The organism is Novosphingobium sp. AAP1 (assembly GCF_001295765.1).
Classification (GTDB): Bacteria; Pseudomonadota; Alphaproteobacteria; order Sphingomonadales; family Sphingomonadaceae; genus Novosphingobium; species Novosphingobium capsulatum.
In genome coordinates, this window is record NZ_LJHO01000003.1 from 1 (window position 1) to 57,671 (window position 57,671).

A 57,671-nucleotide genomic window follows, 5' to 3' on the forward strand; every position below is an offset into this window, starting at 1 on the left:
AAGGGCATTTCCATCGCGCCATGGCTAACCTTAGGCGAGTCTCAGCACTACGCTAACGGCAAAAAACCTGTCCGGAGACGAACGATTTTTGGCCGCCGAAGTTAGGCTTGAGCACTCTCGCGCCATCGCGCAAGCGGCCCAACTCGTCCGACCAGAACTGCATCAACGCCACCCGCTCATTCCAGTATTCTCCCCGCGTATGGGCGCGGCGGACCCCGTTGTTTTCCATATGCGCCAATTGCCGCTCGATCGCATCCGGATTGAAACGTCCGGTCTCGTTGAGAAGGGTGGCCGCCATTGCCCGAAAGCCATGCGCGGTCATTTCCTCTTGTCCAAAGCCAAGGGCCCTTAAAGCGGCATTGACCGTGTTTCCCGACATGAGCCGGATGTTCCACACGCTGCGATCGAAATCGAACTCTGCCCATTCGGCTTGGCGAAGTTCACCGGGGCGCACAAAGAGATGTGCTGACAGCTTCAAAGCGAACAGCGTGATGGCATGGCCGGTGTACCGCTCGATTGCCCTCATCAGTTCCCCAGCGCGGTGTGGAGTGGTGATGGCGGCGAGATGCTTGGATTTGGGGGCGGTCAGAGCGCCACGGAGGTCGCTGGTTGGATCGCATTCGGCTCGTGCTGTGGCGACTGCGTAGCGAAAAACGCGCCCCAGAACGCTTCGCATGCGGCGCGCGCTTTCGTAGCGGCCCGTCGCCTCAACCGCGCGTAAGACGACGAGAACTTCGTGCGCGGTTATCTGGGCGATCGGTCGCGTACCAATCTTGGGATAAGCCTTGTCTAGGAGCCAGCGAACTTTGCTGAGTGTAACCTCAGCCAACTGCTCACGCTCCTGCTTGGCAATCCACTCAAGCGCGACAGTCTTGAAGGTGCTGTTTTCCTCGATCCTGGCTTTGGCGGCGTCAATCTTTTGCTGGTGGGCGGGATCGATCCCGGTGGCGAGTAGGCGCCTGGCTTCTTCGCGTTTGGCGCTCCCGTCGGCAAGGCTAAGATCGGGCGATTGGCCCAGCGACAGGGTTTTCTGCTTGCTGAGCCAACTGTAGGTCAGGCGCTACAGCTTTGAGCCATTTGACTTGACGAAAAGATGCAGCCCGCCGCCATCGAACATCTTGTATGGCCGGTCTTTGGGTTTAGCGTTCGCAATCGTGGTCGCAAAGAGCGTGCTCGTCTGGGTATCGCCTCGCCGAAGGGCGGAGAACGATACCCATCAGGATACCCATTTTGTTCCTGATTGGTGTCGCATTCGCCCGGATGTTGTCGGACGACTATGCCACAAAATTTGTCTGATTTCAGCCACTTCACGGACGTCTACGGACGTCCGTGGAATGAGAGATGGTGCCCAGGGTGGGCAACGAATGGGTCGGGCGGCTGTTCCGCCAGCTTTTCCCGACGCAGGAATAACATGAAAGCACAGGCAATTGCCTATACGAGATAGCGTGCGAGCGAGGGGAGGGCATAGCATGGGGCCAAGAATGCAGGGCAGCGCGCCAGGAGGATCATGACACAGGAAACCGAGAAGACCGGTACAGTCGGCGCCGGTGCGCGCCGGGCAAGGCGCCTGATGCGTGCCAGCGCGCTGCTGGGCCTTGCCATGCTGACTGCCGCCGCTGCGCCGCCTGCCAGCAATGCGCCGGGCAAGCCGGCCATCGGCCTGGATCAGCCAGAGCCCGGCCTGCCCGAACTGGCTGCGCCTGGCCCCTATGTACCGGGCACCATGACGCGCACGATCGTGGCCTCGGGGCAACTGGATGCGACGGCGTCGGTCGCTGCGGGGCAAGTCGTGCGCGGCACGCGCACCCTGCCGTTGCGCATCTGGTATCCCGCGCGCGGCGCAGCCGGCGCGAGCACCGTGACCTATTCTGCCAGCCTGACGGCAGAGCCGCCGCAGCCGCCGGTGCACTTCACCATAGCCGGGCGCGCGGTGGCCGATGCGCCGGCGGCGGGCCAGGGCTTTCCCCTGGTGCTGCTCTCGCATGGGTTTGACAACGATCCGGTGATGCTGCGCTGGCTGGGCGAAAACCTGGCGAGCAAGGGCTATGTCGTGGTGGCCATCGCCCATCATGATGGGCCGATCACCGATCCGCGCGGCGCCGTGCCGATGATGCTGCGCCGCCCGCTCGATATCGTGTTGACGTTGCAACGCCTGCGCGCCGGGTTGCTGGGGCCGCTGGCCGATCCGGCGCAGGTGGCGCTGATTGGCTATTCGTTTGGTGGCTATGGCGTGTTGACCGCAGCGGGTGCCCGGCTCGATCCCACAGCTGCGTGGCTGGCGCGCATGCCGGCCGCCCTGCGCGCGGCCTATGCCGGCAATGGCCCGGCCGCGGCCGATCTGCGCGCCGATGGCATTGCTGCTGTCGTGGCGATTTCGCCTGCTGGCGGCGGGCCATCGCCGGTGTGGGGCAGCGGCGTGGCGCAAATCCATGCGCCGCTCATGGTGGTGACCGGAACGGCCGATCGCACGGTCGGCTTTGATCCCGGCCCGGCCACGATCTTTGCCGGCGCCACGGGCAGCGATCGCACCATGCTGGCGTTCGAGGGGGCCGGCCATTCCATCGGCACCGATCCCGCGCCGCCGCAGATGCGCCAGGCGTTGTGGGACATGGACTGGTTCGAAGATCCGGTGTGGCGCAAGGCGCGGCTCAACGGCATCAGCCTGCATTTCATCACCGCTTTTCTGGCCGTGCATCTCAAGCACCAGGCGGCGATGCAGGCCTATCTCACCGTGCCGGCGGAACGCTCTGACAAGGCGGGGTGGACTGGCCCTGCCACGCCCTATGCAGCGGTGAGCCAGGGGGGCGACAACCCCACCTGGAAAGGCTTTGTGCACAACCATCAGGACGGCCTGATCCTGCGCCACCTGCCCCCCACGCCATGAGCCTGGCGCGCGCCAAGGCGCTGCTGTCCAGCGATCCTGCCCAGGCGCGCGATCTGGCCCTGGCGGCAGGGCAGGGGCTCGAGGCGCGCTTTGTGGCGGCGGCTGCCATGCGCCGCTGCGGCGATGCCACTGGGGCGCTGCGTCTGCTGGCGCCGCTGGCGCAAAGCACGGCCTGGGGCGTGCACTATGAACGCGGCGCGGCCCACGCCATGGCGGGAGAGGATGCCGCCGCGCTGGATGCTTTTAGTCTGGCCCATCGCTTCAACCCGCACTCGGCGATCGCGGCCCATGCCCTGGCCGGCCAGCACGCCGTGCTGGGCCAGGCGCTGCCCCCGGCGCTGGCGCAAGTACAGCAACCGATCGTGGCGCAGGGCCATGCGCTCGCGGGGATAGACCGCGTCGATCCATGCTGGCTGCGTCTGCTGGCGGCGGCAAGCCTGGCCCAGGGTGGGCAGGATGCCGCCGAAGAATTGCTGCTTGCCGCCTTGGCCCGCGCGCCCACCTTTTCTGCCGCTGCGCTCGATCTCGCGCTGCTCTACGAACGGCAGCAGCGCGGGCCAGAGGCGCTGGCCCGGGTGGCGCCGCTCGCCGCGCGTCATCCCGGCAATCCCGCGCTGCACGGCCTGGTGGCGGCCGCGCATCTGCATGGCGGCGATGTCGATGCCGCGCTCGCCGCGCTCGATGTCGCCCTGGCGCTGGCGCCCGATGACGCTGGTTTTTGGCACGTGCGCGGCCATGCTTTGGCGGCGGCTGGCGATGTTGCCGGTGCAGTGGCGGCGTATCGCCGCGCGCTGGCGCTGCGGCCCGACCAGGCAGAGCCGTGGTGGAGCCTGGCCAATCTCAAGACCTTCCGCTTTGTGCCTGAGGATCTGGCCGCGATGACAGCGGCGCTCGCCACGCCGGGCCTGGCGCCGGCCCAGGCCGCGCATCTCCATTTCGCGCTGGGCCGCGCGCTGCTCGATGCGCAGGAGCCGGCCGGGGCGATGGACCATCTGCACCGCGCCAATGCCCTGCGCCGCGCGCAAGTGCCGTTCGATATCGCCGCGCACGAGCGCTTTGTTGCCGATACGATCGCGGCCAGCCCGGCGCCTTTTTTCGCCGCGCGCAGCGCCTGGGGCGACCCGCGCCCCGGCCCGGTGTTCATCGTCGGCCTGCCGCGCAGCGGCTCAACTCTGGTCGAGCAAATCCTGGCCAGCCACCCGGCGGCCGAAGGTCTGTCCGAGCTGGCCGATTTCACGCTGCTGGCGCGGCAATGGACCACGCGGCTGATCCGCGAAGGGCGCGCCCACGATCGCGCGTCGGCACTGGCGGCAATGACCGCACCCGAAGCGCGCGCGCTGGGCGAAGCCTATCTGGAGCGGGTGGCGCGCGTGCGGCAGACCGATCGGCCGCTGTTCGTCGACAAGGCGCCGGGCAACCTGTTCAACCTGCCGCTGATCCGTGTGGCGCTGCCCCAGGCGCGCATCATCCACGTTTCGCGCGATCCCATGGCCTGCGGTTTTTCGCTTTATGCCCAGGATTTCGCGGGCGGGCAGGGCTATAGCTATGATCTTGTCACGCTGGGCCGCTATTGTTGCGCCGCTGCCGCATTGGCCGCGCATATGCACAAGGGTTTGGGCCAGGCGATGATGGCAGTTGCCTATGAAGAGCTTGTCGAGGACGCGGAAGGCACGGTGCGCCGCCTGCTGGACCATTGCGGGCTGCCCTTTGCGCCCGAAACCCTGCGCTTTTTCGACAATCCGCGCGCCGTGCGCACGATCAGCGCGCAGCAGGTGCGCCAGCCGCTGCACCGCCAGGGCCTGTCGCGCTGGCAGGCCTGTGCGCCCTGGCTTGGCCCGCTGGCTCAGGCGCTTGGCCTTGCGGATAACAAAATCCGATAAGCGCATGCGATTAACACAGTTGTTGCACGCCAGCTTGGTGCGAAGCTGGCACGGCTCAAGACGAGTACCGGCCCAGACGCGGTCGAGCGGGTGGCGAGCGCCCGCACGGGGAGTCAAATCAGAAAGTGCGAGGGGTATAATGAACAATAGCGACCTCCTGTCCGCCATGCACCGTGCGCGCCTGTCCGCGCGGCTCCTGGCATCCACGGCCGTGGTCTCGGCCGCGATGCTGGCGACGGCGCCCGCCTGGGCCGATGAACAGGCCAGCCAGCCCAGCGGCAAGATCGAAGACATCGTCGTCACCGCCAGCCGTTCGGGCGCGGAATCGGTGCAGAAGGTGCCGATCGCCATTTCGGTGGTGAACGTCGACACGATCACTAAGTCTGGCCAGGGCAACCTGTCGGATCTGCAGCGCTTCGTCCCCTCGCTCTCGATCACCGAAAGCGCGCCGGGCTTTAACAAGTTCAACATGCGCGGCCTGTCGACCGGCGGCTATCGCACGTCCGACACCTCGGACCGTTCGCTCGTGGCGGTCTATCTCGATGATACGCCGATCTCGGTGCAGGGGCAGACGCCCGATCTCAAGGTCTATGACCTCGAACGCGTGGAAGTGCTGCGCGGCCCGCAGGGCACGCTCTATGGCGCCGGCTCGATGGCCGGCACGGTGCGCTTTGTCACCGCCAAGCCGCGTGCCGATGAAGTGTCGGGCTCGATCGAAGGCACGGCGGCTTCTACCGAACATGGCGCGGCCAGCGGCAGCGTGCGGGGCATGATCAACCTGCCGCTGGTGAAAGACCAACTGGCCGTGCGCGCCAATGTCTATGTCGGCCGCGATGGCGGTTTCATCGACAATGTCGGCGCCTATGCCGGGCAGAACCGCAACAGCAACACCACCGAACAGGCACGCGTGGCCCTGCGCTGGACGCCCAGCACCGCCTTCACCTTCGACGCCGCGTTCACTTATGAACACAGCAAGGCCAATGGCCTCAACACCGGCATGAGCGGGTTGGCGGACTACACCACCTTCACCAACGGGCCGGAAGGCACCAGCGACAAGTTCCGCCTCTACCAGGCCTCGGGCGATTATGACCTGGGCGGCGTGCACCTGATCATCAGCGGCGCGCATACCGATCGCGATGTGGGCTACCTGGCCAGCACCGAGCCGACGATCGGCTATTTCTTCCAGGATTACAGCGGCGGTACGCTGCCGGTCAGCAGCACGACCTATCCGCTCTACAAGGCGCCGACCAGCTTTGATCCGGCGGTGAGCAAGCTGATCCCCTATGAACAGTATTCGATCAACCAGAAGATCAAGGATACCATGCTGGAAGCGCGCCTGGCTTCCGACAATACCGGTCCGGTGAAGTGGACCGCCGGCGTGTTCTATGAAAAGCAGATCCGCCACCTGGTCCAGGACATTCCCGTCGCCGGGTTCGATACGCTGTCGTACATGAACTATTTCTATGGCCCGTTCCCGCAGACGGCCAATGGCCTCTATGATTCCAAGGCCGTGGACAAAGCGTTCAATTCCAATGACATCTTCTCGGGTCTTCAGGATACGGACGAACATCAGTTCGCCGCCTATGCCGATGCCACCTGGCACATCACCGACAAGCTCGATCTGTCGGGCGGCCTGCGCTACTTCAACTTCAAGGAAAAGTATTACCTGTTTGAAAGCGGCGTCTATGGCGTGATCAACCACGTGCCCCTGGAACAGAACGCCACGCTCAAGTCCAACGGCGTGAACCCGCGTGCCAATGTGTCGTACAAGGCCAGCCAGGACTTCATGGTCTATGCCGAAGTCGCCAAGGGCTTCCGCTATGGCGGGGCCAACCAGCCCGTGCCAATCGGCGACACCGGCATCTCGCAGACCTGCAAGAACAACTTGGCGTCCTATGGCTATTCCTCGGCACCGAGCACGTTCGGCCCGGACAAGCTGTGGAACTATACCATTGGTGAAAAGGCGCGCCTGGCCGATGGCAAGGTGACGTTCAACGCCAGCGCGTTCTGGATCGACTGGAGCGACGTGCAAACCCGCCTGTTGCTCGATTGCTCGTACTTCTTCACCGACAACAAGGGCAAGATCCGCTCCAAGGGCCTGGAGCTGGAAACCACGGTCAAGCTCAGCCCGGAAATCACCTTCTCGGGCTTTGCTTCCTACACGGACTCGCGCGCCAACGGGAATATCCCCACGGTCGGCGCATTTGACGGCAACCGCACGCCCTATTTCCCGCAATGGACCGCGTCGGCCTCGCTGTTCTACGATGCCAATGTCGGCACCGATCAGTCGATCCACCTGCGCGCCAGCTACCAATACCAGGGCGACCAGTTCACCACGTTCAACCCCTACAAGACCACGATCACCAATGGTCAGCTGGTGACCGATGGCCCCAGCGCCACTTATGCGCGCATCCCCGCGCAGAACAATGTCAGCGCCTCGATCAGCTATGACATCGGCCGCCTGGAAATCGGCCTGTTCGGCAACAACCTGATCAACGGCGTGAAGTATGTCGATGTGGCACGGGCAACCTATTACAAGGTCTATCAGCCCGGCGACCGCATCTCGTGGGCACGTCCCCGCACGATCGGCGTGCGCGCGCGCTACGCGTTCTGATGATGTGATCGGGGGAAGCGGCTTGTGCCTGCTTCCCCCTGACATTGCCGCCGGCCGGGCCTTGGCATAGGGTCAGGCCATGCCGGCGCCCGATCCTTTGCTGCCCAATCCCTTGTTTGCCGCCCAGGTCGATTGGAACCTGCTGCGCCTGTTTGCCGATATCGTGAAGGCAGGCGGCATCGGCGCGGCGGCGCGCCGGCTCAACAAGCAGCAACCCACGATCAGCGCCGCGCTCAAGCGGCTGGAAGAGCACGCCGGCGCGCGCCTGCTGCATCGCAGTGCCAGCGGCGTGGAACTGACCGCAGCCGGCCGCGCGCTTTATCTGCTGTGTGAAGACATGGCCCAGGCCGCGCGCGCCGCACCCCATCGTATTGCCCAGGCGCTGCAGCAGGTCGAAGGGCTGGCGCGCATCCAGGTGGTGTCCTCGATCGTATCGCCTGCGTTCGATGCTGCGATTGCCAGCCTGCATGCCCGCCACCCCGCGATCCGCATCGAAATCCGCGTCTCGCCCTGGCGCAGCGTGCTCGATGTGTTGGAACGCGGCGAGGCGGAACTTGGCGTGGGCACCGACAGCGGCGTGCGCGCCGGGCTGACCTACGAGCCGCTGTTCACCGAAACCCAGCAACTCTATTGCGCGCGCAGCAGCCCGCTTTACGGAACGCGCGTGGCCACCATGGCCAGCCTGCGCGAACAAGGTTTCGTGCTGACCGGGCAGGACGAGGTGGACACGATCACCCACCTGCGCCAGCGCTATCGCCTCGGCACGGTGGTGACGGGCCTGGCCGAAGACATCCACGAGGCACTGCGCCTGATCCGGCTGGGCACCGGCATCGGCTTCCTCCCCACGCTCGCCGCCGCGCCGGCCGTGGCGAGCGGGGACTTGTGGCCGCTGCTACCCGACGACCTGGCGCCATCCTATCCGATGTACCTGCTCACCCGCCAGGCGCCCGAGCGCGGCACGCCGGCGCAGCTGTTCCTCGACGAGATCACCGGCCACCTACGCGCGCGGGAGGTCTAGGTAGCAAGGCAGTGGGACCCCGGATCAAGTCCGGGGTGACGAAAAAAACAATATATTACATGCGCCTATCTCACCCCGGACTTGATCCGGAGTCCCGCTTTCTCAACGCAAAACCCGCGCATTGCGCTCCAGATGCTCGCGTTCAGCCTCCAGCCAGGCTTGCCCCCCGGACGTGGTGGGCGTCTGCGTGACAAAGGCAAACACCGCTCGTGCACATCGAGGCTGTAAACCAGCGTGCAGGCCATGCTGTCGATCGTGCAGTGCTGGTGCACCTGGCCATCGGCCTCAATGGCGAAGTCACCCTGGAGCAGCCGTTTCCCGTGCCGCGCCGGGATGGTGGTGTGGGTGACGTGCGCGCCGTCGAGCGCGACGGAGACTTCGTAGCTGGCGATCTGCGCCGCGCTGATGATGCCCTGGGCCAGGGCGTGGTCCAGGCTGGGCGTGGTGGCCAGCGCGGCGTCGATGGCCGGCAGGCGCGATCGCGCGAGGGCCATGTGCGCGCCGGCCACGATCAGCCCGCCGTCCATGGCATGGTCTGTCCCGGTCGCATGCTCGCGCAGCAGATGCAGCCGCAGCCCAAGCAGCGGGCCAGGCGCGGCGAGTTGCCGCCAATCCTCGACATAGGCGCCCGATGGCGCAAACTCGAGCACGCTGTTGCCGATGAACGCCAGGCGCGCCGGTTCGGGCCATTGGTTGCGCGGTTGATAGCTGCGCGCCACCGACCACGACATTTCGCCGCGCTGCGCATCCCACAGCGTGTCACCCACCCAGCCCTGGCGCGCCGTCAGCGCGGTGTCGTCGCGGCCGGGCAGGCGCAGGTCGAGCGTGAAGCTGCGTGACTGGAACCAGTAGACCGGCGTTACCTCGTCAGTCAGCCCGGTGCAGAATGTGATGCTCTTGCGCCGGAATGCGCCGAGCAGGTGGCGTGGAAACGGCACCGCGCCCAGCGGCCGGGGCGGCAGCGCGGCCAGCAGATCGGCAACTTTCATGCCCCCGCCTCTGGCCGGCCGAACGAGGCCAACGGCACCGGATCGTTGAGCACCAAGTCGCCGCGCGCAATGCGCTGCTTGAGATAGGCGAAGGTCTGCGCCGTCTGGTTGAACAGGTGTTCCCCGCCCTTGATCGGGCGATAGCGCGGGGCTTCGCCGCGCACCACCGGGGCGATCACGTGGTCGTAATCGCACGAGCAGAACAGCGGGAAGGAATAGCGCTCCTGCGCCACGGTCTTCACCCGGTGCTTGGTGGCCAGATAGCGGCCGTTGGACATGATCTCCATCATGTCGCCTACATTCATGATCAGCGCGCCATCGATCAGCGGCACATCGAACCAGGCGCCGTGCCGATCCACCACCTGCAGCCCCGGCGCGGTAACGTGCAGCAAGGTGAAGCATTCGTAATCGGTATGCGCACCGATCCCCGGCCGATCTTGCGCGGCGGGATCGTGGGGATAGTGGATCAGCCGCAACTGGCTGGGCGGATGGCGCAGGTGCGCGTCGAAATGGGTTTCATCCAGACCAAGCGCCAGGGCAAAGGCACGAAACAGCTGGTGGCTGATCCCGGTAAGATGGGCATACCAGGCTTGCACATCGGCGCGAAAGCCGGGCATCGCCGGCCACAGGTTTGGCCCCAGCAGCGGGCGGCGCTCGCTGCCGTGATAGTCTATGTTGATGTCATAGGCTTCCTTGAGGTCGGCCGGGCCGCTGCCAAACTGCTCCTCGCCCACCGGCACATAGCCGCTGTGGTTGTGCGACAGGCCGATATAGCCCTGCATCTTGGTGGCGAGATCCTGCGAAAAATAGTCCTGCGCCCGCGCCACCAGCCGCGCGCGTAGCCCGGCGTCGATCTGCGATCCCGTGACATAGAGAAACCCCGCCTCGACACAGGCGCGGTCCAGTTCCTGCGCCACGGCCAGGCGATCGGCGCGGCTTGGGCTTTGCAGGCGGGAGATATCGACGAGGGGCAGGGCGTGATCGGGCATGGCCGATCTTCTTCCCCTTCTGCCTGCCCCACGCCAGCCGGCAAATGCCGATGCCGGCCATCAATCTGGTCTATGGGCTCAGGCGGCCGCGAAATAGGCGGTGCACATCCGCCCCAGCTCACGCTTGAGCACGTTCCAGTCATAGTTGGTGACCGACTCGCTGCTCGAACCCAGGCTCAACTGGCGGGCAAGGGTGGCAAAGATGATATGGTGCGCGGCCTTGGCGCACATTTCCGGGTCTGGCCCGGCAATTTCATCGCGATAGCGCATGAACGCCGCCAGCGCCTTTGATTCGGCGAGCAGCGCGGCGCGCTTGCCCAGCGCGGAAATGGGCGGGTCGTGCTCGGCCCGCATCATCGTCAACCGCAGCAGCGGCGCGTTGCGGCGCAGCACTTCGGAATAGGCTTCCACATAGTGCGGAACGAATTCCTTGAGCGTGGCGCACGAGGCGGCCAGCGCGGCCTGCATCGTGTCTTCTTCCTGCGCCAGGGTCTGCGTCGCGCGATAGAGCACGGCGCGCACCAGGCTGTCCTTGTTCTCGAACCGCAGGTAGATCGACCCGATCGAGACCTTGCCCCGGCTGCTCACTTCCTGCAGGGTGAAATCCTCGTTGCCGCGCTCCACCATCAGGGTTCGCGCGGTGGCCAGCATACGCTCGAGTGAGGCCTTGCTGCGCCCCTGCAACGGCGCACGGCCCATGGATTCAAGCGACAACTCGACGGCATCCGCCAAGGCGGACATGTCCTGCGGCATCAAGGCAACCCCATGCTGGCACACGCTGAAACGGCGCGCGCATCCCTCTGCGCCTTAAAGGCATTTGTGGCGAACGCCAACCGGCCTGTCATACCGCTGCCACAGGACGCCGCCAGGCTTGGCTCAAGCTCAAGCTCAAGCCCGGCGCGCCGCGTGGCTGCGGCGCTCAAGCGGGCTGCAACGCTGCTGGCCGGCGCAGGCCCAGGACGCCGCCCGCAATGGCGGCGATCAGCGCGACCACGCCGGCGACCAGGAACGCACCCTGCATCGATCCCGCACCCCGCGCCACCAGGCCCACCACGACCGGCGAGACGGCCTGGCCCAGGAAGAAGCAGCTGGTCCACACCCCCATGCCCCGGCCGCGATGGCGGAACGAGAACTTGGTCTGTGCCCAGGCGATCAGCGCCGGCACGGCCATGCCCGCGCCGGTCTGCTGCACCGCCAGCGCCAGCTGCATTTCCAAGATCGAATGCGCCAAGCCCACGCCGCCCAGGCCCAGGGCGAACAGCAGCAGGAACGTGGCGATCTGCACCGCATTGCCAAAGCGCGAGATGATGCGGAACAGCACCGATCCGGCCAGGATAAAGAAGCTGGGCACGAACGTGGCCTTGCTGACCGCCATCGGGTTGGTCACGCCCACTTCCGCCCAGGCGATGCTGCCATTGACGATGAACACGTAATAGAGAACCGAGCAGAACAGCGTGAGCCCGCCGACGAGAAAGGCGGTGCCGAACGGGAACGGCCCATCTGCTGCGGGCACAGCCGGCGTTCCGGCCTGCAGCGGCTTGGCCTGCGGATGTTCGGGCTCGAAAATGCACAGGTACATCGCGACAAAGATCGGCAGGGCGATGAGATAGACCAGGAAGCTGCCGTTCCAGCGCCATGCCGCCACCGCCGCCACCAGCAGGAACAACAGCGACTGGAATGCCGGCCCAACCAGGCCTTGCAGCATCAGCCAGTTGCGGCGCTGGCCGTCTTCCCAATAATCCGCGATCAGGGTGTTGACGATGGTGAGGATGCCGGCCTCGCACACGCCCAGCAGCAGGCGCGTGGCAAAGATCGCGTCAAGGTTTTCCAGGAAGAACGGCAAGGTGCCGACGATACCGTAGAAAAACGTGCAGATCAGCAGCAGCGGCCGGCGGCCAAAGCGGTCGGCGAACAGCCCGGCAAACGGCGCCAGCACGGCAATGGCATAGCCGGGTGCGGTGACCATGGCCGGCACGCGGATCGCGGCATCGGGCACGTTCTTGAAATGGGTGATCATCGCGGCAACCACCGGGAACATCGCGATGATGGCAAAGACCGGCAGGAAGCCCGCCACGATCATCGTGGCGCCCTGGGGCTTGAGCGTGAGCGAGCCGTAAAACTTGCGGGCGAGCTGCATTCGATATTCTCCCGTCGGGGCCGTTCAGCCGCGGCCATTCCTGCTTGACGACGCAGGCCCTATCAAACTAGAATTTGGATTACAAACGAAACTGCGCGGGGAGAGTGACTTGCAGCGTCTGCGAATGGGCATGATCGGGGGTGGGCCAGGCGCCTTCATCGGGCCGGTGCACCGCTATGCGGCGGAAATGGACCGTGAGATCGAGCTGGTTGCCGGGGTTTTCTCCAGCGATGCCGCGCGTGGCAAGGCTGCCGCCGATGTCTATCGCGTCGATCCGGAACGCGCCTATCCCACGCTTGAGGCGATGTTCGCCGCCGAACGCGAGCGGGCCGATGGCATCGATTTCGTGGCGATCGTCTCGCCCAATCACCACCACCTGCCCGCCGCCCGCGCGGCGCTGGCCGCAGGCCTGCCGGTGATGACCGACAAGCCGCTGACCGCCACGCTGGACGAGGCAGACGAACTCGCTGGCCTGGTGCGTGCCGCCGGGCTGCCGTTCGGCGTCACCTATACCTATTCCGGTTATCCCCTGGTGCGCGAGGCGCGGGCGCGGGTGGCGTCTGGCGCGCTTGGCACCGTGCGCAAGATCGTGGTGGAATATCCCCAGGGCTGGCTTGCGACAGAGGCCACCGGCAAGCAGGCCGAATGGCGCGTCGATCCCGCGCGCGCCGGGCTGGGCGGCTGCATCGGCGACATTGGGGTTCACGCGTTTCACCTGGCTGAATTCATCAGCGGGCTGAAAGTCGTCTCGCTACTGGCCGATCTGGGCACTGTGGTGCCGGGCCGCGCGCTGGATGATGACTGTACGGTGCTGCTGCGTTTCGACAATGGCGCGCGCGGCGTGCTGCTGGCCAGCCAGATCGAAGTGGGCGAGCGCAACGGCCTGCGCATCCGGCTCTATGGCGATCGCGGCGGGCTGGCCTGGCGCCAGGAAACGCCCAACATGCTGGAACTGACCAAGCTGGACGGGCGCACCGAGATCGTTCACGCTGGCAGTGGCCAGTTGGGCCCCGATGCCCTGGCCCGCACGCGCACGCCGGCTGGCCATCCCGAAGGCTATCTCGAGGCCTTTGCCAATCTCTATCGCGATTTTGCCGCCCAGCTGCGGGGCGAACCTGCGCCGTTGCTGCCCGGCCTGGACGATGGGCTGCGCGGCATGGCGTTCATCGCCACTGCCGTTTCTGCCAGCCGCGCCGGTGCCGGCTGGGTGCCCCTGACTGTTTGACGGAGCCTGACACCATGAAGACCATCAAGGGGCCGGGCATTTTCCTGGCCCAGTTCGCCGGCGACGCCGCCCCATTCAACAGCCTGGATGCGATCGGCAGCTATATGGCCGGGCTGGGCTACAAAGGCGTGCAGATCCCCAGCTGGGACAAGCGCCTGTTCGATCTCGACCTTGCTGCGGAAAGCCAGACCTATTGCGACGAGGTGAAAGGCATGCTGGCCGACAAGGGCCTGGCGATCACCGAGCTTTCCACCCATTTGCAGGGACAGCTGGTCGCGGTGCATCCCGCGTTTGATGCGCAGTTTGACGCCTTTGCCCCGGCCGCCGTGCATGGCAACCCGGCCGCACGCCAGGCCTGGGCGGTGGACCAGGTGAAGAAGGCGGCGATCGCCAGCCGGCGCCTGGGCCTGTCGGCCCATGCCACTTTCTCCGGGGCACTGGCCTGGCCCTATTTCTACCCATGGCCGGCGCGCCCGGCGGGGCTGGTCGAGGATGCGTTTGACGAACTGGCGCGGCGGTGGAAGCCGATCCTGGATGTGTTCGAGGACAATGGCGTTGATGCCGCCTATGAAATCCATCCCGGTGAAGACCTGCACGATGGCGTGACGTTCGAGATGTTCCTGGAACGCACCGGCAACCATCCGCGCGCCAAGATCCTTTATGATCCCAGCCACTTCGTGCTGCAGTGCCTGGACTACCTGGCCTATATCGACATCTATCACGAACGCATCGCCTGCTTCCACGTCAAGGATGCCGAATTCCGCCCCAGCGGCCGCAGCGGCGTCTATGGCGGCTATCAGGCCTGGGTCGATCGGCCCGGCCGGTTTCGCAGCCTGGGCGATGGGCAGGTCGATTTCCCCGCGATCTTTTCCAAGATGGCGCAATACGATTTCGCCGGCTGGGCCGTGCTCGAATGGGAATGCGCGCTCAAGCATCCCGAACAGGGCGCGGCCGAAGGCGCCCCGTTCATTGCCCGCCACATCATTCGCGTGACCGAGCATGCGTTTGATGACTTTGCCGCGGGTGGGGCCGATCGTGCGCTCAATCGCCAGCTGATGGGCTTTTGAGCGCGCCACGATCAAGTGCCTGTCATGGAAGCGTTTGCCCATTCGCGTAGGCGGGGCAGGCTTGACAGGCACGATGCAGAACAATAATTGAAATTCTAATTAAACGGGCGCGCGTGCCGCGCTGGCGCCCGCTCGATCGCACACCGGGAGGATGCATGACTGTCGCCGCCGATTCTCCACATCCAGCCGATAGGGGATGGCAGCGCCGGGATTTCCTCGCCGGGTTGGCGTTGCTGGGCCTTGCCGTTGGGCCGGCCGCTGCAGCCGTCGCCGCGTCTGCGCCGCAGGACGCGAACATCGTGCGCTACCAGGGCCTGATGCGCGATGTGGCGCAGATCGTCATTCCGCGCACCGACACGGCGGGCGCGGGGGATGTGGGCGCAGGCGCTTTCGTCTTGCTGGGCCTGGCGCACGGGCTGGGCGGCGCGCACCAGCCGGTGACCACATCGGGGCTGGAGGGCTTTTCCAGCGCCGATGGACGCTTTGACCATGCACGCTGGCTGGCTCTCGAACTCGATCGCCGCGCCGGCGGTGATTTTGCCCATGCCGGGTTGCCGGCGCGGCAGGCGGCCGTGGCGGGCCTGGATCGCGATGCCTTTGCCGCCGCGCCGATGGCGCAGCCCTGGCACACCATCAAGAACCTCGTTCTTACAGGCTATTACACCTCGGAAATCGGCGGTTCCAAGGAACTCAACTATGAACTCGTGCCCGGCCGGTGGGACCCCGACGTGCCCGTGACGCCCACCACGCGCGCCTATTCCAGCGACTGGACGGCGATCGACTTCGGCTGATGAGCAGACAGGATTATCCCATGGATTTCGATGCAATTGTGGTGGGCTCGGGGATCAGCGGCGGCTGGGCGGCCAAGGAGCTGACCCAGGCCGGGCTCAAGGTGCTGATGATCGAGCGGGGGCGCGAGATCCGGCACCAGCAGGACTATGACACCGAGATGAAGGCGCCGTGGGAGATGCCGTTCCGCGGGGAGGGCGATACCGCCCTGTACGAGCGCGAATATCCCGTGCAGATGCTCAACCGCCATTTCAACGAATTTACCGAAGGCCACTTCGTCAACGACGCGCAGAACCCCTATCAGACCGGGGACGGCACCGATTTCACCTGGTTCCGCAGCTATCAACTGGGCGGCCGCTCGCTCACCTGGGGGCGGCAGTGCTATCGCTGGTCAGATTATGACTTTGGCGCCAATGCCCGCGACGGGCATGGCACCGATTGGCCGATCCGCTATGCCGATCTGGCGCCGTGGTATGATAAGGTCGAGCGCTTCGTGGGCGTTTCGGGCGCGCACGAAGGCCTCAAGCAGTTGCCCGATGGGCAGTTCCAGCCGCCCATGGCGCTCAACGTGGTGGAACAGCACGCCCGCGCCGAAATCGCCAAGCGCTGGCCCGAACGCTGCCTGACCGTGGGGCGGACCGCCAACCTGACCGAGGCCAAGACCGAGGAAGGGCGCGCGCCGTGCCAGTATCGCTCGATCTGCGCGCGCGGCTGCTCGTATGGCGCCTATTTCTCCACGCAATCGAGCACGTTGCCTGCCGCGATGGCCACCGGCAACCTGACCGTGATCACCGACGCCGTGGTAGAGGCGGTGGATTTCGATCCCGCGACCCAGCGCGCGCGCGGCGTGCGCTATTTCGATACCAAGGCCCGCGTGCACAAGACCGCGAGCGCGCGGCTGGTGTTCCTCAACGCCGGTGCGTTCAATTCGGTGCACGTGCTGCTCAATTCCGCCACCGATGCCATGCCGCAGGGCCTGGCCAATTCCAGCGGTGTGCTGGGCACGCACATCATGGACCACGCCAATACCCTCTCGGCTGCGGCGATCATGCCGGGGTTCGAGGGCCATACTTCGTTCGGCAATCGCCCGACCGGCATCGTCATCCCGCGCTACCGCAACATGGACACGCTGGACGGCATTGGCCACACGCGCGGCTATTCGTTCCAGGGTGGCGCGCTGCAAAGCACGTGGACGCAGGGCAAGCGGCTGGCGGGCACCGGCACCGATTACAAGAACACGCTGCGCAAGCCCGGGCCGTGGCGCATGGTGTTGGTGACCTTTGCCGATTGCGTGCCGCGGCCGACCAACCGCCTCACGCTCGATCGCAGCAAGACCGACGCCAACGGCCTGCCGCAGCTCAAGGTGGACTTTGCCTATGGCAAGGAAGAGCATGCCGCCCTGGCCCAGGCCAAGGCCGATGCAGCCGAAATGCTCACGGCGGCCGGCGGCCATGTTATCATGGGCTTTGACCGGCCGGGCGCAGGCGGCAGTTCCATCCACGAGATGGGCGGCGCGCGCATGGGCCGCGATCCCAAGACCAGCGTGCTCAACCAGTGGAGCCAGGCCCACGACGTGGCCAACCTGTTCGTCACCGATGGCGCGCAGATGAGCTCTTCGGCATCCCAGAACCCGTCGCTCACCTATATGGCCTTGACCGCGCGCGCGGCCGATGCCGCCGTATCGATGTTGCGCGAAGGCAAGATCTGAGCGTGATCGACCCCCATAGCCTGACCCACCGCCAAAAGACCCTTGCGCTTGCCACCCTGATCATTGCCCTGGTGCTCGAGATCGTCGACATGACGATCGTCAACACCGCGTTGCCCGCGATCAAGGCCAGCCTGGGTGCCGATGCCCAGGCATCGCAGTGGATCGTGGCGGGCTATTCGCTGGCCTTTGCCGTGCTGTTGATGGCTGGCGGGCGGCTGGGCGATACCTTTGGCTATCGCCGCATGTTCCTGGTGGGGATCACCGGGTTCACTCTGGCCTCGGCCGCCTGTGGGCTGGCGCATACCGGCACTGCCCTGGTGGCGGCGCGCCTGTTGCAGGGCGCGACCGGGGCGGTGATGGCGCCCCAGGCGATGGCCATGGTGCAGGTGATGTTTTCCCCGCTGGAGCGGGTGTCGCGCATGGCGCTGTTCGGCGTGATCGGCGGGCTTGCCGCCATTGCCGGGCCGGTGCTGGGCGGCCTGCTGATCGAGGCCAACCTGTTCGATCTGGGCTGGCGCGCGGTATTCTTGATTAACCTGCCGGTGGGCGTGGGCGCGGTGATCGCCGGCCTGGTCTTCCTGCCCGAGGCGCGTTCGGGCCGGCCGGCGGGGTATGACCTGGTGGGCATGGCGCTGTTCGGCTTGGCCATGGCGGCGCTGCTTCATCCCCTGATCGGCGCGGCGGAAACCGGGCATGGCGGCGCCATGCTGTGGCCCCTGGTGGCGGTGGTGCCGTTGGGCGTGCTCGCCTGGCGCCACGCCGGCAAGCGTGTGCGCGCCGGGCGGCCGGCGCTGTTCGATCCGGCGCTGTTCACCATTGCCAGCTTTCGCCAGGGGCTGGCGCTGGCCATCGTGTTCGGCGCGGTGGGCGCGGGCTTTCTGCTGGTCTTTGCCTTTGCCATGCAGGCCGAACGCGGCCAGACGCCGCTGTTCACCGGGCTGCTCCACGTGCCTTATGGGCTTGGCGCGATGTTCGGCATCGGGGTGATGAGCCGCAATCTGCTGCCCCGCCTCGGCCGTTGGGTGCTGGTGCTGGGTGCAGGCGTGATGCTGCCGGCAACGGCGCTGGTGCTATGGGGGATTACCATGGCGCACTTGCCCTGGCTTGCCGTGGGGCTGTGCCTGATGCTGGCCGGGGCTGGCATGGGCATGACCTCGGGTTGCGTCGGCCCCGTCGTGGTCTCGCGCGTCGATCGCGATCATGCCGGGGCGGCCAGCGCGCTGTTGAAGACCAGCCAGCAGTTTGGCGCGGCATTGGGCGTGGCCCTGGTCGGCAGCCTTTATTTTGCTGCCGGCGCAAGGGCATTCGCCCCGCCCGCCATGGCCGCCCTGGCCGTGATCGCGGCATTGCAACTGGCGTGCATCGGCCTTGCCTGGCGCCTGCCGCACCGGCTGTTCGACTAGGCCGAAAAACGCCGGGATCGGCCTGCGCCCTGGGGCATTGAAGCGCCCATGGACAAGACAGCGGCAGACCCGTCGATCGAGCAGGAGCGCCTGCGCCACATCATTGGCGGCCTGAGCGAGGGGGTGCTGCTGGTTGACGCGGAGCAGCGCATCGTCTGGGCCAACCCCGCAGCCCTTGTCATGCATGGCGTGGAACGGCTGGCAGACCTGGGCGCGGACGTTGACGATTATCGCCGCCGCTTCCAGCTGCGCTATCGCAACAACCACCGCCTGGAGCGCGGTGACTATCCGCTCGATCGCGTGATCGCCGGCGAGGCGTTCGACGAGGTGGTGGTCGAGGTAATCCCGCAAGGCGAGGACGAGCCGCGCTGGGTTCACCAGATCCGCAGCCTGATCCTGTCGGACGCTGGCGGCACGCCCGATCTGCTGGTGCTGATCATCCAGGACGTATCCTTGCGGTATGAAGCAGAGCTGCGCTTTGAACGGGCATTCAACGTCAACCCCGCGCCGGCGGTGATCATGCGGCTGTCTGACCTGCGCTATGTCAAGGTCAACCAGGGTTTCCTCGATCTGACCGGCTACCAGAAGGACGAAGTGCTGGGCCGCACGCTCTATGAGATCGACGTGCTCAAGGACGCCGCCGATATCGACACGGCCAAGGAACGCATCCGCGAGGCGCGCACCGTCCCGCAGATGCAGGCCGATCTGGAACTGCCCGATGGTGGGCGCAAGCTGGTGATTGTGGCCGGGCAGCCGGTGGACCTGGACGATGAGCCGTGCATGCTGTTCTCGTTTGCCGACCTTGAGCCGCGCCGCCAAGCGGAAAACGAACTGCGCCACAGCGAAGAGCGCTTTGTCACCACGTTCCGCCTCGCGCCGGTGGCCATGGCGATCACCACGCGCGGCGATCACACGCTGTGCGATACCAATGACGCGTTCCACCAGTTGACCGGGTGGTCATCGGACGAGGCGATGGGCAAGACCATGCCCGCGCTCAAGCTGTGGGCCGATGCCACGTTCCTGCCATCCGTTGCCGAGCAGTTGGTGGAACGCAGCGCCTTTCGCGGGCGCGATGCGCAAGTGCGCGGCAAGGATGGCGGGGTAACCGACTGCCTGGTTTCGGCCGCCGCGATTCCCTTGCGGCGCGATACCTGCACACTGTGGGTGATCCAGGATATTCACGAACGCCGCCACAGCGAGCTGGAACTGATCGGCGCGATCGAGGCGGTGATGAAGGACACCAACTGGTTCAGCCGCACCGTGGTGGAAAAGCTCGCCAACCTGCGCGCCCCGCACGGCAGCGAGCGCCCTGCCGAAACCAGCGAATTGACCCGGCGCGAAAAGGAAGTGCTCAGCCTGCTGTGCGAAGGCGGCGACGATGCCACGATCGCCCGCGAAATGGGCGTCTCGCGCAACACGCTGCGCAACCACGTGGCGCGGGTCTATGCCAAGATCGGCGTCAACCGCCGGGCGCAAGCGGTGCTGTGGGCACGCGAGCGCGGCTACCCGCTGCAGCGCCCGATCCGCTGACTCAAAGGATAGCGGGACCCCGGATCAAGTCCGGGGTGACGGCAATCTATAGCTAGATGTTCTTCGTCACCCCGGACTTGATCCGGGGTCCCGCTTGATGTTTCGCAGAACGGCCGCCAGCACCAAACCCGCCCCGCCGATTTGGCCAGTTTGTACCATACGATTTGGTACTTCTGCATCTCTCGCGGGCGATTGGGGCGGCCTATCTCTCCATCATCGGCGCGATGGTCGCGCTACGTGATGGGAGGTTCCCATGAACGAAGACCGCATCGAAGGCGAAGTGCGCCAGGTGAAGGGCTCGATCCTGGAAGCGATCGGCAAGATCACCGGCAATGACCAGACCCGTGCCCAAGGCGCGGCGGAAAAGCTGGCCGGCAAGGTGCAGGCCAAGGCCGTGCGCAAGTCTGCCCGCCCATAACGCGCGCCCCGCGCCTTTCTTACCACCACCACACGAAGATACCTTTCTTCCCGCAGGAGATTTGCATGGCAACGACCATGGTTGACGGTCGCATTGACGACCGTCTGGCCCCGCGCATGAACTGGTCGGCCCTGATGGCCGGCACCGTGATCGCGCTGGCCATTGAAGTGACGCTGGGCCTGCTTGGCGCCGGCATCGGCTTTTCCGCGATCAATCCCGGTTCGGCGAGCGGCGCCAGTGCCGGCGGGCTTGGCCTGGGCGCGCTGGTCTGGTGGACGGTCAGCAGCATTCTGGCGCTGGCCGCCGGTGCCTATGGCGCCACGCTGGTATCGCGCAGCCGCCGCCCGGTCGATGGCGTGATGCATGGCCTGGCAATTTGGGGCCTGACCCTGTTGCTGACCTTCTACCTGCTTTCTTCGGCGGTGGGCGGCATCGTTGGCGGGGCGTTCCGCGCGGTGGGCAGCGTGGCCACGGCAGCGGCCAGTGGTGCCAGCGCGGTCACGCCCACGGTGGCCAAGGCGGCCGGCGTGGACCAGGCCGATGTCGACGCGCAGGTTTCTGCGCTGCTCGATACCACGCCCAACGATCCGGCCGCGATGACGCCGGAACAGGGCCGCAAGGCGATCGTGGCGGAACTGCCGGCCATGGCCAAGGGCGGTGAAGAGGGGCGCGCGGCCGAACAGCGCGTAGCGATGATCGTGGCGGCGCAGAACAAGATCTCGCCCGACGAAGCCATGGCCCGCGTCGAAAAGGCCCGCCAGCAGTTCCTGGCCGCCAAGCAGAGCGCGATCGATACCGCGATCGATGCTGGCAGCAAGGGCGCCGATCTGGCCGCCGGCACTGCCTTTGCCCTGTTCGTGGTGATGATGCTGGGCGCCAGCGCTGCCGCCGCCGGGGGTGTTGCCGCCACCCGCCGCAACCACGCCTGAGCCAAGCCATCACCACTTTGACCAACGTTCCAACGCAAGGAGCATGATCATGAACGAACATCGCATTTCGGGCGCGATCAAGGAAGCGGCCGGCACCATCGAACAGGGCATCGGCACGGTTACCGGCGATGATGCCACCCGCCTGCGCGGCCAGAGCCGCCGCATCGAAGGCCGCGTGGAAGGCCTGGTCGGCAAGACGATCGACCGGGCGATCGACCGGGCAGTGGTTCTGATCGAACGCGGCGAGCAGCTGGTGCGCAACCATCCCCGGGCCAGTGCCATCGTTGCCGGCGTGGTCGCGCTTTCGCTCGGCCGCCGGTTGAGCGCGGCAACGCGGGGCTGATTGACGGAACCAGCGCGGCGGCGCGGAAGGGAGCGATCCTTTCCGCGCCGCTTTGCGCATGGTCACTGCACCGGTTCGAGCGTCGCCAGCGTGACATCGTTGCTGTGCATCGCCACGTCGCGCATCAGTTGGCCATCGGCGCTGACGGTCACCGTCTCGCTCGCTTCGGGCTTGTCCTGGGCCAGTGCGGCCAGGCTGGCAAGCTGGGCCGGGGTCAGCCGCTCGGGCGCGCCCATGTCGATATAGGCGGAATAGGCATCGTTGGCGCGATAGCCGGTGCGATGCAGGGTATAGCGATAGCGACCGGGCGCGAGGTGGCTGAACGCCAGGCGCACCGGCGCCGCCGGATGATTGGGCACCAGCTTGCCAAAGAAACTGCGGTTGCTGGTCGGCTGGGCGGGCTGCTCGAAATCCCACACCACGGCGGCCACCTTGCGTCCGTCGCGCGCGATCCAGCTTTGCGCGTCGTCAGCCGGCACGCGGCGGCCCTGCAGGGCGTGGAGGTATTTGTAGGCAAACCACGCCGGCTTGCGGATGCCATCCTTGGTCATCAGGCCAAAGCCGCCGTGAAATTCGGTGGTTGGCGGGCCCGGCTCCTCGAACAGGTCGGAGTAGACCCAATAGCTCATACCTTGCGCGGCGCCTTCCACGCTTTTGAGCTTGGACAGGATATAGGGCGCGCTGACGTAGGAATCGTGCACCAGGTCACGCGGGGTATAGCTGGTGCTCCATTCGGTGAAATAAAGCGGCAAGCCGGGAAAGGCCGAGGCGTCGATCTGCTGGCGCACACGCCGCACATCGCCGGTGATCGCCTGGGGGCTGGGATCGAGCTTGGTATCGTCCTTGCCCATTTCATCCAGAAACCCGCCATTCACGCCATAAGTGTGGGTGGTGACGAAATCGATCGTGCCGCCCTTGGCTTTCACTGCGGCGAGAAGTTCGGGCACCCAGGCCGCGCCGGCGGTGGACGGGCCACCAACCCTGAGCTGGGGATCGATCGCCTTGATAGTCCTGGCAGTCAGCAGATAGAGATCGAAATAGGCCTGTTGATCGGCGTTTTCCCAGAAGCCGGCCAGGTTTGGCTCGTTCCACACCTCGAAATACCATTGCCGCACGTCGTCCTGGCCATAGCGCGCGATCATGTGCCGCACGAAGGCATCGACCAGATCGCGCCACGGGCCGGGCTGCGGGTGCGAGGTATTGCCTTTCCAGTAGAAGATCGTCTGATCAGAGGTTTTCAGCGCATCGGGGGTAAAGCCAAGTTCCACGAAGGGGCGCAGGTGCCGCGCCTTGAGATCATCGTAGAGCGCGTCGATCGCGGTCCAGTCATAGACGATCTTGCCGTTGACGCGCTTTACCGTGCCCAGCGCATCGTGGAAAATGTCGTGGAAGCGGATGGTGCGAAAGCCCAGTTCTTCGCTCGCGAGCTTGAGCTGCGCCATGTTTTCCGGGCGACGCAGCGTGCCGGGATAGTCTGACCCGATCGAGAGATCGAAGAACCGATCGATCGGCCCACCATCGCGCGCCACGTCAACGGCGATCTGGCGAGTGGCGGTGGCGGCAGGGACGGAGGCAGATGCGGCGGCTGCACCCGGTGCCGCGCCGGCCACGGGCAGCGGCTTGTTGGCCGGCATGCCCACCATGATGCCGCGCCCATGCGGCGCCAGATAGAGCGTGCCGGGATCGAGCATGTCCCCCGCGATCGCGCGCAAGGTGCCGAACTGCTGGTCCGGGCTGTTGATCCGCACCCAGTTGGCGCCGGCATCGTCAGACCGCCACAGCCCTTCCTGGCCCATGACCTTGCCCCACAGGAACACCGCGGGATACGCGTCCTTGACCACCGGCGCGCCAAAGCTGACGAGCCAGGCCTCGGTCACCTTGCGCATTTGGGTAACCTTGGTCTTGCTGTCGGGCGAATGGAACAGCCCCATCGGCAGCGCCAGCCACAGGTCTCTCACCCGGCCGGGCACCACTGCCAGCGTGCCCTTCTGCCAGCTTTCCACCTTGGGCAGGCCTGCGATCAGGGTGGTAAAGCTGCTGCCGCCATCGCCGCTGGCCAGCACCGCCGAACTGGCCTGGTCATAGACATAGAACAGCCCATCGGCGGCCTTGTCGGCCACGGGCAGATAGGACGTATCGGCCCGGGCGGCGATGCCGGTGGAAGGCTGCCAGGTCTTGCCCATGTCTTTCGAGACATAGAGCCCATCCTTCTCCGGCGCCCAGACCAGCGTGGTGCCCTTGGCCGATATCGCTGCCACGCCCGGCCTGCGCCAATCGCCGCCAGGGGCGGGCGGGTGATAGGCGGCGCTGGCAAACGGTGTCCACGTCGCGCCGCCATCGGTGGTGGTATAGCCATAGCTGGGACCATGATCGACCAGGCGCACCATGCTGCCCGGCTTGGCCCCGGCATAGTCGATGCTGAAATTGGTCTCGCTTGCCGGGGTGAACAGGCCCTTGCGCGGCGGGGTGCGCGCCAGGTCTTCCCAGGCGCCGCCACCCACGTCGCCAAAGGCGGCCAGCACGGCCGCGCCGCCGGTTGGAGAGGCCATCTGCAGCGTGGCGGCCTCTTCCAGATTGCCCACGGTAAAATCGAACGTCACCGGCTCGCCCGGCTTGGCCGAAGCAAGGTTGCGGCTGATCCACAGGCCATAGCCGGTGCCATAGATCATCTCGTCGGACTTGAACGGGTTGAATTTCAAATCGGCCAGCCAGTGGCCCATGGTGTCGCGGCCCTTCATGTAATCGACCAGCCAGGGATAGGCACCGGGATCGTGCCGCGCATGGCCCGACAGCGCATCCCAGTGCGCGCCGCCATCGCGCGAAAGATAGATATCATCGCCCGGCGCCCAGCGATCGATGGTCGAGACCGCCAGCGTGCCGTCACTGGCCAGGTCCACGCCGGAAAAGCCGCCAGGCAGGCCGGGCGCGGGCGGGGTGGGGGTGATATCGTGCCAGCGCCCATCGCGGCCATCGCGCTTCCACACCGCGCCGGTCTTGATATTGCTGGGGTTGAGCGTGCTGGCCTGGTCGCCCCCGGCAAAGGTGACATAGAGGCTCCCATCGCGGCCGAACACCAGGTGTTGCGGCACCATCGCGGGCAGGCCCGGCACGGCGGCAAAGCTGGCGCCGCCATCGCGGCTCAGCATCAGCGCGCCCGTGCCATCCGTCGATCCGGCCCAGACCTGGCCGGGCGCCGCGGGATCGACCGCCACCAGGCTAAACCCGCCGACCTTTGCGCCGGTGCGGGCGAAAGTAAGGCCGCGATCGGTGCTCTTCCACAGGCCGTCGCGGTTGGAGCCGAAATAGAGCACGTCGCCCTGCCGAGGATCGACCGCCAGCCGCTCGCCCGTGCCGCGCCCGTCGCTGTTGCCACCTACGCCGATCGGCAGTTCGGTCTTCTGCCAGGTGCGGCCGCGATCGTCAGAGCGCAGGATCGCGCCCTTGCGGCTCCACTGCGACAGGTAAAGCCCGGCAGCGGCATAGACGCGGTCGGGCGCGTTGGGATCAACGGCAAAGCTCAGGATGCCCATCAGATCGCCATCGTCGCGGCCCAGGTGATCGAGCAGGGGAATCCAGCGTTTGTTCTCGAAATCAAAGCGGTACATGCCGCCGATATCGGTGCGGGCATAGAGAATGCCCGGCGTGCGCGGATGATAGAGAAACCCGTCGACAAAACCGCCCGCGCCAAATGGCACTGTCTGCCAGTGATAAGGCCCGCTCGCCAGCGGCGTAGCGGCGGCGTTGGCCGCAGCCGGCGCTTGCGCGTGGAGCGGCGCGGCCACGCCGAGCGCCAGGACGCTGGCCAGGGTAGTGCAGGCCAACCGGCGCGCGCCACGGAACGGGATTCCAGGCATGACATTCTCCTTCCCTGGCGGTGGCTGGGCGAGCGGTGCGCTGCCTGGCCTTTGCCGTTGTGTTTTTGTTTGCGGGGACGAGGCATAATTTGCGCTCGAAATGTCGTCAAGATAGCGCTAACAATCCCGCGACAAACAAACCGCCGCTGGCCACTATGACGATGGTGCTGGGCTGGCCGTAAGAGAGGAGCCCTGTCGGCCATGCGTCCATTTCGCCTTGCTGTGCCCGTTGTTGCCGCCGCCTTTCCGCTGCTGGCCTTGCCCGTGGCGGCGCAGGCCGCGCCCTTTGCCTTGGCGCCGGTCCTGACCGATAACGTGGTGTTGCAGCGGGGCAAGCCGGTGCCCCTGCGCGGCATGGGGGAGCCGGGCAGCGTGGTCCATGCCAGCCTGGACGGGGGCGCGCTGCCCGACGCGACCGTGGCGGCCGATGGAACATGGCAGATTGCCTTGCCTGCGCAGGCTGCGGGCGGCGGCCACCGCCTGCACTTTGCCACGTCGACCGGGCAGCAGACGCAGCTTGCCAATGTGGCATTTGGCGACGTGTTCCTGTGTTCGGGCCAGTCCAACATGGAGTTCACGCTGCGCCACGCCACCAATGCCGATGTGGTGATTGCGGGCAGCGCCAATCCCGATCTGCGCCTGTTCAACGTGCCCAAGCAAAGCAGCCTGACACCGCAGCCGCAATTCGGTGCGGGTGTAGCCTGGGCGCCGGCTGGCCCGGCAAGCACGCCTGATTTTTCTGCCGTCTGCTATTTCATGGGCGCCAGCCTTCAGGCGACGCGCAAGGTGCCCGTGGGCCTGATCGCGGCATCGTGGGGCGGTTCGGTCATCGAGGATTGGATGTCACCGGCGGCCGTGCGCCAAGCCGGTGGGCACGACGATGATTTGGAGCTGCTCGCCCTGCGCCGGCGCGATCCTGCTGCGGCCGAGCAGGCCTGGGGCAAGCAGTTGCATACCTTTTTCGCGCGCACGGCGGGGAAGGGGGCGGCCCGCAGCGCCGACGTGGGCAAGCTGTGGGAAGACTGGGGCGATCCAGCCTATGCCCGGTTTGACGGCACCGCCACCTATACCGCCACGGTCAGGCTCAGCGCGCAACAGGCCCGGGCGGCCCGCGCGCTGCGTCTGGGCGTGGTCGACGATATCGACCAGACGCTGGTCAACGGCGTGGCGGTGGGCGCGGGCGTGGGCTGGAACACGCAGCGCCACTATGCGCTGCCGGCCGGCAGCCTGCACGCCGGCACCAATACGATCACCGTCAACGTGCTCGATACCGGCAGCGGCGGCGGCCTGCATGGCGATAGCCTGCCGGCCCTGGAACTGGCCGATGGCAGCATCCCGATTGCGGGATGGCAGGTGGTGCAGGGCATGCCGCTGGCGCGTGCCGGCAAGATTCCGATGCCGCCATGGATCGCGGCGAGCGGGCTCACCACGCTATATAACGGCATGATCGCCCCGCTGGGCGATATCCCGCTGGCTGGCATCGCCTGGTACCAGGGGGAATCGAATGCCGGCGATGCAGCCGGCTATCGTGGCTTACTGCGCGCGTTGATCGCCGATTGGCGCAGCCGCTTTGCCACGCGGCCTTTCGGTATCGTGCAGATTGCCGGTTATGGGCCACTGGTGGCTGGCCCAACCGATGCCTTCTGGCCCCGGATCCGCGAGGCGCAGCGCGAGGTAGCGGCCAGCGATCCCGACGCCGGCCTGGCCGTGGCGATCGACGTAGGTGACCCTGATGATATCCACCCCACGCGCAAGAAGCCGGTGGGGCAACGGCTGGCCCAGGCCCTGGCCGGCAAGCCGGTTGCCGCGCTGCCGGTGGTGCTGCGCGAGGGCAACGACCAGGTGCGGCTGCGCTTCAACCGGCCATTGCGGGTGATCGGCGATGCCGTGCCGATCGGCTTTGAGCTGTGCGATGCGGCAGGCCATTGCCGGTTTGCCCCGGCAAAGCTGGACGCCCCCGATACGGTGGCCATCCCCGTGCGCACTGGTGACGTGACACTGCGGTATCTCTGGGCAGATAGCCCGGTGGTCAACCTGTTCGATGCCGATGGCAGCCCGCTGAGCCCCTTCACTATGCCGATACCCTGATCGCCCCGTCTCTCGCCTGGCCGATACGCGCCGCGCGATAGCGGTATCAATTTGGTATCGGGTTGGCCGTTTCGCTTGCATGCCGCATTGGCGGGGCTTAGGACGGCGGGGATGACTGATCAGGACAACGGCCGCGTCAAGCGTGGGCAACGCCGGGGCGCGCGTGGGCCGACGGTGGCCGATGTCGCGCGCCTGGCGCAGGTTTCGCCGATGACGGTGTCGCGCGTGGTCAACAGCGATCCCAAAGTGCACGAGGCCACCCGCGCCAAGGTGGAAAAGGCCATTGCCGAACTGGGCTATGTCCCCAATCTTGCCGCGCGCAGCCTGGCCGGCGGCCGGCAGTGCCGCATCGGCCTGCTCCATTCCAACCCGAGTTCGGCCTATCTCAGCGAGTTCCTGGTCGGATCGAACGAGCAGGCCAACGCCATGGGCGCGCAGTTGCTGGTCGAGCATTTCGAGGAAGAGGCCAGCCGCGAAGCGCTGGCAGCCAAGCTCTTGTCGCACCGCGTTGATGCCGTGCTGCTGCCGCCGCCCCTGTCTGACGATGTGCTGCTGCTGGAATGCATCAACCGCGCCGGGCTCGTCATGGCGCAGGTCGCCACCGGGGCACCGTCGCCGCTGGCCCATGCCGTAACCATCGATGACGAGGCGGCCGCCTATGCGCTGACCGCGCGGCTCACCGGGCTAGGGCATCGGCGGATCGGCTTTATCGGCGGCGCGCCCAACCAGACCGCCAGCGCCCTGCGCCGCAACGGCTATCGCCGCGCCTTGGCCGAAGCGGGCATCGATGGCGATCGGCGCCTGGAAACCACCGGCGATTTCACGTTCCGTTCGGGCATGGATTGCGCGCTGGCGCTGCTCTCGCTCGACGAGCCGCCCACGGCGATCTTTGCCAGCAACGACGACATGGGCGCCGCCACCGTCGCCGCGGCGCACCGTATGGGGCTGGACGTGCCGCGCCAGCTATCGGTCTGCGGGTTCGACGATACGGCATCGGCGACCAATGTCTGGCCGGAACTCACCACCGCGCGCCAGCCAGTGGCCGATATGGCACGCGAAGCCGTGCGCCTGCTGGTGGACAGCGTGTTTGACCCCAAGGCGCGCGCGCCGCGCCATGTGCGGGTCGATTTCTCGCTGGTGCTGCGCGCATCCGACGCCACGTTGACCGCGCCACGCGCCGGTTAATCCGTACCCGGCCATCCCGCGCAATGCGGGGGAACGGGTCACGCCATTTTTGCTACGCGCTCTTGCGGTGACCACGCACGAATAGTGGGTGACCGTTGCGGCTTTGCCACAGTCCTGCAATCGTTTTAGCGCTATCGCGAGCCCATTTTCTGCGCCTCTCGCACCGCAAAAGCGCGTGCGATAAATCCTAGTTATCTCATTGATACGATAATTCTAAACCGTTGAAATAACACAAATGATGCAAAGCGGCATAAATTGCCGATTTGTTGCCGAATGCGGCTGTCCAGCGGCAAGCCCGCAGCACGGCGGGCATTTGGCAATAATCCGGTTTGCGAATCGTGTGTTGAAATGGTAGCGTTAACGCAGATGAGGTGCTCTGACACACGGAGCAATCAGGAGGGGGCTCTAAGGGAAATAGATCTGTTTCTCGCCATTGCCGCGCGTCTCTCAAGACGCTGAGATCGGCATGGAAATATCTGTAAAAACTACATTTCTTTAGAGATAGCCTTAATTGGGAGGGGTTATGCACAACGTTTTCGGGCGCAGCACGCGCCGCAATGCGCGCAAGATCGGTTTTCTTGTCACGTCCAGCATGGTGATGGCCGCCTCGCTGGTGGCCGGCACCGCCCATGCGCAGGAAGCCGCTGCCGCCACAGACGCCGGCAAGGCCGCCGCTGCCGACGAGCCGAACGTGCCGTCGATCATCGTTACCGGTATTCGCGGCTCGCTGAGCAACGCCCTCAACACCAAGCGCAATTCGCAGGTGATCGTGGACTCGATCTCTGCCCAGGACATCGGCGCGCTGCCCGACCGCACCGTTTCCGAAGCCCTGCAGCGCGTGCCCGGCATCACTCTGCAGCGTACCGGCGACGTCAACACCCTGGAAGGCAGCGACCCCGGCCGCGTGCCGGCCGAAGGTGGCGGCGTGTTTATCCGTGGCCTTTCCTGGACGCGCAGCGAAATCAATGGCCACGACGTGTTCTCTGCCAACAGCGGCCGTGGCCTGAGCTTTGAAGACGTCTCGCCTGACCTGATGGGCGCGGTCGACGTCTACAAGACCCCGTCGGCCGACATGGTCGAAGGCGGCATTGCCGGCATCGTCGACCTGCGCACCCGCAAGCCGCTCGACAGCAAGAACTTCGTCGCCGTTTCGGGTGACTGGAACTATGCCGACAAGCGCAAGGAAGGCTTCTTCTCGGGCAATGCCGTGATCAGCCACCGCTGGGACACGCCCGGCGGCACCCAGATCGGCCTGCAGCTTTCCGCATCCACCGGCAAGACCGGCAACCGCACCGACGCGATCCAGACCGGATCGATCAGCACGACAACGCTGCCAGCGGCGCAATCGGGTCTCCCGGCCGGCACCACCGTGGCCCTGCCCAGTGGCCTGGGCTATCGCTCGGTCGAATGGACGCAGGTGCGCCACTCGTATGACGCGGTGCTGCAGATCAAGCCGTCGTCCAGCCTGCTGTTCACCTTTGAAGGCATGATTGCCAAGGTGACGCCGCGTGACGCTGAAAATGCCGTGCAGATCAACGACCAGAACGGCGGTTTCAGCCTCGATCCCAGCTTCACCTTCACTGGGCCGCAGCACACCCTGGCCTCGGGCACGCTAAGCAACGCGCAGCTGGTCTATGACAGCCGCGTTGGCCAGCAGGACAAGGTCACCCGCGAATTCTATGGCAGCATGTTCTGGACGCCGACCGATCACCTGACGGTGAGCGTCGATGTCGATCACGTCAACTCGCACGCCAGCGTTTACAGCATGACCGCGTTCGACGGTTTCGGCCTGAACGGCGGCCGGCCCAACGTGGCGTTCAACCTGACTGGTGACCGGCCCAGCCTCACCTTCAGCGAAAATGGCCTGAGCCTGAGCGATCCGGCTAACTATTTCTGGTACGCTGCCATGCAGCACAACGAGAACAACCGCGCCTCCTCGTGGGCGGAACGCGCCGACGTGACCTACACGCTCGATGACGGCAACTTCTTCAAGTCGTTCAAGGTTGGCCTGCGCAATACGGCCAAGGACTTGGTCACGCAGTCGACCAATTACAACTGGGGCCTGCTCAGCACCGCCTATTGGGGTGGCGGCACGCCGATCTACCTTAACCAGGACCCGGGCAACGTGGGCCTGCCGGGCCAGACCACGCGCCTCAATTTCGGCAACTTCATGGGCGGGAACGTCAATGTGCCGGGCGGCTGGTTCCCTTCGGTTGGCTTGCTCGACAAGGGCGCGGCCAATGCCTACAAGTATCTGGTTACCACGCAGAGCGGCAATGGCGGCTGGTCGCCGCTGACCGATGCGGCCTTCAATGGCAGCGCTGGCAACAACAACGCCTATGGCACCAACACCCAGACCGAAAAGACGCTGGCCGGTTATGCCATGGCGAGCTTTGGTGAAGACAGCGGCCTGCTCGGCCGGTTCGATGGCAACATCGGCGTCCGCGTGATCCGCACCCGCACCACGGCGGTTGGCGCCATCTTCCTGCCCTCGCTCAGCTCGTCTTCGTCGAACTCGCAGACGGCGGCGGCGTGTATCGCCACCAATGGCGCCGCGGCGTGCCAGGCGCTGGTCAATGCCGCGACGTTCGTGGGCGATGGCAGCAAGACCCCGGTCGACGCGCGCAACAGCTATACCGACGTGCTGCCGACGCTCAACACGCGGTTCTACCTGAACGACAAGACCATCCTGCGCTTTGCGGTGGGCAAGACGATTTATCGCCCGAGCTTCACCGACCTGCAGGCCAACCAAACCTATGCCTATACCTTCCAGGCGGACGGCTTCACCCCGGCGGTGGTCGCCCCCCGTACCCTGACGGGCGGCAACCCCTATCTCAAGCCGATCCGCGCCTGGAACTTTGACGCCAGCTTCGAATACTATTTCGGCAAGGCCAATGCGGTAACGCTGGCCGCGTTCTTCAAGGACGTGTCGAACTACATCAGCCCCCAGGCATCGACCGTTACGCTGACGCGCAATGGCGTGACGCAGGATTTCCAGGTCAACATCCCGGTCAACGGCGGGCATGGCACGATCAAGGGCGTGGAAGCGGGTTACACCATGTTCTTCGATAGCCTGCCCGGTGCGCTGTCGGGCCTGGGCTTCAACGGCAACTATACGTTCATCGCCAGCACCGGTGGGCGCAACCCGTCCAACCCGCAGCTGGCGCCGGGCAGCCTGCTGCCGGGCAACCTGCCGATGCAGGGCCTGTCCAAGCATTCGTTCAACGCGGCTCTGCTCTATGAAAAGTATGGGGTTTCGGCGCGCCTCGCCTACAACTGGCGCTCGGAATACCTGGCCAACGCCAACGGTGCCAACGTCAACCAGCCGGTGTGGAACGAAGCCTATGGCCAGCTCGACGCATCGTTCATCGTCGATGTAAACAGCCATCTCAAGGTCGGCCTCCAGGCGCAGAACCTGCTCAAGGCCAAGACCTATATCGATGTCGGCCCGGCGAGCCTGCACCCGCGCTATGCCTGGGAAGAAACCGACCGCCACGTCGCGTTCCTCGTCCGCTCGAAGTTCTGATAGCGGCGGTATCTTGCTCCACACGGCCGGCTCCGGTTATCTCGTGCCCCTGTTCCGTACAGGCGCATGAGACCGGGGCCGGAACGGGGAAGAGGATGTGATGAACGAGGCAGCGATCCGATCGATCACCATCCTGGGCGGTGGCACGGCCGGTTGGATGGCGGCCACGCTTCTGGCCAAGGCGTGCGATGGGCAACCCTTACGCATTATCCTGGTGGAATCCGAAGAGATCGGGATCATCGGGGTGGGCGAGGCGACCGTGCCGCTGTTCCGCCTGTTCAACGACAGGCTTGGCCTGGATGAGCATGCCTTCCTGCAGGCGACGATGGGCAGCTACAAGCTGGGCATCGAGTTCTGCGATTGGGGGCAGGTAGGCAATACCCACTTCCATGGCTTTGGCGATTATGGCGAGCCGATCGGTGGGATTGCCCCGCACCATCATTGGCTGCGCCTGGCCCGATCGGGCGAAGCCGCACCGATCGACGATTATTCCGCGCCCTATGCCCTGGCACAGCGTGGCAAGTTCACGCCGGCCGATCCGCGCCAGCCCCGCTATGCCCACGCCTATCATTTCGATGCGGTGCTCTATGCCCGCTATCTGCGCACATTGGCTGAAAGCTGGGGCGTGACGCGGGTAGAAGGCCGCGTGGTGGATGTGCCGCTCGATCCGCAGACCGGGCATATCCGCGCCTTGCACCTGGCCGATGGGCAGGTGGTGGATGGCGAATTCTTCATCGATTGCACCGGCTTTGCCGCCGAGCTGATCGGCAAGCGGCTGGGCGCGGGCTATGTCGACTGGTCGCACTGGTTGCCGTGCGACAGCGCCATTGCGGTGCCATCGGCGCGGCAAGATCCGCCCGCGCCGTTCACCCGCTCCACCGCGCTGGCGGCGGGTTGGCAATGGCGCATTCCGTTGCAGCACCGCGAGGGCAACGGCATCGTCTATGCCTCTGCCCACATGAGCGATGCAGCAGCAGAAGAGGCGCTGCTGGGCAGCCTGGGCGGCGCGCCACTGGCCAATCCGCGCCGCTTCCGCTTTACCGCCGGGCGGCGCGAGGCATTCTGGCAGCGCAATTGCGTGGCGCTGGGTTTTGCCAGCGGGTTTCTGGAGCCGCTGGAATCCACCGGCATCCAGCTGATCCAGAACGGCATCGGCCGCTTGATCGAGTTTTTTCCCGATCGCCATTTCGATCCGCGCGTGGCGGCCGAATACAACCGCGTGTGCCAGGTGGAATGGGACCGCATCCGCGATTTCATCATCGCCCACTATTGCGTGTCGCAGCGGCCCGAGCCGTTCTGGCAGGCCGCGCGCGCCATGGACCTGCCCGATACCCTGCAGCAAAAGCTCGATAGCTGGCACGCGACGGGCAAGATCCCGCTGCTCGATGGGGAATCCTATCAAGAGCCGAGCTGGGCGGCGATCCTGCTGGGCAATGGCGTCTGGCCGCAGCGCCACGATCCGCTGATCGACGCGCTGCCGATCGACATGCTGCGCGCGCACATGGCCCGCCGCCGCGAGGATCTGGCGCGCATGGGCCGGTCTGCACCCGATCACCGCTTTTACCTTGCCCGCCATTGCCAGGCCGCGGCCTGACCGATCGGATCACCTCATGCCGCACGACACCGCGCCTTCCCACATCCGTTCCATCGTCATCGCCGGTGGCGGCACGGCCGGCTGGATGGTGGCTGCCGCGCTTTCGCGCACGATTGCCCCGCACCGTTGCCGCATTACGCTGGTCGAATCCGAAACCATCGGCACGATCGGGGTGGGCGAAGCGACCATCCCGCCGATCCAGACGTTCAACCAGGTTATCGGGCTGGACGAGGCGGCGTTTCTCCAAGCGACCAAGGGCACGTTCAAGCTGGGCATCGAATTTGCCGGCTGGCGCGCGCGAGGCCACAGCTATTTCCACCCGTTCGGCCGGCAGGGCAACGATTTTGGCGGCACGCAATTCCACCAGCACTGGTTGCGCGCCCAGGCGCTGGGTGATGATACCCCGCTCGGCGCGTTCTCGCTCAATGAACAGGCCGCTTATGCCGGCAAGATGCGGCAGCCCGATGGCGATCCACGCTCGGTCTATTCGACATTTTCCTATGCCTATCATTTCGATGCCACGCTCTATGGCCAGCATCTGCGTACCTTGGCCGAAGAGCGCGGGGTGGAGCGCCGCGAAGGGCTGATCGAAGAAGTCGTGCTCGATGGCGAGAGTGGCCGCATCGCCAGTCTGCGGCTGGACGATGGCGGCATGCTGGATGGCGATCTGTTTATCGATTGCACGGGCCTGCGCAGCCTGCTGCTGGGCGAGGCGCTGGGCGTGCCGTTCAAAGATTGGACGCACTTTTTGCCGTGCAACCGCGCCTTGGCCGTGCCGACCGACTGTGTCGACCTCATGCGCCCTTATACGCGCTCGACTGCTCATGAGGGCGGCTGGCAATGGCGCATTCCGCTGCAACATCGCATGGGCAACGGCATGGTCTACAGCGCCGAGCATTGGAGCGATGACCAGGCCCATGCCGCGCTGATGGCCAATTTGGATGGCCAGCCGCTGGCCGATCCGCGCCTGATCCGCTTTACCACCGGCCGCCGCGTGCAGAGCTGGGCCAAGAATTGCGTGGCGATCGGCCTTTCGGCCGGATTTCTGGAGCCGCTGGAATCGACCAGCATCCATCTGGTCCAGATTGCCGTGGCCAAGTTGCTCAACTGGTTTCCCGACATGGGCTTCGACCCCATGACCATGGCCGAGTTCAACCGCCAGATTGCCAACGAATACGACCGTATCCGCGATTTTCTGGTGCTGCACTATCACGCCAACGAACGCGACGGCGAACCGTTCTGGGACCAGTGCCGGACCGGCGCGATCCCGGACTCACTCGCTGAAAAGATCGCCATGTTCCGCCGCAGCGGGCGGCTGCTGTCGCGCGAAACCGATCTGTTTCAAGACGCCAGCTGGCTGGCGGTGCTGCTCGGCCAGGGCGCCATGCCCCAGGCCCATGATCCGCTGACCGAAAGCCTGCGCCCGCTGGAACTGGACCAGATGCTGCGCGGCATGCGCGAGCTGATCGGGCGCGCAGCACAGGCCATGCCCAGCCAGGCCGATCACCTTGCTAGGATCGGCGGCAGGATCGCCAACGCCCAGCGCGAAGCGGCGCTGGGCTGACCACCGGCCGGGAAAAGGCAAGGCGCGATAACCAGTTGCCAAGCCAGCATCGGCACCATAATGATAGCGCTATCACTCACTGCGCGGGTTGAACCACGGTTTGGCTGCGACAGAATTAACGAGACGGGAAGGGACCAATCGCATGAAGGCCAAGGCACGTATCTTCACCCTCGCGCTGCTGTTGCAGGCCGGTTGCGCGGTGCCGGCCCTGGCCGCGCCGCTGGCGGTGCTCGATCGCAACGGCGCGGCGGTGAGCATCGAACCCTATGCCCCCAATATCGTGCGCGTCACCATCGCCACTGATCCCGACGTGGCGCGTAGCGCGCCGGGCGAAGGGCCCAATGCCACGCCCGATGCCGCTGGCTGGACCCATGCCAGCGACAACGGGGCTGACGTGTTCCGTTCCGGCGACCTGGAAGTGCGCGTCGATGCGCAGCCCTGGCCCAGCGCGCCGACGATGATGGCCCGCTATTTCGCGCCGTCGCTGCCCAGCGTCTCGATCGGCTTTGCCCGCCCCGGCGGCGCCGCGCTCACGCGCATGAACAGCTGGGAAATGAGCCCGCACGATGTTTCGGGCGAGCACACGTTCCGCGTGGGCGCGAGCTTTTCCACCACGGCTGATGAGCATTTCTGGGGCCTGGGCCAGAACCAGCAGGGCTTTGCCGATCTGCGCGGCCGCACCATCGATTGCCGCCACAACTATGATGCGCCCGAGGGCGAAAGCGTCTGCGTGCCCTTCATGGTCACGAGCAAGGGCTATGGCATCGTCTGGGACAACCCTTCCGCCACCACGGTTTCGGCCGGGGTCAATGGCAAGACGCACTGGCAATCCAACGTGGGTGAGCGCGTCAGCTTTTTCGTGATCACTGGCAAGACCACCGACGAGATCTATGCCGGCTATGCCCGCCTGACCGGCACCACGCCGCTGCCGCCCAAGGCCGCGCTGGGCCTGATCCAGTCCAAGGCGCGCTATGAAACGCAGGCCGAGCTGCTCGACATTGCCAAGGGCTATCGCGCGCGCAACCTGCCGCTCGATATCATGGTGCTCGACTGGTTCTATTGGACGGCGCTGGGCAACCTCGACATCGATCGCAGCGCCTTTCCCGATCCCAAGGGCATGAATGCCCAGCTCAACGCCATGGGCATGCGCTCTTTGATCAGCGTGTGGCCGCGTTTCGAAAAGGTTTCCAAGAACTTCGATACGCTCGCCGCCAAGGGCTGGCTGCTGCACGACAAGGATGGCAAGCCGGTCGATGGCCTGCCGATCCGCTCTGACCGGGCGGGCGCGCTGATCGATCCCACCGTGCCGGCCGCGCGCAAGTGGTTCTGGAGCCAGATCCGCGACAATATCCTGAGCCAGGGTTTTGACTGGACCTGGCTGGACGAGACCGAGCCCGATCTGGTGCCGGACGGCTATTTCTATTCGATCGGTTCGGGCGATCGCTATCACAACCTGTTCCCGCTGTTGCACACCCAAAGTGTGGCCGATGGCTCGGCGCAGGACCGGCCCAACAAGCGCAACATGATCCTGTGTCGCGCGGCCTATCTCGGCGCGCAGCGCAATGGCTGCCTGTTCTGGTCGAGCGACGTGGACGCCACGTGGGAAGCGCTGCAGCGCCAGATCCCTACCGGGATCAACGCCGCCGCGTCGGGCATGACCTATTGGAGCAGCGACACTGGTGGCTGGCAGTATCCCGGCGGCGCGGGCGAGGCGACGACGGCGCCGCTGGTCGATCCGGCTGGCGCCACGGCGATGGCGCCCGATTACAAGGACTACCCCGAACTGTTCGTGCGGTGGTTCCAGTACAACACCTTTACCCCCACGCTGCGCATCCATGGCCAGCGGCCGGGCACGGCGCTGTGGCAATATGGCCCGGCGGCAGAGGCGATCCTGGCTGACACGCTGCGCCTGCGCTATGCGCTGCTGCCCTATACCTATGCCGCCGCGCGCCATGCCTATGACACCGGCGCGCCGATCATGCGGGGGCTGTTCATGGACTTCCCCGGCGATGCCCAGGCCTTGACGGTGAAGGACCAGTACATGTTCGGCCCGGCTTTCCTGGTGGCGCCGGTCACGCGGCAGGGGCAGACCCACCGCCCGGTCTATCTGCCCAAGGGCACCGACTGGTATGACTGGTGGACCGGACGCAAGTTTGCCGGCGGCCAGACGATCGAGGCCGATGCCCCGATCGCTCATATCCCGCTGTTCGTGCGCGCGGGCAGCGTGGTGCCGCTGGGCACGCCGATCCTTTCCACCGCGGAAAAACAGGGCATTGCCAAGCTGCGCGCCTTTGCCGGCGCCAATGGCGAGGCCACGCTCTATGACGATGATGGCCAGACCAATGCTTACAAGACCAGCCAGGCCGGCAAGACCGTGGTGCGCTGGAACGATGCCAGCGGCCAGGTGGAATGGCCCGCCGGCATGAAGGGCAGTGCGGCGCGTCCGCCGGTCGAGGTGGTGCGCTGATGGCCGGGGGATGGCTCGGCGCCAGCCGGCGCGGCGTGCTGGGTGGCGGGCTGGCGGCGCTCGCCGTGGGTGGCGCGGGCCAGGCGCGCGTTGCTGCGGGCGGCCATCCTGCCCGGCCAGGCACCCTGGCGCCCGACTGGCAGTCTCTGGCCGCCGGTTATCAGGTGCCGGCGTGGTTCAGGGAGGCGCGCTTTGGCATCTGGGCGCACTGGGGCCCGCAGTGCCAGCCCGAGCGTGGCGACTGGTATGGCCGCTCGATGTATATTCCCGGCACCCCGGCTTACCAGCATCAGGTTGCCACCTACGGCCATCCCACGGCGCACGGCTTCATCGACGTGATCGGCGATTGGCGCGGTGAGCATTGGGATCCCGATTTCCTGGTGCAACGCTACAAGGCGGCGGGTGCGCGCTATTTCATGGCGATGGCCTGCCACCATGACAACCTGGACCTGTTCACCAGCGATCATCATGGCTGGAACAGCACGCGCGTGGGGCCAAAGCGCGATCTGATCGCCGGCTGGGAAAAGGCGGCGCGCGGGGCGGGCCTCAAGTTCGGCGTGTCGAACCATGCCAGCCATGCCTGGCACTGGTGGCAGACCGCCTATGGCTATGATGCGCAAGGGCCCCATGCCGGGCAGCGCTATGACGCCTGGCACCTGCGCCGCGAGCACGGGCAGGGCACCTGGTGGCAGGGCCTCGATCCCCAGGCGCTCTACACCGGCCCGAACATGGCCCCGCCCGATGGCATCACCAGCGATGCCGCGATGGACAAGTGGCACCAGGCCAACGATGGGCAGTGGCTGGAAACCGTGCCGCCGCGCAACCCGGCCTTTGCCGCGCGCTGGCTGGCGCGGCAAAAGAACCTGGTGGAGCGCTACCGCCCCGACGTGGTCTATTTCGACGATTACGGCCTGCCGTTCGATCACTATGGCCTGGAAGCCGCCGCGCATTTCTACAACCAGGCCACTGCCTGGCACGGCAGCCCCGACGTGGTGCTGACGGCCAAGCGGCTGAGCGATTACCAGCAGCGCGCCGTGGTCGAAGACGTGGAGCGCGGCTTTGCCGCCGATATCCGCCCGCGCCCATGGCAGACCTGCACCTGCATCGGCGATTGGCATTACAACCGCGACCGGTTCGCGCAGAAATCCTATGTGCCGGCCCATCAGGTGATCCAGCGCCTGGTCGATGTGGTATCCAAGAACGGCAACCTGCTGCTGTCGATTCCGCTGCGCGGCGATGGCACCTATGATGCCGAAGAGAGCAAGATCCTGGACGGGATCACCGCCTGGATGGCGGTGCACGGCGATGCCATGATCCATGGCAGCCGCCCGTGGCGGCGCTATGGCGAAGGGCCAACCAAGCTGGACACCGGCATCATGGCAGAGGGCAAGTCTGGCCCATTCACCGCGCAGGATATCCGCTTTACCACCAAGCACGGCGCGCTGTTTGCCGCGATGCTGGAATGGCCCGATGCGCCGGTACGGATCGCGTCGCTGGGCCAGCAGGCGGGCCAAGTGGCCTCTGCGCGCCTGCTCGGCGGCGGGCCGGTGCCGTTCCGCCAGGATGCCGATGGCCTGGTCCTGACCCTGCCGCCGCGCCCGGAAGGCGGCATGGTGCCCGTGGTGCAGTTGGACGGGGCCGGCCTGATCTGACGCATCAACGTCTGTGGCCGGCCGCCTGCCTCAATGCTCGGCGCCGGCTGCGATCACGCCGGTGCCTTTCATCCGCGCATAGCGGACCTTGAGCACCTGGCCGATGCTGGTGAAGTTGAAGCCATAGTCGATCTGATCACCGTTCCACACCCGATCGAACACCCAGACCTGCCCGCCCTTGCCGTCCGGGGCGTAATGCCCTTCCTCGGCACGCAGCAGAGTGAGCGTTTCGCCGGGCGCGGGCGTGGCGAGATTGAGCGTGACCCGCGTGTCGAACCCAGTGATGAGGAATTCATCCGGGCCAAGCTGGGCAATGGCCGCGCCGCCGGTGGGATGCGGATTGCCGCGCGGCGGATCGAAGCCGAACGCATCCTGGCCAAAGCCCAGCGTCGCCTTGTAGCGGCCAATCAGCAGTTCGCGCTTGTGGCCCGCCGCCGGATCGGCCGGTTCGCTGGCCGCGTGCACCTGTCCTTGCGCCGCCGCCTTGGCCCAGACCGCCTGCATCGGGGCAAACAGGTGATAGATCCGGGCAAAGCCGTTGATCGTGTCGTCGATCCCCTTGGCGCCCAGCGGAAAGTTGTAATAGCCGGTCTGGTCCATCCCGAACGGGGAATAGCCGATCGTGCCCTTGCCCAGCGCGTCCCAGAAAAAGCGCGCATATTCCGCGTCGTTGCCGATTTCGGGGACCATCAACGGGTTGTCTGGCCGGCCATAGAGATCGAGATAGGCGTGCACCGCCTTTTCATCGCGGTTGTAGATATCGGGCGCCACCAGATCGAGCGCGGGCGCAGCCACCTTGTAGATATCGATCACGTGGTGCACCGGGCCGCCGCTGGAATAGGTCGTCGCGCTCTGTCGGCCAAATGCCGATGCGAGCGCGGCATTGGCATACATCGGCAGGTTCTTTTCCGCCTTGCCGGCCTTGGCCACGGTATTGAGATAGCTGGCGACATACCACGCCTGGAAATATTCGTCGGCGTCGCTGCCAAAGGCCTGGGCCCAGGTCTGCCCGGCCGGCTTGCCATAGTGTTTGAGCAGCGCCTGCGGCGCCGGGCCGGCAAACAGCTTTTGCGCCATCGGCGAAAAGTCGCGCACGTTGCCATAGCTGCCGACCTCGTTTTCCACCTGCATCATGATGACGGTGTTCTGCGGGTCGATCTGGGCGATGTGGTGCATCAGTGCGGCAAAGGCGCGGGTATCGGCCTTGAGCGTTTCGCTGCCCAGCGGGCTCATCGCATAGTGCACATCGCCCTTGGCCGTGAGCATATGGGGAAAGCGCTTGGGATCGAGCTTGACCCATTCCGGGGCATAGGCCGGCGCGGTGTTCTTCCACGTGGCAAACCACAGCAGGATCAGGCGCTTGTCATGCTTGCGCGCCTCCCCCACGACATGATCGACCCAGGAAAAGTCGAACTGCCCCTCGCGCGGCTCGATCTGCTCCCAGGCGACCGGGATTTCCAGTGTGTTGGCGCCCATGGCATCGATCGTGGGCCATACTTTCTTGAGCGGCTCGGGATAGTTGCTGGAATTGTTGGCTTGGGCGCCCAGCATCAGGAACGGCGCGCCATCGACCATCAGCATCGCGCCCTTCGCGGTGCGCTCTATGCGGGGAAGGGGGGCGGCGGTCGGCGAAGCAGCGCCTTGCGCCTGCGCCGCCATCGGCGCCATCAGGCTGGCCAGGGCCGCGATCAGGGTCTTGGCCGCGCGCCGGCGAGGCCGAATTTCCGTTTGGCTGTTGGGCACAACACCAAGCATCGTCTTCTCCCTGTTGGTAAGTTCGGCTCTGGCCCAGGGCGGACCGGCCGTGTTCTTTGCCGTGCCAATTCAAAACCACTTGACAGCGAGCCGCATTGCATGATGGTAGCGCTATCAGAATTTGTCAACGATTGCCCGAGGGTTGGGGAGAAGGAAATGGACGGGGTGTCATCCATCGCAGCGCTGCTGCCGGCAGACTGGGAATCCGGGCGATTCCTCGGGCGGGTGGAAACCGCGGCCGGGCCAAGCCCGATTCTGGTGGAGCAGGGCGTGGCCTATGACATGGCCGGCGTGGCGCCCACCGTTGCCCAGCTCGTCGACATGCTGCCGCTCGACGCCAGCGCCGGGGTCGCGCTCGGCCGGCTCGATTCGCTGGCGCTGCCGCTGCTCAGCCCGATCGACCTGCAGTGCGTGAAAGCCTGCGGGGTAACTTTCGCCACCTCCACCCTGGAACGCGTGATCGAGGAACGCGCGCGGGGCGATGCTGGCAAGGCGCAGGAAATCCGCGCCCGCATCGAAGACCGCGTTGGTGGCTCGATCCGCTCGGTCGTGCCCGGTTCGGCCGAGGCAGAGGCGCTCAAGGCGCTGCTGATCGAGGATGGCCTTTGGTCGCAATACCTGGAAGTGGCGATCGGGCCCTATGCCGAGGTGTTTACCAAGGCGCCGGTGCTGGCGACCGTTGGCCCGCTTGCCGAAATCGGCGTGCGCAGCGATTCGACCTGGAACAATCCCGAACCCGAAGTGGTCCTGCTGGTCAATGCTGCCGGCACGGTGGTGGGTGCCACGCTGGGCAACGACGTGAACCTGCGCGATATCGAAGGGCGCAGCGCGCTGTTGCTGGGCAAGGCCAAGGATAACAACGCCTCGTGCTCGCTCGGGCCGCTGGTCCGCCTGTTCGATGATGGCTTCACGCTCGACGATGTGCGCCAGGCCGAGGTGGACCTGCTGATCGAAGGCACCGATGGCTATCGCCTGGAAGGCCATTCCAGCATGAACCAGATCAGCCGCGATCCGCTCGACCTGGTGCGCCAGACCTTGAGCGAACATCACTATCCCGATGGTTTCTGCCTGTTCCTGGGCACGCTGTTTGCCCCGGTGCAGGATCGCGACGATCCCGGCCGCGGCTTTACCCACAAGGTGGGCGATGTGGTGACGATCGCCACCCCGCGCCTGGGCAAGCTGGTCAATACCGTGGTCACCTGTCCGCAGGCCGCGCCCTGGACCATGGGCATCACCGCGTTTTATGCCAACCTGGCGCAGCGCGGCCTGCTGGGGCGCGCGGCATGAGCGGCGCCAATGGCGCGCTCAACGGTGCATCCCACCGCGCGATCTATCCCAGCCTGGCCGGCAAGCGCGTATTCATCAGCGGTGGCAGCAGCGGCATCGGGGAAGGCCTGGTGGAAGCCTTCGTGGCCCAGGGCGCTCATGTCGCGTTCTGCGACATCGCCCAAGAGCAGGGCGAGGCCGTGGCGGCGCGGCTGGGCAACAGCGCCGCGCCCGCGCCGCTGTTCCTGCCCTGCGACTTGCGCGATGCCGATGCGATCGCCGCGATGATGGCGCAGGTAGAGGCGCAGTTGGGCGGGATCGACGTGGTGATCAACAACGCCGCCAACGATGATCGCCATGCCGTGGACGAGGTTTCGCCCGCCTATTGGGACGAGCGGATGGCGGTGAACCTCAAGCACCAGTTCTTCGTCACCCAGGCCGCCGTGCCGGCGATGAAGCGCGCCGGTGGCGGTGCCGTGATCAACCTCGGGTCGATCAGCTGGCACCTGGGCCTGCCCGATCTGGTGATCTACCAGACGGCGAAAGCCGCGATCGAGGGATTGACCCGTGGCCTGGCGCGCGAGCTGGGCCGCGACAATATCCGCGTGACCGCGATCATTCCCGGCAACGTCAAGACTCCGCGCCAGGAACAGTGGTACACGCCCGAGGGTGAGGCCGAGATCGTGGCTTCGCAATGCCTTGATGGGCGGCTGATGCCGGCCGATGTGGCCGCGCTGGCGCTGTTCCTCGCCTCTGACGATGCGCGCCTGATCACCGGGCACGAATACTGGGTCGACGCCGGATGGCGTTGAGCGCAGCGCACGTTCCGGCCCATGTCCCGGTCATCGCCGGGGCGACGCCGCAGGCGGTGTGGCCACTGGCGGCCACGCTGGGTGAAGGCCCGGTATGGGCCGCGCACGAAGGCGCGCTGTGGTTCGTCGATATCAAGGCGCCGGCGATCCATCGCATTGTCCCGGCAAGCGGTGAAACCGCCACGTGGCCGGCGCCCGCGCAAGTGGGCTGGGTGTTGCCCTGCGCCGATGGCACGCTGCTGGCCGGCTTGCAAACCGGCGTGCACCGCTTCGATCCGGCAAGCGGCATTTTTACCCTGCTCTGCGCGCCCGAGGCGCATCTGCCGGGCAACCGCCTCAACGATGCCACGGTCGCGGCCGATGGCGCGGTTTGGCTGGGCTCGATGGACGATGCCGAAACCGACGAAAGCGGGCGGATCTATCGCCTCGATCAAGATGGCTGCATTGATAGCGGGCTGCCGCCGGTTTCGATCACCAATGGGCCCGCCTTCTCGCCCGATGGGCACACGCTCTACCACCACGATACGCTGGGCCGGCGCATCTGGGCGAGCATGGTGCACGACGGGCGTGTGACCGGCACCCGCCTGTTTGCGCAAATCGAGGACGGCGCCGGCTATCCGGATGGACCGGTGGTGGACGCGCAAGGCTGCCTGTGGGTTGGCCTCTTCGCCGGTTGGGCCGTGCGCCGCTACGACCCGGCGGGAAAATTGATCGGCGTCGTGCCATTTCCCGTGGCCAACGTGACCAAGGTTGCGTTCGGTGGTCCGGATTTGCGCACCGCCTATGCCACCACGGCAACCAAGGGCCTGAGCACGGCAGAGCGCGCGGCCCAGCCATTGGCGGGTGCGCTCTTCGCCTTCGATCCCGGGGTGGCCGGCTTACCGGCCCATCTCGCGCGGGTATAAAAAGACATATGGGAGAGGACAGGATGAACGATTTGGCACCAAGCGCGGTCAACATGCGCCTGATCGGCGCCATCGTGGCGGTGGCCACGATCGGCGGCTTCATGTTCGGCTATGATTCCGGGGTGATCAACGGCACGCAAAAGGGCCTTGAGGCTGCGTTCGAACTGGGCAAGGTGGGCATCGGTGTCAATGTCGGCGCCATTCTCGTCGGCTCTTCGATCGGCGCATTCGGGGCCGGGCGCCTGGCCGACCAGATCGGCCGGCGCGGGGTGATGAAGCTGGCGGCGGTGCTGTTTCTGGCCAGCGCGATCCTCGCTGGCGCTGCCGGCTCTTCGCTCATCTTCATCGTCGCACGGGTGATCGGCGGGCTGGGCGTGGGCGCGGCCAGCGTGATTTCGCCAGTCTATATTTCAGAAGTGGTGCCGGCCAACGTGCGCGGGCGCCTGTCGAGCGTGCAGCAGGTGATGATCATCACCGGGCTGACCGGCGCCTTTATCGTCAACTATATCCTGGCGCATGTTGCGGGAGAATCCACGGCAATCCTGTGGGCCGGGCAGCCGGCGTGGCGCTGGATGTTCTGGCTGCAGGCGCTGCCGGCGGCGATCTATTTCCTCGCGCTCATGGGCATTCCGGAAAGCCCGCGCTATCTCGTGGCCAAGGGCGATGACGCTGGCGCGCATGCCGTGCTCGCCCGCCTGCTCGGTGCCGCCAGTGCCACCCGCACCGTTGCCGAAATCCGCCAGAGCCTGGCAGCAGACCACCACCGTCCCAAGCTTTCCGACCTGATCGACCGCGCCACCGGGCGCATCCGTCCGATCGTGTGGACGGGGATCGGCCTCGCCGTGTTCCAGCAACTGGTCGGCATCAACGTGGTGTTCTATTATGGCGCCACGCTGTGGCAGGCCGTGGGCTTTTCCGAAAGCTATGCGCTGCAAACCAACATCATTTCGGGCGTGGTGTCCATCGCGGGCTGCCTCGCCACGCTGCTGCTGGTCGATCGCATCGGGCGCAAGCCGCTGCTGCTCACCGGCTCGGCCGGCATGGCGGTGACGCTGGGGATCGTTGCCTGGGCGTTTTCGACGGCGGTGCATGGCGCCGGTGGCGCGGTGTCGCTGCCGGGCAACAATGGCGTGATCGCACTGCTGGCCGCCAATGCCTATGTCGTGTTCTTCAACATGAGCTGGGGCCCGATCATGTGGGTCATGCTCGGTGAAATGTTCCCCAACCAGATCCGCGGTTCGGGCCTGGCCGTCTCGGGCTTTGCCCAGTGGATCGCCAATGCGGCGATTTCGGTCAGCTTCCCCGCGCTGGTCGTCTCGCCGGGCCTGGCGGTCACCTATTCGTTCTATGCGGCGGCGGCGGCCGTGTCGTTCTTCTTCGTGCGCGCCATGGTCAACGAAACCAAGGGCGTGACGCTCGAACAGATGCAGGGCTGATTGCCGCGTACCGGGCCTGTTTCCGCCATGTGGAGCAGGCCCGGTCAGCGCTTGGGGCTGGTTTCCGGCAGACCGATCGCGCCGCGCAGGCCGGGAATCCACTGCCCCTTGTGGGAATCGAAGAACGGAAATGTGTTGGTATAGGCCCAGACGCAGATCGGCACGCCCAACGGGCGGAACGTTTTGAAAACGCTGCGGTAATAGGCGATGCGCTGGTCTGTGGGAATGGATTCGAACGCACCGGTTTCGCCCATCAGCGGGATCTTGCCGGTGCGCGCGACATAGGCCTTGATCCGCTGCACATCCACGGGCAGCCGCGCCAGATCGGCCGGCGTGCCATACGTCCGGCCCAGCGGCGGGGAGGGCGATACCCAGGTGGCACCCTGGTGGGTGAAGGCAAAGGGTTCGTAATAGTGGAACGTGGGCCAGACCTGCGGATCATCGGGCAGGTTCAGCGTGGCGAGCGAGGTGATATTGCTCCATTTCTCGCCGCCGATGATCACCGGGCGATTGGGATTGTGGCGGCGAATGGCCGCCAGCGCCGGCGCAAACGTGGCGACAAGATTGGCATTGTCGAGCGCATCCTTGGGTTCGTTCTCGATCTCGAACCACAAGGTCTGGCGCGGGCGGCTGGCATAGTGATCGGCGATCTGTTGCCACACAGCAGTAAACCACGGTTGGGCGCCCACCGGATCGGTGTTGATCGCCTCGAAATTGTGGCTGTTGAGAATGACTTTGAGCCCTGCGTGCAGGGCGCCATCCACCACCTGGTCCACCCGGGCGAACCACGCCGGATCAATCGTATAGGGCGGCGTTGCCAGGCTGTGGCTCGACCAGTTGACCGGCAGGCGCACCGTATCAAAGCCCGCTGCCTTGATCCGCGCGAAATCGGCCGCGCCGAGGCGATTGTGCTGGATTTCCCCGCCATGGGCCATGTCCAGGTGGTTGCCCAGGTTGATGCAGGTGGCCATCGGCAGGCTGGCCGGCTTGCGGGCCATGGCTGTGTGCGGCGCAAACGCGGCACCGGCGAGCAGCAGCGTGGCGAGAGCCTGGCGCATCGGCGCAGGAAAGCGAGGCATTGCAGGCATCGTCATTCGCCTCCATCATCGCCGGACAGCGGCCACGTGGCCGGTCGGCGAGTGTGCAGTGCCAGCTATGGCGTGCCAAGCCTGTGACGGCAAAGGATTATGTGGCAAAGCCAGGCCAGTGCCACATGACATAGCCTGCGCCGCTAGTTCCATAATAAAGGTTATGTTAAATGAAGCTTTCGGTCAGTTGCATGCTGTGCAACCGTACTGGCCTGTTTCGCACTTGCGGAATATGCTGAAATCACCCATTTGGAACGGGCCTTTCAGGCATCCTCTCCCAAACTTTCAAAGGCCAGCCTTCGGGCTGGCCATTTTTTTGTCTGCAGCACGCATCAACCAGGTGTTGGTGGTTCAGGCCACGTGGCCAAGTGCGCGTTTGACCGCTGGTATAATAGTATAAACCGCTTCACGCTGCGCGCCGCGGTTTTTATGGTCGACGCAATAGCCCTGGTAATGCCGCCGAATCAGCCCGGCGCGCACCAGATCGGACACTGCGCGGCTGACATTGGTGCGCCCGGAATGGCGCAGCCGATCCCGCAATTCGGTGGCGATGGCCTGTTCGGCCTGCGCCGGATCAGCCGGCAATGTCCCTTTCCGCGCCAGTTGTCCGCGCACTTCTTCCACCACGGCGCGCCGCCGGGCATCACGCTGTGCCATCGGGATCAGGGCATCGCTCAACCAGTCGCGCACGGGAATGGCTTGGCCCCCTTCGCGCACATAGGGCCCCGCGCTGTCTGACGTGCCGGCAGCTCGGGCAATCAGATTGAGCACCATGAAGGTATAGCGCGGCCGGGTGGATACTTCGGCCAGCTTTTCCAGTACGGCCGGCAGGTCGATGTCATGCGGCGGCTGGACCCGCGCCGCATCGGCGGCGCCATCCGACCCAGCCACGGGTGCGCCCTTCCCCGCCAGCGCACGCCTTGTCCGCCGTCCGGCCCGTGAGGGCGGCAGCGACGTGGCAGGCTCCGAGGCAAAGAGATCGGGCTGAAACATGCGAACATTTCAAGCACAAACCGCCGCCCTTGTGAATCCCCTGGATGCACGCGCGGCCAGGCCCGTGTCGATTAGCCAGTGGTGACACTTTACCCAAGCGCCTAGGTAAAGTGTCAGTCGTGGCGCTTCGCAGGGCGCGCTGCGGCCGACGGTGCGCTCTAATGCTGCCAAACATGGTGGCCCCAACCAGTTGATGGATGCGGCCTAACTGGCCGCCTGACCTGCTGCGCCCTTGACGGCGGCCGGCGCAACGGCCAGTCCGCGATCGGTTTGGTTTCGATAGAGGGCAGCGCGGATATGGGTTTCAAGGTCTTGGCGCAAAGCCTGGCGACCGCGATGGTTGCAGCGCTGCTCGTTCCCGGTGCGGCCGGGGCCGAACCGCTGCTGGTCGGTGGCTATACCGGCGGGGGCGGCCAAGGCATTGCCGTCTATGATTTCGATGCCCGCACCGGCCATATCGCCGCACGGCCGCAGCAGGTCATGCCGGCGAGCAATCCGTCGTGGCTGACGCTTTCGGCAGACAAGCACCACCTCTATGCGGTGAACGAAAACAGCGACGGCCAGCCCGATCCGGTTGGCCGGGCATCGGCCTATCGCGTCGATCCGCGCAGCGGGCGCCTCGCGTTCCTCAACCGCGTCGGGTCACTGGGTGCAGAACCCACCCACGCCAGCCTCAGCCGCGATGGCCGTTTCCTGTTCATTGCCAACTATTCGGTTTCGGCCGATCCGGGCGGCACGCTGGCCGTGGCCCCGGTTCTGGCCGATGGCCGCCTGGCGCCAGTGGCGCAGATCAAGACCCACCGCGCCAGCATGGTCGACGTCGATCGCCAGGCTTCGCCCCATGTTCACTCAGTGGTCTCGTCGCCGGATGGCCAGTTTGTGTTTGCCCAGGATCTGGGCGCCGATCGCATTCAGATCTACCGCTATGACGCGGCGCATGCCGAGCATCCGCTCAGCGCGCTGCCGGGGCAGCCATTCCTCGCCCTGCCGCCGGGTTCGGGCCCGCGTCACATGGTCTTTGCGCCCGGTGGACGGCAGGCCTATGTCACGCTGGAAATGGCCGGCGCGGTGGCCGTGCTCGATCATGCCGATGGGCATCTTGCCCTGCGCAAGGTTATCCCGCTCACCCCGCCCGGCTTTGCCGGCAAGGTAGGCGCGGCAGCACTGCATCTCTCACCCGATGGGCGCTTTCTGGCGGTGACCGATCGCGGCACCGACAATGTACTGGTCAGCTTTGCCATCGACCCGGCCGATGGCAGCCTGCGCCAGGTCGATCGCCGCGCGGTGGGAGGCGTCCAGCCGCGCGAATTCACCTTTTCGCCCGATGGCCGCTTCGTGCTGGTGGGCAACCAGGGCAGCAATGCCATCGTCGTGTTCCGCCGCGATCCGCAGACCGGGGTGGTGGGCGAAAGGGTTCAGACGGTGCCGTTCAGTCAGCCATCGGCGCTGGTGTTACTGCGCTGAACCGCCAGCGCCACACCAGCGCGGGCAACAGCAGCAGAGTCAGCAGCAGCGAGGTGGCAAGGCCGCCCAGGATCACCACGGCCATCGGTCCCTGGATTTCGCGGCCGGATTGGCCGGTTTCGATCGCCACGGGCAGCAGGGCAAAGGCGGTGACCAGCGCGGTAAGCAGGATTGGCGTCACCCGCTCGCGCGTGGCTTCGAGCAGGGTGTCGAGCGTCCACGGCCGCCCTTCCCCCAGCACCAGTTGATCGACATGGGCAACCAGCAGGATGGCATTGCGTGCGGAAATCCCGAACAGCGCGATGAAGCCGACCAGCGCGCCCAGCGAAACCACGCCCCCGGTCAACGCCACGGCCAGCACGCCCCCGGCCATTGCCGGCGGCATCCCCGCCAGGATCAGCAAGGCCGGCCGTACCCCGCCAAAGGCCAGGATCAACAGCGCGACCATCGCCACGCCCGCTAAGGCCACATGCGCGAGCAACTGGCGCTGCGCCGCTGCCGCGCCTTCAGCCGTGCCCGCCCAGGACAGGAACACGCCGGGCGGCAAGGCCACATCGCGGGCGATGCGCGCTTGTGCGGCCTTGACCACATCCGCCACGGCATGGCCGGGCACGACATTGGCCGTGACAATCTGCCGACGCAGCCCGCCCTCATGCGCGATCAGTGCGCGCGCCTCCCCCGGTGAGATCGTGGCGATATCAGCGAGGCGCACCGCGCCGCCGCTGGCCCCGCCGGCCGAGGCGCGCACCAGTGTGTCGCCCAAGGCCTCGGGATCGCGGCGCAAGTCTGGCGGCAGCGTGACGGCAACATCGATCGCGCGATCGGCCAGCACGACCTGGCCCACCGTCTGCCCGGCGAAGGTGGCGCGAATGGCATCGCCAGCATCGGCCGCGGTTACGCCGTGCAGCGCCATGCGTGCGGGATCGAGCGTAACCCCCAGCATCGGCGTGCCGGGTGCAGCCTTCATGGTCACATCGGTGGCGCCGGGCACGCTGCGCAACGCCGCGGCGATCGTGGCGCCGGTGCGATCGAGTGTGTCGAGATCGGCCCCCTGCACGCTGATCGCGATGGCGGCGGTTTCGCCTGAAAGGCTTTCGCTGATGCGGTCACCCAGGAATGTCGTCACCTCGCCCTGCAACGCCGGGGTGGCGGCCAGGGCGGCGCGAATTTCAGCCAGCGCGGTGTCTTCGCCCCGCCCGCCCACCGATTTCAGGCGCAGGTGAAACTCGCCCTGGCTCGGCGGCCAGGTATCTTCGCCCGCTTCAGCGCGGCCGATCTGCTCTTCCACGCTCAAGACCTCGGGAATGGCGAGCAGCCGGCGCGACAGCTCTTCCCCGGTGCTGCGCATCCAGGCGAGCGAGGCGCCCGGCGGGCCGCTCACCTGTAACACATAGTGCTGCTCGCGAAACGTGGGCAAAAGCTCGCTGCCGAACGACAGCGTTCCGACGAGTGCCAGCGCGCCCAGCGTCGCAATCGCCCCGGCGGCCACGCCGGGCCGCGCGCAAAGCCGGCGCATCAGCCCTTCGTGCCAATTCTTGAACCGTTCGAGCAGCGCCGGTTCGGCCACCGGGTTGCGCCCGCGCAATAGCATCAGCGCCAGCGCCGGCGTTACCGACAGCGCGACCACCAGCGAGGCCATCGTGGCGAGCAGGAACGCCAGGCCCAGCGGCGCGAAGAACGCGCCTTGCAGGCCGGTCAACAGGATCACCGGCAGCATGGTGAGCGCCAGTACGAACGTGGCATGGACCACCGGCGCGCGCACTTCGATCGAGGCGGCGGCGATGATCGCGCGGCGGTCGGCTTCGTCAGTCACGCCGCGCAGTCGGCGCACGATATTCTCGATATCGACGATGGCATCGTCGATCACCACGCCCAGCGCGACGGCCAGGCCTCCCAGTGTCATCGTATTGATCGTCTGCCCGGTGCGATCGAGCACGATCAGCGCGGCGAGCAGCGACAGTGGGATCGATACGAACGCGATCATCACCACGCGCACATCGCGCAGGAATACCAGCAGCACGACAAAGACCATCACCGCGCCGATCGCGAGATCGACGGTGATGCCCGAAAGCGCGACTTCGACGAAGTTGGCCGGGCGATGCAGCGCCGGGTAAAGTGTCACGCCCTGCGCGCGCAAGGCCGGGGCAATATCGTTGATCGCGCGTTCCAGGGCGCGCGTGGTGTCGAGCGTGTTGGCGCCATATTGGCTCGACAGTGTCATCAGCACGCCGGGCTTGCCCATGATCAGCGCGTCGCCCACCGGCGGCGCAGCGGCATCCGCCACTTGCGCGACATCGCCGATGCGCACGGTCCCGCCCGGGCCGGTGGTCAACACGGCGGCGGCAATCTGCGCGCCGGTGGTGGCGCTGGGGCCAGGATCGACCAGGATGCGCTGGTTGGGCGTATCGGCAAAGCCGCCGCCGTTGACATTGACCGCCGCGCTCACTGCCTGGCCCAGATCGGCAAAGGTGATGCCGCGCGCGAGCAGGCGGGCGGGATCGGCGCGGACCTCGATGCGGCGCTGTTCCCCGCCAAACACGTTGGCCCGCGCCACGCCCGGCACCGAAAGCAGGCGCGGCTTGATCGTCCATTCCGCCAGGTCGCGCAGCTGCATCGGCGACAGGCGCTGGGACACCAAGCCGATCTTGAGCAGGTCCATCGTGGACGACACCAGCGGCGTCAGGCGCGGGGTATCGACGCCGGGCGGCAGGCGCGGAATCGCATCGGCCAGTGCTTCGGAAACCTGCTGGCGCGCGCGATAGGCGTCGTTGCCCTCGCGGAAGGTGATGTCGATTACCGACAGGCCCTGGATCGATTGCGAGCGCACCGTCTCCACGCCATTGGCGCCGTTGATCACCGCCTCGAGCGGGCGGGTGACCAGCATTTCCACCTGTTGCGGCGAAAGGCCCGGTGCCTCGGTCTGCACGCTGGCCTGGGGCGGCACGAATTCGGGAAACACGTCATAGGCTGCGCTGCGCAGCGTGGTCACGCCCAGCGCCAGCAGCACCACCGCGCCCAGCAGCACGAGCCAGGGATGGCGCAGCGATTGCCTGACCAGCGCCGACAGCATCAATCGTCCCCGCCGTCGGCCGAGGGCTGCGGCGCGGCGTGATCCAGGCCGAGCAGCGTGCCGGCGCCGGCGACGACCACCTGATCGCCGCCGTGCAGGCGCCCGATCGGCACGAACCAGCCGGGTGCCAGGGCGCGACCGTCTTCCAGCGGCACGCGTTCAAAGCGATCGGGGCTAGTGGCGCGCCACACGAACAGGCCGGCATCGGCGCGCACGATCGCGCTGCGGGGCACGATCACGCCCTGCCGCACCGGCCCGGTGGCCGAGGTGGTGGCCGCCAGAATGCGGCCCACGCCGATGCGCGGCGCTTGCGGGCCGGTCAGCAGCGCCAGCGCGCCGCCGCTCTGCAACTGGGTGTCCCCCGCTGCGGCCGGGCCAAGCACGCGCACCTGGGTGCTGCCTGGCGCCAGGTCGATCTGCACCATGGCCCCGGCGGGCGGCGCGCCGGCGGGGAAATCGAGGCGCAGGATCGCCACCTCGCCCCGGCTGGCCTGCCGCGCCAATGCTTCGGCCGCGCCGCAGCCCAGGTGCGACAGGCCGGCCCCGAATTCAAACGTCACACGCTGGCACGCCAGGTTGAGGCGGGCGGCGTCGGCGCGGGCCTGGGCGCGCGCGCTTTCCACCTCGCGCTGCGCGGCGCCGGCATCGGCCCCCGCCAATGCGGCCAGACGCGCGGCCTCCCTGGCAGAGGCGGACGCGGCCGCCCGCGCGCTGTCGATTTCTGCCCCGATCGCGGCCAGCGGGCCCAGATCGAGCGCCCGGGCATAGCCGGTTTCGCCCTGGCTCTGCGTCGTGGTGGCAAGCGCTGCGGTCACGATCCCGGCGCGCCGGCGTGTGGCATCGTCCACCACGAGTGCGCCCGTCGTGTTGGCGGGTGCGGCCGGCGCCGCGTGGGGCGCATCATCGCCATCGGGCGCCGCGAAATGGGCATAACCCCATCCGCCCAACGCGCCCAAGGCAATGCCGCCGCCGAGCAGCAGCGCGGAAAAGGCGCCGCGCCCTAGAGCCATGGTTGCACCAGTGCGGGGTCGATCATCGTTTCGGGTCCATCAAGCGGGCGCCGCAGCGCGTCTTCCAGGGCAAGATCGGCGCTGCGCACGCGGGTAAGCGCATCGACCTGGGCCAGTTGCGCTTCCTGCGCGGCGATCTGCGCGGCGGCCCAATCGGCCGTGCCGATCGCGCCGAGTTTCAACTGCAGGTTGGCCTTGTCGGCCGCGCGGGCCGTGGCGGGCAGCTCTTCCCCGCGCAGTCGGGCGAGCGCGCCTTGCGCGGCCGTGCGCTCGGTCTGCGCCGCCTCGATCGCGGCCTGGGCGTTGGCCAGCGTGGTCTCGATCGTGGCGCCGGCCTGGGCACGGTGCGCTTCAGCTGCGGCAATGGCAGCGCGGTTCAAGTCCCACGAGGGCAGCGAAAGGTTGAGCGCGAACGGCAGCTTCACCAGCCCACGCTCCCAGGTATAGCCCGGCCCCAGGCTGACGGCGGGATAGCGCTGCGCCACTTGCGCGCGCAGGTCAGCCTCGGCCTGGTCATAGCTGGCGAGCGCGCGCAGCACATCGGCGCGCGCGGCAATCGCCCTTGCCCGCTCCGCCGCCGACAGCGCCGGCAGGTTGGCCTGAGGCTCGGTGAAATCGTTCCACAGCAGCGCTTTACCATCAAGCGCACTGACTGGCACGCCCAGCACGCCGGCCACGGCCGCGCGCCCGCCAGCGGCCCGTGCGTGCGCATCATTGAGCGTGCGCAGCGCCGCCGCCCGGGCCGCGCGATAGGGATAGAGGTCAAGACTGGCGATCTCCCCGCGCCGCGCGCGGTCTTCCAGCACGGCCAGCTGTCGATCGCGCAGCGCCAGGATGTCGGTGCCCAGCCGCACTTGCTCGGCCCCGGCCATGGCATCGATCAAGCCGCGCTGCAGCGCCACGCGTTCGGACCAGACCATTTCGGCCAGATCCTGCCGGGCGACCAGCACGGCCAGGTCTGCCTTGGCCAGGCGCGCCGATCGCCGCCCGCCGATATCGAGCGGCAGGTTGACCGCGCCACCCAGCAGCCACGGCGAGGACGTGCTGGGATCGTTGGCATATTCGCTCGACAGCGTGAACGTGGGCGCGGCCACCTTGTGCGCGGCGCGGGCATCGCGCTGGGCGGAAAGCACCGCCGCGCGCGCCTCGGCCACGCGCGGGTCTTGCGCCAGGATCGCGGCGAAAAGGTCGAGCCGGTCGAGGCTGTCAGCCATCTGCGGCGCGGCAGGGGCAATGCCTTGGGCGATCTGGCGCAGCTTTGGCTCTTCAAGCTGTGTTGTAACCCGCGCTGCGCTGCGGGCCGTCAGGTTGACCGGCGCGGGCGGCACCGGCGCGCAGCCGGCCGTGGCGGTGAGCAAGGCAGCGGTGATGGATAGTCTGCGCCTCACTGTTTTCGCTTTTCTATTTCTGTGCTTGGCCGCGCACCACCCCCCGATCCCCTCCTCTAAAGAGGAGGGGGAGTACCGGGCAAAGCCCCCTCCTCTTTAGAGGAGGGGGTTGGGGGTGGTGCGAAGCCTCACGCAATATCGCCATTCCCTAGCAACACGGCGTAACCGCCCTGCCGCTTCAAGAAAAGTGACCATTGCGCAACATTGGCCCGATCAGAACGTGATGCGCGCATCCACCATGAATGAGCGCGGCGCCAGGAACTGGAACTGGTCGTCCACGCCATAGGTCTTGCCATTGGCGATCGAGGTGATCGCGCGGTTGTTGAACACGTTCGACACCGTGGCGCCGATGCGGAAGCGGTTGGCGATCATCTGGCTGATGGCAAACTCGCCCACGCCATAGGGCGCGATGCGATAGCTGCGTGGGCCAGTGGCGCCAGCGGTCGCTTCGGTGGCGTATTGCGGGCCGGTGAACTTCTGGCTGAACGATACGCGCGTGCCGTTGTGGTTGTAGAACGCACCCAGCGCGGCAGTGGAGAACGGCGCGCTGGCGATCTGTGCCCCGCTCGTGACCGAATGGGCATAGTTGTACGAACCATTGGCAAACAGCGTCAGGCCGGTGACGGGCACGAAGCTGACCTGGCCTTCCACACCCTTGTAGCGGACCTGGCCGATATTGACGAGCGCGTTGGAGGGCGCCCCGGTAGAGGTATCGGCGGCGATCTTGTTGTTGACGTTGATGATATAGCCATCGACGTCAACCGAGACGTGGCTGCCGTGCCACACCGTGCCGACCTGATAGTTGGTCGAGGTCTGCGGTTGCAGCTTGGCCAGGTTCTGCTGCTGCACGGCCTGGTCGGTCGAGGTGCCCGACGGCGTGTAGAAGCTCGACAGGTCAGGCACGTACATGCCCTGGGCATACTGGCCATAGAACGACCAGTTCTCCTTGGCCTGCCAGTTGATCGTGGCGAACGGCAGCGTCTTGGTCCAGGTGGCGGCCGTGTCGATCGGATTGCGGCTCTTCTGGTTGACCGGCCCGCTGATCGAGCGGTTGAAGTGCACGTACTTGACGCCCGGCGTGATCGACAGCGCCTCGATCGGGTGGAACTCGAACTCGGCAAACAGCTGGTACTGGTTCCACTTGGAATATTGCAGGTAGTTGATGTTGGCATAGGCCGCGCTGGGCAGCGTGCCGACGCCGGTTACCGGCGCAAACTTTTCGTTGTACGACGGCATGCCGGTGGTGCGATCAAGGTCAAACCGCGCGCGGTCGGTGTCGGCGTGCTCATACCAGCCGCCCACGCGGATCTTGCCGAGCGCGAAATCATAATTGACCTGGCCAATATAGCCCAGCACGCGATACTTGTTGAGCTTGTAGTACCCCGGAATATCGCCCGCCACCGTCGTGGTCTTGTACGGCGAAGCCACCGTGCCAGCGCCGCTCAGCGCCAGAACCGAGCCGGTGTTCCCCGACATTGTGTTGTTGGTATAGCCATACATATAGGCGCGGTTGTCGAGCGACAGGCCCGGTGCCAGCTTGCTCTGCAGGCGGATGTACGAGAAATCGGTGGTCTTTTCGGTACGATTGTACTTCCAGTAATCCTGCTTGGTCGGATCACTGCCCAGGCCATAGTTGAGGCCATATTGCCCGATCTGCGAGGTGGGCGTGCAGTTGTCAGCCGTCAGCTGCGTGCCGGCGGCCAGCGCGGTGCCGCCGGTGCCACAGGTGGCGCCCTTCTGCAGGTCGGACTGGTAATAGAAGTTGCGGTTCCACGTGCTGAGCAGCGTCAGCGTGTTGGCCGTGCCGATCGGGATCACCGCCTTGGCGAACAGGTTCTTGGAATTGACCGGCGAATTGGTCAGCGCGCCGTCCGAACGCAGGAACTGCCCGGCGAGCACGAACTTGGCGCCGCCCAGCTTGTCGATCGCGCCGCTCTGGAATTCGCCGCGGCCGATGAAAGTGTTCCAGTTGCCGAGCAGGCCCTGGACCTGGCCGCCCATCTGGTCGCTCACCGCGCGCGAATACATGTTGATGTTGCCGCCATAGGTGGCCTGGCCCAGCTGGCTGGCATTGCCCGGGCCGCGATCGACCACGACGGTTTCGATCGTGGTGGTGGGGAAGAACGCAGTGGAATGGTGCGTCGGGTTGTTGGTGTCGGCAAACGGGATCGAGTCATAGGTGACGTTGTAATCGCCATCCTGGAAGCCGCGGATCGTCGCCTTGGTTTCGGTAAAGCCGGTGCCGTTGTTGCTGCCCGAAATGCTCACGCTGGGGGTCAGCGCGATCAGCTGGTTGAAATCCGACGCGGCGTTGGCGTTGTCGATGAATTCGCGGCTGACCGCGGCCTGAGGCTGCGTGGTGGTGAGCGAGGCGGTGATCGGCGCCACTTGCGCGGCGCGGCTGCCGGTCACGATGATGTCGGACGAGGTGAGCGACTGCGCGTCGTTGGCCTGGCCGGCCTGGTTGGCGGTGGTCGATTGCGGGTCGGATGCGGCCGGGGCCGCTTCTGCGGCGGCAGTGGCGGGGGCATCGGCTGCGTGGGCCGTGCAGGCGAGCAGGCTGGAGGCGGCCAGCAGGGCGGCGCGCAGGGGGTGCTTGATCATGATGTTCCTCAATTTATCATCAGGAAG

At 66.1% G+C, this 57,671-nt stretch carries 38 protein-coding genes and 1 pseudogene; 25 read left to right on the forward strand and 14 right to left on the reverse strand.

Translation table 11 applies throughout. The annotated features are described in order from the left end of the window. Nucleotides 1-52: 52 nt before the first annotated feature. Nucleotides 53-829 (reverse strand): tyrosine-type recombinase/integrase, encoded by a 777-nt coding sequence (locus IP65_RS07440; protein ID WP_369801242.1) that lies wholly within the window; start codon nucleotides 827-829, stop codon nucleotides 53-55. 99 nt (nucleotides 830-928) lie between these two features. After that, a pseudogene (locus IP65_RS22195) lies at nucleotides 929-1,057 on the reverse strand (Arm DNA-binding domain-containing protein); the annotation flags it as partial. Nucleotides 1,058-1,507: 450 nt separating this feature from the next. Between IP65_RS22195 and IP65_RS07445 the strand changes: the two are divergent. The 4 genes from IP65_RS07445 to IP65_RS07460 all read left to right on the forward strand — a co-directional run bounded on the left by IP65_RS07445 (nucleotide 1,508) and on the right by IP65_RS07460 (nucleotide 8,396). Continuing rightward, nucleotides 1,508-2,884, forward strand: a complete 1,377-nt coding sequence (locus IP65_RS07445; RefSeq protein ID WP_054131290.1) for a hypothetical protein — start codon at nucleotides 1,508-1,510, stop codon at nucleotides 2,882-2,884. Next, a complete protein-coding gene (locus IP65_RS07450; protein ID WP_054131291.1) occupies nucleotides 2,881-4,764 on the forward strand; it encodes a sulfotransferase in 1,884 nt (627 codons plus the stop codon). Before IP65_RS07445 ends, IP65_RS07450 begins: the two co-directional genes overlap by 4 nt. Nucleotides 4,765-4,903: 139 nt before the next feature. Then, nucleotides 4,904-7,378, forward strand: coding sequence for a TonB-dependent receptor (locus tag IP65_RS07455; protein WP_022678422.1), 2,475 nt, complete (start codon nucleotides 4,904-4,906; stop codon nucleotides 7,376-7,378). 79 nt (nucleotides 7,379-7,457) lie between these two features. Then, entirely contained in the window at nucleotides 7,458-8,396 is a 939-nt protein-coding gene (locus IP65_RS07460) for a LysR family transcriptional regulator (protein WP_022678421.1), read from the forward strand. A 65-nt stretch (nucleotides 8,397-8,461) separates the two neighbouring features. Here the strand turns inward: IP65_RS07460 and IP65_RS07465 are convergent, their stop codons facing one another. The 4 genes from IP65_RS07465 to IP65_RS07480 form a co-directional block, all read right to left on the reverse strand. Further along, nucleotides 8,462-9,385, reverse strand: a complete 924-nt coding sequence (locus IP65_RS07465) for a hypothetical protein (RefSeq protein WP_231627600.1) — start codon at nucleotides 9,383-9,385, stop codon at nucleotides 8,462-8,464. After that, nucleotides 9,382-10,374 (reverse strand): isopenicillin N synthase family oxygenase, encoded by a 993-nt coding sequence (locus IP65_RS07470; RefSeq protein ID WP_022678419.1) that lies wholly within the window; start codon nucleotides 10,372-10,374, stop codon nucleotides 9,382-9,384. The genes IP65_RS07465 and IP65_RS07470 overlap by 4 nt, the downstream gene beginning before the upstream one ends. A gap of 78 nt (nucleotides 10,375-10,452) precedes the next feature. After that, complete coding sequence (locus IP65_RS07475; RefSeq protein WP_231627601.1) at nucleotides 10,453-11,115, reverse strand: TetR/AcrR family transcriptional regulator; 663 nt, start codon at nucleotides 11,113-11,115, stop codon at nucleotides 10,453-10,455. 178 nt (nucleotides 11,116-11,293) lie between these two features. Then, the gene (locus IP65_RS07480) at nucleotides 11,294-12,511 is read right to left on the reverse strand and encodes an MFS transporter (RefSeq protein WP_022678417.1); all 1,218 of its coding nucleotides are present in this window, start codon (nucleotides 12,509-12,511) and stop codon (nucleotides 11,294-11,296) included. A 124-nt stretch (nucleotides 12,512-12,635) separates the two neighbouring features. Between IP65_RS07480 and IP65_RS07485 the strand changes: the two genes are divergently transcribed. The 9 genes from IP65_RS07485 (at nucleotide 12,636) to IP65_RS07520 (ending at nucleotide 21,923) form a co-directional block, all read left to right on the forward strand. Then, a complete protein-coding gene (locus IP65_RS07485) occupies nucleotides 12,636-13,736 on the forward strand; it encodes a Gfo/Idh/MocA family protein (protein WP_054131292.1) in 1,101 nt (366 codons plus the stop codon). A 14-nt stretch (nucleotides 13,737-13,750) separates the two neighbouring features. Next, a complete protein-coding gene (locus tag IP65_RS07490) occupies nucleotides 13,751-14,803 on the forward strand; it encodes a sugar phosphate isomerase/epimerase (protein ID WP_022678415.1) in 1,053 nt (350 codons plus the stop codon). Nucleotides 14,804-14,958: 155 nt separating this feature from the next. Beyond that, nucleotides 14,959-15,594: a gluconate 2-dehydrogenase subunit 3 family protein gene (locus IP65_RS07495; protein ID WP_022678414.1), complete on the forward strand. Its 636-nt coding sequence runs from the start codon at nucleotides 14,959-14,961 to the stop codon at nucleotides 15,592-15,594. A 20-nt stretch (nucleotides 15,595-15,614) separates the two neighbouring features. After that, nucleotides 15,615-17,300, forward strand: coding sequence for a GMC oxidoreductase (locus tag IP65_RS07500; RefSeq protein WP_028658425.1), 1,686 nt, complete (start codon nucleotides 15,615-15,617; stop codon nucleotides 17,298-17,300). Nucleotides 17,301-17,302: 2 nt separating this feature from the next. Beyond that, nucleotides 17,303-18,703: an MFS transporter gene (locus IP65_RS07505; RefSeq protein WP_022678412.1), complete on the forward strand. Its 1,401-nt coding sequence runs from the start codon at nucleotides 17,303-17,305 to the stop codon at nucleotides 18,701-18,703. Nucleotides 18,704-18,751: 48 nt separating this feature from the next. Next, the gene (locus IP65_RS07510; protein WP_082349921.1) at nucleotides 18,752-20,233 is read left to right on the forward strand and encodes a PAS domain S-box protein; all 1,482 of its coding nucleotides are present in this window, start codon (nucleotides 18,752-18,754) and stop codon (nucleotides 20,231-20,233) included. 253 nt (nucleotides 20,234-20,486) lie between these two features. Beyond that, a complete protein-coding gene (locus tag IP65_RS20815; RefSeq protein WP_082349925.1) occupies nucleotides 20,487-20,651 on the forward strand; it encodes a CsbD family protein in 165 nt (54 codons plus the stop codon). Nucleotides 20,652-20,716: 65 nt separating this feature from the next. Further along, nucleotides 20,717-21,580, forward strand: coding sequence for a hypothetical protein (locus tag IP65_RS07515; RefSeq protein WP_054131294.1), 864 nt, complete (start codon nucleotides 20,717-20,719; stop codon nucleotides 21,578-21,580). A gap of 49 nt (nucleotides 21,581-21,629) precedes the next feature. Next, nucleotides 21,630-21,923: a CsbD family protein gene (locus IP65_RS07520; protein ID WP_148291872.1), complete on the forward strand. Its 294-nt coding sequence runs from the start codon at nucleotides 21,630-21,632 to the stop codon at nucleotides 21,921-21,923. 62 nt (nucleotides 21,924-21,985) lie between these two features. Here IP65_RS07520 and IP65_RS21940 read toward each other — a convergent pair whose 3' ends face one another. Next, nucleotides 21,986-25,777, reverse strand: a complete 3,792-nt coding sequence (locus IP65_RS21940; protein ID WP_231627602.1) for a hypothetical protein — start codon at nucleotides 25,775-25,777, stop codon at nucleotides 21,986-21,988. Nucleotides 25,778-25,978: 201 nt separating this feature from the next. On the opposite strand from IP65_RS21940, the gene IP65_RS07535 reads away from it, so the two are divergent. The 7 genes from IP65_RS07535 (at nucleotide 25,979) to IP65_RS07565 (ending at nucleotide 39,853) form a co-directional block, all read left to right on the forward strand. Beyond that, on the forward strand, nucleotides 25,979-27,865 hold the full coding sequence (locus IP65_RS07535; RefSeq protein WP_082349927.1) for a sialate O-acetylesterase: 1,887 nt from the start codon (nucleotides 25,979-25,981) through the stop codon (nucleotides 27,863-27,865). A gap of 111 nt (nucleotides 27,866-27,976) precedes the next feature. Next, entirely contained in the window at nucleotides 27,977-29,050 is a 1,074-nt protein-coding gene (locus IP65_RS07540) for a LacI family DNA-binding transcriptional regulator (protein WP_054131296.1), read from the forward strand. 523 nt (nucleotides 29,051-29,573) lie between these two features. Further along, complete coding sequence (locus tag IP65_RS07545) at nucleotides 29,574-32,576, forward strand: TonB-dependent receptor (RefSeq protein ID WP_022678406.1); 3,003 nt, start codon at nucleotides 29,574-29,576, stop codon at nucleotides 32,574-32,576. 100 nt (nucleotides 32,577-32,676) lie between these two features. Continuing rightward, complete coding sequence (locus IP65_RS07550; protein WP_054131297.1) at nucleotides 32,677-34,170, forward strand: tryptophan halogenase family protein; 1,494 nt, start codon at nucleotides 32,677-32,679, stop codon at nucleotides 34,168-34,170. A 16-nt stretch (nucleotides 34,171-34,186) separates the two neighbouring features. Beyond that, a complete protein-coding gene (locus tag IP65_RS07555; protein WP_022678405.1) occupies nucleotides 34,187-35,734 on the forward strand; it encodes a tryptophan halogenase family protein in 1,548 nt (515 codons plus the stop codon). Nucleotides 35,735-35,876: 142 nt separating this feature from the next. Beyond that, a complete protein-coding gene (locus IP65_RS07560) occupies nucleotides 35,877-38,201 on the forward strand; it encodes a TIM-barrel domain-containing protein (RefSeq protein ID WP_054131298.1) in 2,325 nt (774 codons plus the stop codon). Beyond that, nucleotides 38,201-39,853: an alpha-L-fucosidase gene (locus IP65_RS07565; protein ID WP_054131299.1), complete on the forward strand. Its 1,653-nt coding sequence runs from the start codon at nucleotides 38,201-38,203 to the stop codon at nucleotides 39,851-39,853. Before IP65_RS07560 ends, IP65_RS07565 begins: the two co-directional genes overlap by 1 nt. A gap of 30 nt (nucleotides 39,854-39,883) precedes the next feature. On the opposite strand, the gene IP65_RS07570 is transcribed toward IP65_RS07565, so the two are convergent. Beyond that, on the reverse strand, nucleotides 39,884-41,608 hold the full coding sequence (locus tag IP65_RS07570; protein ID WP_022674700.1) for a DUF5597 domain-containing protein: 1,725 nt from the start codon (nucleotides 41,606-41,608) through the stop codon (nucleotides 39,884-39,886). Between the two features lie 156 nt (nucleotides 41,609-41,764). On the opposite strand from IP65_RS07570, the gene IP65_RS07575 reads away from it, so the two are divergent. From IP65_RS07575 to IP65_RS07590, 4 genes are read left to right on the forward strand one after another with little or no spacing between them, the layout of a single operon-like run. Further along, a complete protein-coding gene (locus IP65_RS07575) occupies nucleotides 41,765-42,895 on the forward strand; it encodes a fumarylacetoacetate hydrolase family protein (RefSeq protein ID WP_022674699.1) in 1,131 nt (376 codons plus the stop codon). After that, nucleotides 42,892-43,686, forward strand: a complete 795-nt coding sequence (locus IP65_RS07580) for an SDR family NAD(P)-dependent oxidoreductase (protein ID WP_022674698.1) — start codon at nucleotides 42,892-42,894, stop codon at nucleotides 43,684-43,686. The genes IP65_RS07575 and IP65_RS07580 overlap by 4 nt, the downstream gene beginning before the upstream one ends. Then, nucleotides 43,677-44,591 carry an SMP-30/gluconolactonase/LRE family protein gene (locus IP65_RS07585; protein WP_022674697.1) on the forward strand — a complete coding sequence of 305 codons (915 nt, stop codon included), beginning with the start codon at nucleotides 43,677-43,679 and terminating at the stop codon, nucleotides 44,589-44,591. Before IP65_RS07580 ends, IP65_RS07585 begins: the two co-directional genes overlap by 10 nt. A 23-nt stretch (nucleotides 44,592-44,614) precedes the next feature. Further along, the gene (locus IP65_RS07590) at nucleotides 44,615-46,027 is read left to right on the forward strand and encodes a sugar porter family MFS transporter (RefSeq protein WP_022674696.1); all 1,413 of its coding nucleotides are present in this window, start codon (nucleotides 44,615-44,617) and stop codon (nucleotides 46,025-46,027) included. 44 nt (nucleotides 46,028-46,071) lie between these two features. Here the strand turns inward: IP65_RS07590 and IP65_RS07595 are convergent, their stop codons facing one another. Both IP65_RS07595 and IP65_RS07600 read right to left on the reverse strand, forming a co-directional pair. Then, the gene (locus IP65_RS07595) at nucleotides 46,072-47,115 is read right to left on the reverse strand and encodes a glycoside hydrolase family 5 protein (RefSeq protein ID WP_231627603.1); all 1,044 of its coding nucleotides are present in this window, start codon (nucleotides 47,113-47,115) and stop codon (nucleotides 46,072-46,074) included. A gap of 351 nt (nucleotides 47,116-47,466) precedes the next feature. Then, a complete protein-coding gene (locus IP65_RS07600) occupies nucleotides 47,467-48,108 on the reverse strand; it encodes a hypothetical protein (RefSeq protein WP_082349931.1) in 642 nt (213 codons plus the stop codon). A gap of 297 nt (nucleotides 48,109-48,405) precedes the next feature. On the opposite strand from IP65_RS07600, the gene IP65_RS07605 reads away from it, so the two are divergent. Continuing rightward, complete coding sequence (locus IP65_RS07605) at nucleotides 48,406-49,572, forward strand: lactonase family protein (protein ID WP_197279231.1); 1,167 nt, start codon at nucleotides 48,406-48,408, stop codon at nucleotides 49,570-49,572. On the opposite strand, the gene IP65_RS07610 is transcribed toward IP65_RS07605, so the two are convergent. From IP65_RS07610 to IP65_RS07625, 4 genes are all read right to left on the reverse strand, one after another. Next, the gene (locus tag IP65_RS07610; RefSeq protein WP_054131302.1) at nucleotides 49,538-52,642 is read right to left on the reverse strand and encodes an efflux RND transporter permease subunit; all 3,105 of its coding nucleotides are present in this window, start codon (nucleotides 52,640-52,642) and stop codon (nucleotides 49,538-49,540) included. The two genes, IP65_RS07605 and IP65_RS07610, sit on opposite strands and share 35 nt — an antisense overlap. Further along, nucleotides 52,642-53,652 (reverse strand): hypothetical protein, encoded by a 1,011-nt coding sequence (locus IP65_RS07615; RefSeq protein WP_054131303.1) that lies wholly within the window; start codon nucleotides 53,650-53,652, stop codon nucleotides 52,642-52,644. The genes IP65_RS07610 and IP65_RS07615 overlap by 1 nt, the downstream gene beginning before the upstream one ends. Beyond that, complete coding sequence (locus IP65_RS07620) at nucleotides 53,643-55,040, reverse strand: TolC family protein (protein ID WP_231627604.1); 1,398 nt, start codon at nucleotides 55,038-55,040, stop codon at nucleotides 53,643-53,645. The genes IP65_RS07615 and IP65_RS07620 overlap by 10 nt, the downstream gene beginning before the upstream one ends. A 213-nt stretch (nucleotides 55,041-55,253) precedes the next feature. Beyond that, nucleotides 55,254-57,644, reverse strand: a complete 2,391-nt coding sequence (locus IP65_RS07625) for a TonB-dependent receptor (protein WP_054131304.1) — start codon at nucleotides 57,642-57,644, stop codon at nucleotides 55,254-55,256. Nucleotides 57,645-57,671: the final 27 nt, after the last annotated feature.

Coding starts and splice junctions, on each gene's coding strand:
- IP65_RS07585 (WP_022674697.1), top strand. CDS start 43,677: ATGGCGTTGAGCGCAGCGCACGTTCCGGCCCATGTCCCGGTCATCGCC.
- IP65_RS07610 (WP_054131302.1), bottom strand. CDS start 52,642: ATGCTGTCGGCGCTGGTCAGGCAATCGCTGCGCCATCCCTGGCTCGTG.
- IP65_RS21940 (WP_231627602.1), bottom strand. CDS start 25,777: ATGCCTGGAATCCCGTTCCGTGGCGCGCGCCGGTTGGCCTGCACTACC.
- IP65_RS07595 (WP_231627603.1), bottom strand. CDS start 47,115: ATGCCTGCAATGCCTCGCTTTCCTGCGCCGATGCGCCAGGCTCTCGCC.
- IP65_RS07570 (WP_022674700.1), bottom strand. CDS start 41,608: ATGCTTGGTGTTGTGCCCAACAGCCAAACGGAAATTCGGCCTCGCCGG.
- IP65_RS07575 (WP_022674699.1), top strand. CDS start 41,765: ATGGACGGGGTGTCATCCATCGCAGCGCTGCTGCCGGCAGACTGGGAA.
- IP65_RS07485 (WP_054131292.1), top strand. CDS start 12,636: ATGGGCATGATCGGGGGTGGGCCAGGCGCCTTCATCGGGCCGGTGCAC.
- IP65_RS07560 (WP_054131298.1), top strand. CDS start 35,877: ATGAAGGCCAAGGCACGTATCTTCACCCTCGCGCTGCTGTTGCAGGCC.
- IP65_RS07515 (WP_054131294.1), top strand. CDS start 20,717: ATGGCAACGACCATGGTTGACGGTCGCATTGACGACCGTCTGGCCCCG.
- IP65_RS07535 (WP_082349927.1), top strand. CDS start 25,979: ATGCGTCCATTTCGCCTTGCTGTGCCCGTTGTTGCCGCCGCCTTTCCG.
- IP65_RS07455 (WP_022678422.1), top strand. CDS start 4,904: ATGAACAATAGCGACCTCCTGTCCGCCATGCACCGTGCGCGCCTGTCC.
- IP65_RS07600 (WP_082349931.1), bottom strand. CDS start 48,108: ATGTTTCAGCCCGATCTCTTTGCCTCGGAGCCTGCCACGTCGCTGCCG.
- IP65_RS20815 (WP_082349925.1), top strand. CDS start 20,487: ATGAACGAAGACCGCATCGAAGGCGAAGTGCGCCAGGTGAAGGGCTCG.
- IP65_RS07480 (WP_022678417.1), bottom strand. CDS start 12,511: ATGCAGCTCGCCCGCAAGTTTTACGGCTCGCTCACGCTCAAGCCCCAG.
- IP65_RS07520 (WP_148291872.1), top strand. CDS start 21,630: ATGAACGAACATCGCATTTCGGGCGCGATCAAGGAAGCGGCCGGCACC.
- IP65_RS07465 (WP_231627600.1), bottom strand. CDS start 9,385: ATGAAAGTTGCCGATCTGCTGGCCGCGCTGCCGCCCCGGCCGCTGGGC.
- IP65_RS07615 (WP_054131303.1), bottom strand. CDS start 53,652: ATGGCTCTAGGGCGCGGCGCCTTTTCCGCGCTGCTGCTCGGCGGCGGC.
- IP65_RS07450 (WP_054131291.1), top strand. CDS start 2,881: ATGAGCCTGGCGCGCGCCAAGGCGCTGCTGTCCAGCGATCCTGCCCAG.
- IP65_RS07460 (WP_022678421.1), top strand. CDS start 7,458: ATGCCGGCGCCCGATCCTTTGCTGCCCAATCCCTTGTTTGCCGCCCAG.
- IP65_RS07545 (WP_022678406.1), top strand. CDS start 29,574: ATGCACAACGTTTTCGGGCGCAGCACGCGCCGCAATGCGCGCAAGATC.
- IP65_RS07590 (WP_022674696.1), top strand. CDS start 44,615: ATGAACGATTTGGCACCAAGCGCGGTCAACATGCGCCTGATCGGCGCC.
- IP65_RS07555 (WP_022678405.1), top strand. CDS start 34,187: ATGCCGCACGACACCGCGCCTTCCCACATCCGTTCCATCGTCATCGCC.
- IP65_RS07510 (WP_082349921.1), top strand. CDS start 18,752: ATGGACAAGACAGCGGCAGACCCGTCGATCGAGCAGGAGCGCCTGCGC.
- IP65_RS07500 (WP_028658425.1), top strand. CDS start 15,615: ATGGATTTCGATGCAATTGTGGTGGGCTCGGGGATCAGCGGCGGCTGG.
- IP65_RS07490 (WP_022678415.1), top strand. CDS start 13,751: ATGAAGACCATCAAGGGGCCGGGCATTTTCCTGGCCCAGTTCGCCGGC.
- IP65_RS07445 (WP_054131290.1), top strand. CDS start 1,508: ATGACACAGGAAACCGAGAAGACCGGTACAGTCGGCGCCGGTGCGCGC.
- IP65_RS07625 (WP_054131304.1), bottom strand. CDS start 57,644: ATGATCAAGCACCCCCTGCGCGCCGCCCTGCTGGCCGCCTCCAGCCTG.
- IP65_RS07470 (WP_022678419.1), bottom strand. CDS start 10,374: ATGCCCGATCACGCCCTGCCCCTCGTCGATATCTCCCGCCTGCAAAGC.
- IP65_RS07605 (WP_197279231.1), top strand. CDS start 48,406: ATGGGTTTCAAGGTCTTGGCGCAAAGCCTGGCGACCGCGATGGTTGCA.
- IP65_RS07550 (WP_054131297.1), top strand. CDS start 32,677: ATGAACGAGGCAGCGATCCGATCGATCACCATCCTGGGCGGTGGCACG.
- IP65_RS07475 (WP_231627601.1), bottom strand. CDS start 11,115: ATGTCCGCCTTGGCGGATGCCGTCGAGTTGTCGCTTGAATCCATGGGC.
- IP65_RS07540 (WP_054131296.1), top strand. CDS start 27,977: ATGACTGATCAGGACAACGGCCGCGTCAAGCGTGGGCAACGCCGGGGC.
- IP65_RS07580 (WP_022674698.1), top strand. CDS start 42,892: ATGAGCGGCGCCAATGGCGCGCTCAACGGTGCATCCCACCGCGCGATC.
- IP65_RS07495 (WP_022678414.1), top strand. CDS start 14,959: ATGACTGTCGCCGCCGATTCTCCACATCCAGCCGATAGGGGATGGCAG.
- IP65_RS07565 (WP_054131299.1), top strand. CDS start 38,201: ATGGCCGGGGGATGGCTCGGCGCCAGCCGGCGCGGCGTGCTGGGTGGC.